Consider the following 56,982-nt stretch of genomic DNA (forward strand, 5'->3'; position numbering starts at 1 on the left):
TGTTCGGGCTGAGAAACCCCAAAGCCGACGCCAATCGGCTTATCTGTCATTTCTTTTAATTCCTGCAGCAGCGACTGCACCCGAGACTGAATTTCGGTGCGCATCCCGGTGACCCCGGTGACGCTGACCAGATAAATAAAGCCGCGAGACTGGGCTGCAATTTGCTGGATGCGATCGCGCGGTGTTGTCGGCGCTACCAGCAACGTAATTTCAATATCGGCGGCGGCAGCAGGCGCTAGCAGTGTTTCAACTTCTTCTAGCGGCAAGTCGGGAACCACCAAGCCCTTAGCACCCGCTGCGGCAATATCTTGAAAAAAGGTGTCAATACCGCGATTCAAAATCGGGTTGTAGTAGGTAAAGAGAATGACGGGAGCCTGAAGCTGAGGGCTGAGCGATCGCAACATCTCTAAAACCTGATCAAGCGTGACACCCTGTTGCAAAGCACGGGTTGCGGCGGCTTGAATAACAGGGCCATCCGCCAGCGGGTCAGAATAGGGAACCCCCAATTCGATAAAATCAGCCCCGCTACGATCGAGAATTTTAAGGGCAGCCGCAGTGGTGGCTAGATCGGGATCCCCCGCTGTGACAAACGGGATAAGGGCACACTGCTGGCGATCGCGGAGACTACAAAACTGTTCAGAGACGGACTTCATCAATTTTCCTACTTGACTAGCACTTCAACAGCTACCGGGGGCTAACGAGCCAAACAGCCCCCCTTGCTAAGCCAATCAGCATTAGCAACAACAGCCATTAAAAAAGTCTAAGTCAAGAGGCAACCGCAATCGCGCGATCGCAAGTATCTTCTTAGCTCAGCCAGGAGGAGTTTCAGCGGTTGAACGAGCCTCGGCTTCAGCAGCCAACTCTGCTTGCAAAGCTGCCAGTTCCTCCGGCGTCAGCGAATCTAGCCGTTTTTGCAGTACTGCATCTTCATAGTCTTGCAACTGTTGATGGTAGGTCATCTTGTGGCCTAAAGCTCTGACCAAGTAAGTCGCCACCCAGCCCAAAAGACCTGCCACCAAGATAACCTGACTCCAAATTCCAGCCGAGACACCATCTAAGCCGAAAAGCTGGAGTCCGCCAAAAAGCACACCCCCAACCACAAAGACGCCCAGACCAATCCCAATTACGTCAATTCTGCGCATAAGCTAATTAGCTAGCTTTCTAAAGAACGCCGCCGGGGGCGAAAGTTGAGAAAAGGACTGAGCAGCAACATACCGGGGAAAAAGAAAAAGACCAAGAAATAAAGCAAGGTGCGCTCAATCGAACCAGCGGTATACCAGCGGGCTTTAAGGTAAAACAGCAAAATACCGGGTATGACTACCAGGTAAGCCCCCCCTAACACCAGATACAAAATTGCAGTAATCATGCCGAGCTTAGTGACTAGCGTTTGTTGTCCAGTCTTTATCTTAAAACCTGTTGGGTTGTTCAGGGAGTGACGGCAGCGCTAGAAAAGTTTTGCCCCCTCCCCTGCCAATGCTCAGCCATCTAGCCCGACTGAGTCGTAGCGCCATTGCTTTTTACGGCAGCAGCCAGAGTACGGCAGCAACGGCTGGCCTTTCAACTGAGGGCTTGATTACTCAGAAGGCTTGCCTAGCCTTGGTTAGACAGTTTTTTTTGCATAGGCTAAGACCCACCAGACATATATAGCCTTGCACTGGTTCACGCGGCTACTTTTTGAGTTTACGCAGAAGATAGTTGCATCTGAGGACACTTGGTGGTGGAATAGACAATACGGTAAAACCATCAGTAGGGCAGTTGCCTAATACTGTTTGGGGGCGTGGCGGAATGGTAGACGCTACGGACTTAGGAAACTGAGCCTTGGAGGAGAAATCCCCCAAGTGGAAGCTCTCAAATTCAGGGAAACCTAAGTTCCTTCGGGAATATGGCAATCCTGAGCCAAGTCTTTGCTGTCAGGCAAAAGCCCAGTCAGCAAGGGAAGGTGCAGAGGCCCGACGGGAGCTACCCTAACGTAAAGTCGAGGGTAAAGGGAGGGTCCAATCCTTAAAGCCGCGATCGCTCATTTGAGCCAACGGCAGCAGTGAAAGCTGTGAAAGGATGAAAATCCGTTGACCGCAAGGTCGTGAGGGTTCAAGTCCCTCCGCCCCCATCCATGTGGCCTGACGACAGATAAGGTGCATTTCTGTATGACCTTAAGTTTGGAGATAAAGCAGCAGGGAATTCATTCGTAGTTGGGTGAGCATATCCGCCTGAAGCTGAACTTTAGCGCGATCGCTGCAGCGGAGTCGTGAGGACTTTCTCACCAAAGAAAAATCTCAACTTTTTCGTAATTCCTGTGGAATTTACTGAGTATCCTTTGTAGGCTGGAGTGTGGTGCTAAGGATGATCAGTAGTCAAAGCAATTCTTAAGCAACGTTGATTGCCTACAGAAGGCACTGCCTGTGCAAGTAGTTGAGGAGGTCATCCAGACAACCTCAACGGTTTAAGAGTTGTCCTACTGAGCTTTTAGGCAAGTATTCAAGCCCACCTCTGCCTCGATGTCCTCTGCTGTCTTTAATGTCGCAATGATAGTGGATAGAGTTCCGGGTGATTATCAGTCTGCGTCTTCCCATCCTCCTGAGCGGATGTTGCTTGAACTGCAAGAAGCTCAGCAAACCATCTACGATTTTTTACTCAAGATTGTTAAGACTTGGCCCGCCTCGCAGGTTCTCGAAGAGTTCAAGCGGCTATTCATTCAGCACAGTGACACCACTAACGCCGAGACGCTGCCCTCTTTATATGCCATTGTTTTCGCCAACAACGAACAAGAATTTTGCAATACGCTCAAGCGTTCCTGCTACATCCTGATTAACAACTGGGAAGTGAAGCGCGAACACCAGGCCATTCAAGATTTGATTGGTTTGTTTGAAGATCCTGTTTTACAACGACATACGTTTTCTCCCACGCTGAAGCGCCTGCGTAACTGGTTGCGGCGCTTTGTTGTTAGCGAAGATTTTCAAACCATTCGGCTGTTTGCTTTTCGGCTGCACGAAGAATCAAGGGAAGAACAGTGGTCTACCCGGTACGCCTCTTATCTCCTGGTTCCTCAGTACGTGGATACGCAAAATCCAATTGAGCAGCGAGAAGCCGCCAGAGTCCTTTCTAGACGGCTCAAAGAAAAGTTCAAGTTTGAGCTGGCTCTTTACACGGCTCATTCTCAGTCAGCCTCTCCCATCAGCAAACGGCTTAAAAACCCGACGGCGCTAGGAGAAGGGGTCTTAAGGCTGATCAAAGCAATTGTGGCTCGACGAGGCCGCTATAGCTATCGCAACTTGGCTCATCTCTTTTTGCAGCAGACGAGGGAACTGCGCTATCGCAGCTTCAAAAAAAGCCTGGTTAACTATTTAATTTTTTCAGTCGATCAACCAGACTTTGTCAAAACGCTCAAGGCTCAGCTTTCACAAAAGCTCGATCAGCTTCACACCGATTACAACGACAATCCGCTTGATTCGTCGCTGATCCTGCGCACCTGCAATCGCACCATTGATTATCTAACAACTGAAGACAAATCAACGCCTTCGATGCTTTTCACAATGCTGCTTTCCCAGGGGAGTTCCCTGACGTTGGCAATTGTTTTACTCAAGCTCATTTTGGTGTCTAAAAGTTCTCATGCCTATTTAGAGGTTCGCATTGCGGAGCTGATTCGCTATTATGAGCAGTTTCCCCGTGATCAGTGCCGCTGGATTATCAATTTTTTAGAGGTGTTTAGTGTCACCTTTGCCATCTATGCCGAGAATATTGAGTACAACCTGATTCAGGTCGATGAAAACGGTAAGATTCAACCGTCTGCTAGTTTTTCCCGTCGGGTCAATTTAGATGCCTGCCGGATCTTTTCTCAAGCCATCCGACAGCCTGAGCTAGCCGAAGGAACGCAGGCGGAGGATGAAGCCGGACCAGAGGTGAATCTGTAGCGATCGCCGGGGATGCTTGGTTTCAGGACGGGTGGTGCCACTGTTGCAAAACCTGTTGATGAATTGTCTGCCAGGGTAATTGATGAGCTTGAGCCGCCTTGGCACAGTCTTCGTATTCTGGCTGAACGTTGAGCAAATGCCCCGACTGGGCATGGCGTGCAACCTTGACGTTGATCGTGCCGTAGGGCGTTTCTAGCGGTTCTAGCGTTCGCGGTAGGCGATCGCGCAATTGCTCACGCCGCCGAATACCCAAAGTAGTCGTTTCCTCAAACAAAATCGCTTCACAAGCGGCAACTTGATCGGGTCGGCAAATGACGGTGAGCAGCAGCCCCGGACGAGATTTCTTCATGCCTGCGCTTTGGCTAAATACATCTAGCGCGGCACTCGCCAGCAATCGCTCAAACAAAAAACCGACGGCTTGGGGGCTGAGGTCGTCTATTTGAGTTTGCAGCTCAACAACGGTTTCGGTTATGGCTCCGGCATAAGCGGCGATCGCCTGTGGCTTTGATTGCGGCTGCCAGTGAGATTTGTGCATGACGCTTTCTGCTTCGGTTTGACCCAGCCAAAGCCGCAGGAAGTTGGGAATCGGCAAATCTCGCCCGCCTGCCCCAAGTCCTACCTTTTGAAGCTGCATCGGCGGCGGTGAGCCAAACTCAGTGGCTAAGGTAGTCGCGATCGCTGCCCCGGTAGGGGTCACCAGCTCTTTTTGCAGGCCGTTGCTGTAGAGGGGTACCTGACTGAGTTCAAAGAGCTTTAGCACAGCCGGAGCAGGAACAGGAAGCTGACCATGAGCTGCGCGGACAAAACCGCCACCTGTGGGTAACGCGGAACAGTAAACGGCGTCGATTCCCAGCCAGTCTAGCCCCAAACAAGTACCTACAATATCTACAATGGCATCGGTTGCGCCAACTTCGTGAAAATGCACTTGGTCAACCTCAATGCCGTGAACAGCAGCCTCAGCAACAGCTAACTGACGAAAAATAGCCAAACTCCACGCGATCGCCCGCTGCGGCAAAGCTGCTTGCTGAATTAAGGCTTCAATTTCAGGCAAATGGCGAACAGGAGCCGAATGGGAGGGGTGCGCCTGAACCCGATCCGCATCGTCCTGATGCAACTCAACCTCGACTTTAGTGCCGACCTGTCCTTGACGGACAACCCGATCAGCCCGCAGCGTAAATTCTGCGGCAATAGGCAAATGAGCTAGCTGTTCGCTGAGATAGCTCAGCGGCACCCCAGCATCGACTAAAGCCCCCAAACACATATCTCCGGCAATTCCAGTAGGGCAATCCAGATAGGCTAACGTTTTCATAAAATCTTTGTTTAAGCTGCGATCGCGCCGCGATGATAGAACCAGACTGGCCGATTGACGTGACGTTTACCTGAAACAGCAATATGGCGACCCTGTACAACGTTCATCCCCAGACACCTCAAACCCGAAAAATTGAGAAAATTCGAGAGGCGCTCCAGCAGGGGGCTATTGTGCTGTATCCCACAGATACGGTTTACGCCATCGGCTGCGATCTTAATGTTAAATCAGCCGTTGAGCGGGTCAGGCAGCTCAAACAAATCAGTAACGATAAGCCCCTCACGTTTCTTTGCTCGTCGCTGTCTAACATTGCCGACTATGCCAGAGTGAGTGACAGTGCCTATCGCATCATCAAACGCTTAATTCCAGGCCCTTACACCTTTTTGTTACCTGCTACAAAGCTTGTTCCCCGTTTGGTCATGAGTCCCAAACGGCGCACCACAGGTATCCGCGTTCCGGATTGCCCCATTTGCTTGGCTCTGATTGAGGCTTTGGGTAATCCCGTTGTTTCAACTTCAGCCCTCTCTATCACTCACGGCAATCAAGTCGTCAGCGATCGCACCGCTAAGGCCGAACTTTTTGATCGATTGGATGGCAGCGTTGACATCATTATTGACGACGAAGCTCCAATGGGCTATCAGGTTTCTAGCATTTTAGACCTCACGACGGAAGAACCCGTCATGACCCGACAGGGGCTAGGGGCGGAGGCAGCTTTCACCTGGGGCGTCACCCTAGCCAACCCTTGAGCCAGCCGTTGTCGCTAGACCGTCCACTCAACTGGCACAGTCGCCAAAAAAACTTGAATTTTTTTGAAGCACTTGCGTAAAACGCAGTAAGTCTTAGCCCTAAAGGAACCTGAGCGCTTGAAACAGGTTAAACAGAAATCCCAATCAACTGTCACAAGATTGCGTGTGACAGTTGATTGGGATAGTGACACATGCCCACCCCGTAGTTAAAGACCGATTGCCTAGAGTGAAGATGTCAGAGACAGGCTAGGACTTACCACCTGCAACAAATCGCTGCCACCGTCTTTGTCAACGTGCTCACTGTGCATCACCAGGTAATTTCTATGAACACTCAAATTACGACTTCTTTCACTGGCACCCACTTTCAGACTGTTCATGTTTGCCAAACCGGAAAATTTGCCCAGTCTGCCCTACCCGGTGGATCTTCAAACAGTCGCAGTTTTCGCGCGGCGACTCCCCCATCCCCGCCAACAACTCAAGCCAGTCAGCCCAATCTCGATCTGAGTCATTACATTCAAACTGAACTTCAGGTAGAGTCTGCCATTCGCCCCAATCAAGCAGCCAAAATCGCTCATAGAATGGCTGTCGAAGTTGAACGTATTTGTGAGAAAAGTCGCCGTATCCAAGCTTCGGGCGAAATAGCGGCTTGGCAACGTTCTCTGGCACAACATCGCATTCGTAAATGTCTGGACTTTTACCGCCTTGGTTCACGGCGAGGCCGGGTTGAACTGCATAGCCGCTTGAGCGCGATCGCCTATCGCTATATTGCTCCTAGCCAAGCCCAGCTAGGGTTCCAGGGGCGCTATACCCTCTTAGAAGACTTCTTACAAAGCTTTTACGTAGAGTCTCTCAAAGCCTTTCGACGTGAAAATGACTGTACCGCCGACTATCAGCCCCGGACGCGGTTAGAGTTAGCCGAATATATGGCCTTTACCGAACAATACGCTAAGCGGCGCATTACGCTACCGGGTTGCAACAACCAGCAGCTCATTATTTTGCGGGCACAAGCCTTTGCCAAGCGTCAACCCAACGAAACCGCCATCGACATAGAACAGGCAATGGAATCGGCCAAAGACGAGGCGGGCGAAGAAGCTCTGCGATCGCCCGCCGTCCAGCAGCTACGGCAGCAAATGGTAGCCGAAGCCGTTGATCCTTCCGAGCAGGTGATTCGCAACCGGGTGATTCAAGAACTGATTGCCTACCTGCACGAACAAAACCAATCAGACTGTGTAGACTATCTCACCCTGCGGCTACAAGATATGGCAGCGGCTGAAATCGACGAGGTATTGGGGCTAACCTCGCGCGAACGCGACTATTTGCAACAGCGCTTTAAGTACCACGTAGAAAAGTTTGCTCAGTTTCACCAATGGGAGTTGGTTCATCAGTGGCTAGGCACGGATTTAGAACGGCATTTAGGGCTTTCTCCAGAGCAGTGGGAAATTTTTAACGCCCAGCTCGATCCGCAGCAGCAGCAACTCCTAGCCCTCAAACAACAGCAAGCCCAAGACCCAGAAAATGAGCAGTTCCGCGACCCAGCGATCGCGCAGCAGCTTCACTGCACCCCCAAACAATTGCGTCGCCGCTGGGGTCAACTGATCAGCGCCGCCTGGAAATTACGCAACCAAGCCTGAACATTGAAGATGATGCCAGTCAGAACCCACGCGGCTAGGAAGCCTCTTCAGCATTCTCCTGGGGAGGTTCAAACTTATAACCCACGCCGCGTACTGTTTGAATCAAAGCTGGCTGTGTCGTATCAATCTCAATTTTCTTGCGGATCTGCCCAATGTGAACATCTACAACCCGCTGATCGCCAACATATTCATAGTCCCAAACCTTTTGAATTAGCTCTGTGCGACGCCAGACCCGACCTGGATGGCTAGCGAGAAAATGCAGCAAGTCAAATTCCAAAGCCGTCAAAGGTACCAGATCTTCGTTGAGCGTCACTTCTCGCCGCACAGGATCAATGGCCAGTTGATTAAACGTCAGGCGTTGTTGTTCAGCCGCTGTGACGGGTCGCTGCCGCTTCAAAATTGCCCCGACTCGAACTTCTAATTCACCCAGGCTAAAGGGCTTAGTCAGGTAGTCATCAGCCCCTTGATTAAAACCGCGAATCTTATCGGCTTCGTCGGTGCGGCTGGTTAACATCAGAATAAAGACCCCGGTTCGCGCCTGCATTTCTTTGCAGAGGTCATAGCCATTCGCATCCGGCAAATTGACATCCAAGATTACCAAGTCTGGATTAAACTGCTCAAATATTGCGAGAGCACCTTTGCCATCCTCAGCAGCTTCCATCTGATAACTCTGCTTTGACAAAAACCGATAGATGAGATTGCGGATTGCTGGATCATCATCAACAACAAGAATCTTGGCAGCAGCCATAACCGTTAAAACCTTGCAGTAAGATAGACAGTGCTTTGTCGGAGGTCAGCTCAATCCGCTATTGACTGGCTAATCCGAAAACTTGCTTTAAACCTATTTCATAGATCTCAGTCCAGTTCAGCGAAAAAAACACAATCTTGTCATAACCTCATAGTCAATTTAACTGAATTCTCAAGATAGATGAAATTTTCTTGAAGGAAAGAAACCAAACCTACCCCAAAAGCCTGCTTTTTGGGGATATCGCCATAATCAATCTACAGCTTTATTACAGCTAAGCTTTCGATTTAGCGACTCCCTCGCTACACTGATGGCTAGGGGTTAATCAAACCAGCTTATGGATATTGATTGCTTTAGACCCTGTTTCTATCCTGTCAATTTATATAATATGCGGGGTCTCTCGGAGGTTCTCAGATGAGCGATCAGAGTTCATACGAGACATTAGGAGTAACTGAAGCTTCCTCATTTGAGGAAATTCAGACAGCACGGGATCGCCTTCTAGAGGCGTGTTCAGACGATCGCAAGGAAATGGAAGCGATTGAGGCTGCTTACGATGCCATTCTAATGGAGCGGCTACGGCTGCGGCAGGAAGGCAAAATTAAGGTACCCGATCGGATCCGATTTGCTGAAAAATCGCCAGAGCCTGCGCTTGATGCTCCGCCTGCAGTGTCTCGACCCAATGCAGCATGGCTTAACCAGCTACTAGACACACCTGAGCGCAAAGATATTTTGCAGCCAGCCGGAATTTTTTGCTTACTCGCACTTGCTGGCTTTTATTCGCCTGCCTTAGCTTTGGCTTTAGGGGTTGCCTGTAGCGTTTATTTCCTCAATCGTAAGGAACACAAGCTTTGGCGCTCAGTTTTACTCACCCTTTTAGGCTTGGTGATTGGTTTAGCGTTGGGGCTAACGGCTGGACAGCTCTTAATTCCCCAAGGGGCGGAATTCGAGTTTGCTAGCCCAGAAGCCGTGGCCGCTCTGGTGACGTTTTTAGTCCTTTGGTTGGCTAGCAGCTTTCTGCGTTAAAAACCTGCCACTGAGGGATTCCAAGGCTTACTGTGAGCAACCAACTTTGGTGGGCAGTGCTTGCTGCAAAATCAGATCAACCGCAGCGCCTAGATCTGGCACGATAAAGCTAGGCTGGTGAGCGGCTAGGCGATCGCGATCGCGAATGCCGCTCAAAACCGCTACCACCGGAATACCGAATTGCTGGGCGGCAATGATGTCTGCTTCGGTGTCTCCAATCATCCAAACGTTAGCCCTAGCAGGGAGATCGGCTAGAGCCTGCTGCATCAACAAAGGCTTATCCTTAACGTCTGTTTGCTTAACGTAATCGTCACTGAGGCAGTACCGCTTGGCGGGTGGAAAAAAGTGCTCTAAACCGTGTTGCTCCAAAGCTGCTTTTAGCTCTCGATCGCGGCGCATGGTCATAACCGCTAGGTCAATCTGGGCAGCTTGAATCCGCTCTAAGGCGGCGATCGCCCCTGTTAGGGGGCGGTCATAGATGAGATAAGGCAAGGTGTGGACGGTATCGCGCCGTAAACGAGCAAAGGCTTTGGCTTGCTCAATGTCTAGCCCGGAACGCTGACCAATTTCTCGTTCGGGGATTTGAGCCCGCTTACAGCGCCAGAATTCTGCTTTGGTTAACGGTCGAATGGCCTGGTGGGGCAAACGGATGGTTTCTAGACAGTATTGATAAACCTGATAGTACCGCTGAGAAACATCCATAATCGGGCCATCAAAGTCTGTAATGATGCGCAGCATAAGGTGGCAGACCATTAACTTTTATTACAGGCTATCGCATCTTATCGGCTTTTTCGTATCTTCATAAACTGCCGCGTTTTTGCTGTTCCCGTTCAATCGCTTCAAATAAAGCTTGAAAATTGCCCTCCCCAAATCCTTCTGCCAATCGCTGCTGGTCATCTACCTGGTAGGGCTGGCGCTCAATCATTTCGAAAAAGAAGGTCGGTTCAGCAAAGATTGGCTCTGTGAAGGTTTGCAGCAACAAAGCTTGAGGATGATCAGACGGCCAATCGACCAAAATTTGCTGCTGGGCGATCGCCTGCCAGTCTACCAAGGCTGGCAACCTCCCTAGTCGTTGGGGAAGCTGGTGATAGTAGGTAGGAGGCACCGAAATAAAGCGGATTTGTTTTTGTCTAAACGTCCTAACTGCTTGCACAATATCGGCAGTCCGAAGGGCAGCATGCTGAATACCAATGCCCTGGTTGTAGTCTAAAAATTCTTGGATTTGCGAATTAACAGACGTTGGTTCATTAATGGGCATTTGGGCAGAGCCGTGGGGATGCACCATAACCTGGCTGCACAAACCTGAATGAGCGGTGCGAATTTCAAACGTCTGTTTGCGGCTAAACCCTAAAACCGACTCGTACCAGTCGATGGCTTGAGCTAGTTGCCCCGCCGCTACGTTTAGCACCACATGATCTACGGCTAAAAAGTCTGCCGAGGTTTGATCAGCTCGGTTGGCTAAAAACTGCCACTGAGCCTGGGAACTAAGCAGGGGCACGGGTAAGTACTCAGGCGGCGATTCTATCAGGGTGTGGTGTAAGTGACCCCACCCCTGAACCTGGCACCACCGTAGACCTGGTCGTTGGGGGTCTGCGGTAATAGGCTGCAATAGCTGTGCGCCAGCGGCGATCGCCTGGGCGACCACAGTTTCTAGCTGCCGCACTGCAAATGCCACCCCCGCAACCCCGGCAGGGTGCTGCTGTAGATATTGGGCAACGGGGCTAGCTAAGGTTCGCGGGGAAGAAATCACAACCCTGACTCCCCCATTTTGCAAAACTTCGGTTTGGGCAGTGGCCTCTACTTGAGAAGCCACAACTTGAAACCTCAGCCGCTGTGAAAACCACTGTTTCCAAGCGATCGCATTTTCAACATAGAAGTGTAGATAGCAAATATCCATAGCTAATGGAAAAATTAAGTTTTGACGCTAGGGTAAGGTTAGACCCCAACTACGCCCTTGAGTCTGCAAAGCCAACCTCGCTTTACGACTGCTGGCTCCGTCTAATACTGCTAGCTCACATCTAGTCCTGCCTGCAGTAAACGGTACCCTAGCGGATCTGGTATCTGCTGAAGGGCTGAGATTGAGGCTCTCTGAACTGGCAAAGTCGAGCATTCCTCCGTAAAATACCTTCACAAGAGAGAATACTCAGTTTTTGAGCGTCTGATCAGGCTTATCAGTGCATTAGGAGGGACAAATTCTATGACATGGCATCGGTCATTCATTCGCCTACTTGTGGCTGCGATCGCAGTGCTAATCGTTAGCTGTAGCCCAGCCCAGCAGGCTCCCCCTCCTACCTACAGTCCAACCCAAATCGAGCAAATTCAGGCTTATGTGCCGCGTGTTATTGCCCTACGAGAACGCATTCCAGAACTCAAAGCCTACATTCAAGCTCAAGATTGGACAAATGTGCAGTCATTTATTCATGGCCCTCTGGGGGAATTACGGGCACGAATGAATCGTTTAGCTCGTCAGTTGTTACCCCAAGCGCAAACCAAGGCTAACGATCTGGCTCAAGATTTATACAACCATCTTGTAGCCATTGACGAAGCGGCTGTCGCTCGCAACGCCTCGGTTGCTAAGCGGCAGTATCAAGCTGCTTTAGAAGATTTTGATGCTTTTCTAGACCTGGTGCCCCAGCCTTAGCCATTGTGAACAATCGAGTCGTTGTTATCGGCTGTGGCGTTGTCGGAGCCGCGATCGCGTATGAGTTGAGCCAAGTACCCCACTGGGAGGTATGGGTCTGCGATCGCCAGTTTCCGGCTCAAGGCTCTACGGGAGCCGCGCTGGGGGTTTTGATGGGGGTGATTAGCCATAAGGTTAAAGGTCGCACCTGGCAGCTACGCGAAGCTAGCTTGCAGCGTTACGAAACGCTGATTCCAGCGCTAGAAAGGGCGATTGGTCACCCCCTGCCGTTTAATCGCGCAGGAATTCTCAGCCTCTGCTTTGACGCCGCAGACATTGCTAAATGGCAGCAGCTACAGCAAACGCGACAGGCTCAAGGCTGGCCTCTAGAAATTTGGTCACCCCAACAGCTCAAAGCTCAATGTCCTCACCTCAAGGTTGAGGCTGTGCAAGCAGCCATTTACTCGCCGCGCGATCGCCAGATCGATCCCACAGCGCTAACGCTGGCTCTGGTCAAAGCCGCCCAGCAAAACGGGGTTCACTTTCAGTTTGGCTGTGAGGTACAGGCAATTGAACCGACCGCCCCCGGTCACGCAGCACAGGTACACACTAGCAACGGCGCGATCGCCGCAGACTGGGTCGTCATTGCGGCGGGTTTGGGGTCTGGCTCGCTAGCGAAGCAAGCTGTTTCTTTGATACCCGTTTTAGGGCAGGCGGTGCGGCTACAGCTAGAGGCTCCTTTAGGCGATCCCGGCTTTCAACCCGTCATCAACGGTCGCGATATCCATCTAGTCCCGTTAAGCGCAAATCAATACTGGATTGGAGCCACCGTCGAATTTCCGCCCAACAGCCCAACTCCGGTTACTCAGCCCCAAGCAGAAGCGTTAGAGAGCTTGATTCAAGGCGCGATCGCTTACTGTCCGGCGATCGCCCAGGGCACTTGTTTACAAACCTGGTCAGGACTGCGCCCCCGACCGCAAGGGCGTCCGGCTCCGGTCATTGAGAAGCTGACAGGCTATGACAACGTGATTGTAGCCACCGGACACTACCGTAATGGCGTTTTGCTAGCACCCGCAACGGCGCAGCAAGTTAAGCACCTGATGGGGGCTTAGCACTACCACCGCAATCGCCCTGGAAGTTGCCGCTACAGAAGGGATAACATGCCATAGACTAGAGGAACAAACTCATCTAGGGAGTTAAGGTGGCACTAGAATCCTCCTGGCAGGAGATGCTGACATCGGTTGAAATTGCGGCGCACAAACTGACCCGTAGCCTCAAGCGGGAAAAAGCGTTTTCTTCACGGGTCAACCAGACTTCAGCACAAACGCTGTGGCTGGCAGGGCTAACGGGATTCGTACTAGCCACTTCAAACTGGCGGCTACTGGCGGCTATGTCTGTTGGCATCGGCTCTATTCGTTTAATTAACTGGCTGGCTGATGAAGCCCACTGGCAACTGTTTGAGCAAAGCTGTGAAAAGCTCTGGTTGCAGCTCAAGCAGCCCACTGTTATGACCGCTGCTAGTGGCTTGGCAATGAGTATAGCCGCCTACGGCGTTTTATCTCTTTGGTCAGCAGTTGATAATCCCTGGTTGGCCTTGGGCTTGCTCACACCAACCGGGCTGAGTCTAGCCACGCTGGCCTTATTGCTCTGGCAGTTCAAAGCGTCTGCAGTTCACACCAGCCCAGAGAGCGATCCCCACCAGCTTCTGGCGCAACTGACTCATAGCGATCCCCTACGGCGTCTAGTGGCTATTCAGCGCTTAATTTATTGGCTTGACCCAACCAGCAGCCAGCAAACGCCCTATGATCTGGAGCGCTCTACTGCGATGCGATCGCAAATCATTGACTGTTTTCGAGTGCTTTTGGTGCAAGAAAGCGATCCCATTGTTCGCAATACCTTACGAGCAGGGCTTCAGGCAACCTCAGCCACCTTACCCCAGCTGAGTCAAGGGGCACCGCCGCTGCAGCTAGAATCTGTGGCTCGGGTATCGGCGCTGCGATCGCCCCTGCGCCGTTCTCAAACTGAGTATGTAGAGTCCGTTTAGGTTAGCCCGCCGCAATAGCGAGAAAAATATAATAAACCGACTGAGATAGCAGCTCAAGACGTATGCTAGAAAATCCTGTGTGCTATTAGTTCTAATCGTTATGGATCGCTTTCGAGTCGAAGTTATTACCCAAACACCCTATCCGCAGCAGGCGATCTACGCGGCTATGCACCAAGACTATGCCGAGGCGTTTGTGGCTGATGAGCGCGATCGCTGGCCGGATGAAGCCAAGGCTGGCGATTTAGTGATCAAAAATCTGCTCAAAGGCGGTCGCGGCCATTACGGCCCCTTAGAACACCCTCAAATCGTCCTTAACTGCGGCTGGTTTCCCCACTCCACCATGCAGCAAATCCGCACCCATCGCGTGGGCGTGAGCTTCGATGTGCAGTCATTTCGTTACACTGGGATCAGACTGCTAGATGTGGTCAAAGGCCAGCGAGAGGTGGATGAAGTTTTTTATTTGCGTCCTGTAGGGTTCTATAGCGATCGCCAGGGTAAGCGCTACGAATATACTGCCGAGCAGCGACAGCAAGATCTCGATTGGTGCTTAGCGGCTTGTCAGCACTACCAGCAGCGAATTGAGCAGGGGCTTTCAGAAGAACATGCGCGGGGATTGATCCCGTTCGATGTCCGGCAGCACTGGGTGATGTCGGCTAACGTGCGATCGCTGATGCATCTGCTCGACTTGCGTTGGAAAGCCGATGCCCAACTTGAAGCCCAAAAACTATGTGAGTTTATCTGGCCCCACTTTCAAGCCTGGGTGCCAGCGATCGCCCAATGGTACGAAGACAACCGCTTAAAAAAAGCCCGTCTAGCGCCGTAGCGCTGAAGTTCAATATTCATCCGTATGCGGCGCGCTAGGAGCCGCCGTATCGTTCAGCGACCAATGATATTCAATCGCAATCCCCGAACTGCGGCAGCTTTCTTCAAGCTGTTTTTGTTGAGACAGGGCTTTACGCAGGGTAAAAATTAGCTCCTGTATTTGTTGCTGCTGGGGCGATCGCTGCTGAAGCGAAAACAAAGTTTGTCGCTCTAATAGCTGTAGCAAGAGTTCATAGTGAATGTGAGAAGGCAACGGAATTGGCCGATCCATAGGCTCTATAACAGACTTATTTCAACGGGGGCAGAAAGATTATCTTAAGCAAACAGGGCGGCGATCGCCTCACCTAAATCAGGTTGCCTCATCAAAGATTCCCCAATGAGCACCGCCTGCGCCCCCGCCTGCTGTACAAACTGAATATCCGCCGAGTCAAATAGACCTGACTCACTGACAACGAGCACATCACGAGACTGCAATATGGCTTGCCGCTGGCTGATCAACGTTTGGGTGGTCGCTAAATCAGTCGTAAAGTCTTCCAAATTACGATTGTTAATGCCAATTAACTGTACCTCTTCAATCGCCAGCACTCGATCTAGTTCTTCTAGGGTATGGACTTCCACCAAGGCACTCATGCCCAATGCTTTAGCAATCCGTACAAAGTAGCGCAAATCTTCATCAGAAAGAACAGCCGCAATGAGCAAAATCGCATCCGCCCCACTTACGCGAGCCAAATAAATCTGGTACGGATAAATCAGAAAATCCTTACACAACAGCGGCACCGCTACCGCCGCTCGAATGGCTGCAAGATAGGCAAAATCGCCCTGAAAAAAGGTTTTATCCGTCAACACAGACAAACAAGCTGCCCCAGCCGAGGCATACGCCTGAGCAATTTCAACAGGTTGAAAGTCTGGGCGAATGACCCCTTTGCTCGGAGAAGCTTTTTTCACTTCAGCAATCAGGGCTGGCTGAGTCTTACTTTGGCGCAAAGCTGCTATAAAGTTGCGTGGTGGCGCAGTTGCCAGCACCCGCCGCTGCAGATCAGCCAAAGAAAGCTGTTCGCGCATTTGGCTAACTTCTGTTTCTTTGTGCCAGATGATTTTTTCTAAAATGTTGCGCGGTTCAGCTTCAGGGACACGCACCTGGTAGCTCAAATTTTGTACTTTAACGGATGGATTAGGTGGGCGTCTGCGGATCTTCATGGCACCTGTTTAACGAGCAAAAAACTAGTGGGCAACTTCTGCCCGCTTGAAGGCTTCATCTAAAACCTCTGATAGCGTTGGGTGAGTGTGTACCATAAAGGACAAATCTGCAACAGAGGTTTTTTGAGCGATCGCATTAGCGGCTTCTTGGATCAAATCAGAGGCGTGCAGCCCAATAATATGCGCCCCCAAAATTTCCCCTGTATCTTTGCGATAAATTACCTTGGCTAACCCTTCGACTTCGCCTTCAGCCAGTGCTTTAGAGTTGCCCTTAAAGTAAGTGCGTACCGCACCGACCTGAAAACCCTGCTGTTCTGCCAGTTCTTTGGCGGCAGGCTCTGTTAGCCCCACAAAGCTGACCTCCGGATGGGTAAACGCCGCCGCTGGAATGCTGAGATAGTTGACTTCACGCGGGCGATCGCAAATATTTTCTACCGCTACAACCCCTTGGGCTGAAGCCGCATGAGCCAGCATCATCTTGCCCATCGCATCACCAATAGCCCAGAGGTGGGGAACGGGTTCTCCGTTCCTCAACACAGCCAAATACGCATCCGTAGGAATAAAGCCACGCCGATCTAGCTCAACGCCAACACTCTCAAGACCCAAGTTTTGAGTCGCCGGAATGCGCCCCGTAGCTACCAAGCAAGCGTCTACCTCTAAAACTTCGCTGACTTCCTTAGTTTTCGGATCAGCCAGTTCAATCACAACGGGCGAACCCGGTTTAACCGTTTTGGCGATCGCCCCAACCTTGGTTTCAATATCACGAGGATTGATTAAAACTCGCTGCGCAATTTTGGCAATGTCGGGATCAAACGTTGGCATCAGGCGATCGAGCGCTTCGATTAGCGTCACCTCTGAACCCAAAGCCGTATAAATATCAGAAAATTCTAGGCCAATATACCCACTGCCAATAATTGCAATCCATTGGGGAAGCCAGTCTAGCTTCAGAGCCTCATCACTGGTAAAAACAGTTTTACCGTCTAGCTCAATTCCAGGCGGCACAAAAGGCACCGATCCCGTCGATAGCAGAACATCTTTTGCCGTCAACATCTGGCTACCGGAGGCGGTTTCAACCACTACCTTTTGCTCGCCTGCTAGCTTGCCCCAGCCTTTGATCACGTCAATTCCTAAGCGAGTCAGGCTATTACTCATATCGCCTTGAATCTTACTCACCAGGTCTTTAGCATGATCTGCGATCGCCTGCCGCTCAAACGAAACATCTCCTACCTGAATGCCCAAAGACTTGAGGTGGTGAGTGTTGCGCAGTTCTCTCACTCGGCCAGAAGCTGCCAGAAGCGCCTTTGAAGGAATACAGCCACGATTAACACAGGTGCCGCCAATATCACCTGCTTCAACAATGGCAGTCTTAAGGCCGCACTTAACGGCATGAAGGGCAGCACCATGTCCACCAACGCCAGCCCCAATAATCACTAAGTCGTAATCGAACGCCTGACTCACGTCCCTCTCCTGCATCCAATGGGTCTAAAACGAAACGCTTGCTAACATCTTAAGAACGTTAGCAATACCATAGACATCGTTACACAAAATTACGCCCTTCATGCTCACACATAAAGATCCACGGCTCAGGCGGTACAAGGTTCAATGCGATTCGGCGGTCAGTTTTGGGCACCTTCTAAAGAATTCAGACCCAGTCTGAGGCAATTTCTGCTTTTGTGCGGTTGCTACTTGCCCCAAACGGTAAGTTGAATATCAATTGAGGCATCCTGAATAGGTGTCTTGAAATTATCGAGAGATTTCCCATTGGATTCTGGAGCGGATTGTATGCAAGACCCTCTTCAAGACCATCGTCAGCACGCCGCAAAAGAGTTTAGGCAGGCACTAGCGGCATTAGAAGCTTTTCTCAACACAACCGTTGAAGAGCAACAAACGCTCACTCAGCCATCAAATTCCGCCCAGGCCAAAACGCCTAACCATCCCATAGACTTGGCTGCTTTAGAAGAAGCGGCGGCTGATATTGAGCGCTATATGAAAAGTCGCAATGGGGAACCCCCTGAGCAGAGCTGATTTTTTCTGAGTCATCTCACAGGGAGATTGCCCTGTTCCCAAACACCCCCATCATTGAGGAGCAGGCTGCCCCAAACGCAACAGGCTACCCGCTTTGTCGCTGTCGCTGTGCTTCAAATAAAATAACAGCGGCTGCGATCGCAACGTTGAGAGACTCTACCCCGGGTTGAATGGGAATTTTAATCACATCAGTAGCAAGGTTAGCCATCTGAGGGGACAGTCCACCCCCTTCGTTACCCAGCAGTAAAACCGTAGGCAAGCGCAAATCGCAGTTCCAATAATTTTGCTGAGCGTCAGCCGCCGTCGCCAAGACCTGTATACCTGATTGTTGCCACTGGCTCATTTGCTGAGACAAGTCAGAGCTAATTTGCATCGGCAGCTTGAACCATTGCCCCGCTGTCGATCGCAAAACCTTAGGATGAGCCAAATCTACACTGTCTTCACTCAGCCACAAACCATCAACGTTGGCAGCCGCCGCCGTGCGAATGATCGATCCCAAATTGCCAGGATCTTGAATAGTTTCTAAAACTAGACCCAAATCGGGGTTCGCTGGACAGGGCTTAACGGCTCCCTGTCTGGCTGTAGCAATGACGCCATCCGGATTAACAGTCGTGGCGATCGACTTCAAAACATCTGGGGTTACCGCTTCAGCACGCTGTGCTTGAGCGACAGCCTGCTGCCAAAGCTGAGGGTACCGGGCCTGCCATTGCGGTGTATAGCAAACGACTTCGATGGGATAGTTTACAGAGCAAGCAACTTCTAAAAGGTGAGTCCCTTCAAGCAAAAATCTTTGCTGCGATCGCCGCTCTTTAGCCTGACTCAGCTTACGAATTTGCTTAATCAGTGGATTTTGCAGGCTAGTCAACATGAACCTAAAAGTTAAAAACAGAGGTATAAACCTGAAAAATGGCAAAAATTGGCTTATTCGCTAAAAACGTATAGATATTAAATATTTTGTTGAAAAATGTAAGCAATCATAAGACAATCTGACCGGATCATGCTTATTTCTGTGCTCACAAACAGCCATAACAACCGCTCAAACTTGGCATACAAACAACGGCCACTGGGCTAAATCGCGCATTGACTCAGCCAATAGTGCCAGCCTAAAGCGGGCGGTTAAATTGCAAGAAAAGCTTGTGTTATGCGGAACCCGGGACTTGAACCCGGAAGTTCTTAAGAACACTAGAACCTGAATCTAGCGCGTCTACCAATTCCGCCAGTTCCGCACTGGGCGCAGCTATCACTGCGGTTCACCATCATCCAGCAAATTAGGGACATTCGTCAACCCATTTAAGCCTGAAAATAATCTATTTTTTTGTTGCCAATCCTTGACCACTCCTCGATCTGACAAAATGCGGATATATCCTCTGGATGAGTTTCGGGTAGAATCTAACCGAAATTACTGCGCTACACATTTGGAGGATACTCCCATTACTTCCCCCATGATTACCCCTAACTCATCTGCCCCCGATGGCGCAAATAGCGTCCTCGAAATCTGGGGCAGGCATTCGCTGAGTGGACAAGTCCAGATTAGCGGTGCCAAAAACTCAGCTTTGGTGGTGATGGCAGGTGCTTTGCTCTGCTCCCAAGACTGCCGTATTCGCAACATTCCCTCTTTGGTAGATGTGGCTCGTATGGGTGAAGTCCTTCTGGCGCTAGGCGTCAAAGTGGAGCACAGTAACGATACCCTGACCATCGACTCAACCCATCTCAGCCATTCTCGCGCTCCTTACGAGCTTGTCAGCCAACTGAGAGCCAGCTTTTTCGTCATTGGCCCACTACTGGCGCGCTTGGGCGTTGCCCGCGTACCGCTACCAGGCGGATGTGCAATTGGCGCTCGCCCTGTTGATCTACATGTCCGCGGTCTGCGAGCCATGGGCGCTGAGGTTCATATTGACCACGGAACTGTTCATGCCTGCGTACGTGGCAGTCGCGGACGCTTACAAGGCGCTCGCATTTATCTGGATTATCCCAGCGTAGGCGCGACTGAAACACTCATGATGGCAGCGACCCTAGCTGATGGTGAAACCATTATCGAAAATGCTGCTCAAGAACCCGAAGTGGTTGATCTGGCTAACTTCTGTCGCGCCATGGGGGCACGCATTCGAGGGGCAGGCACCAATACCATTACGATTTCTGGTGTGCCCAGCTTGCACTCCACCGACTACAGCATTATTCCTGACCGGATTGAAGCGGGAACTTTCCTAATTGCAGCCGCGATTACTGGCTCTGAAATTACGCTTTCCCCCGTCATTCCAGATCATCTAACCGCTGTGATTGCAAAATTACGTGAAGCTGGCGCTGAGATTATCCCAGAAGTCCACAATCGCCTGCGGATTAAAGCGGGGCCGCAAATTTTGGCTACCGATACCCAAACCCGTCCCTTCCCTGGCTTTCCTACCGACATGCAAGCCCAGTTTATGGCCTTGATGACGTTGAGCAACGGCAATAGCATGATCACGGAGACGGTGTTTGAAAACCGTTTGCGCCATGTGGGAGAACTGGTTCGAATGGGGGCAGACATTCGGATGAAAGGAAACTGCGCTATTGTTCGCGGGGTTCCTTGTCTAGCAGGGGCACCCGTAACGGCGACTGATTTGCGGGCTTCTGCGGCGCTAGTCATTGCTGGCTTAGCAGCAGAAGGCAAAACCCAAATTCAAGGACTTCAGCACCTAGATCGCGGCTACGACAACTTGGAGCACAAGTTGCAGCAGTTAGGAGCTAAACTGCAACGCATCCAGGCAGAAACTACAGACGAGGTCGCTCAACCTGCTGAAGCCACAGTTACGACAGCCGCAGGAGAATAAGATTTGGCTATCTCCTCCCTACGCTGACCAACAGCCTCGCTATACTGACAGAAAGGGCGCTGGTTGTCAGAACCAAGCCATAAAACTTACCACCCGTTACGCGGCATGGATATTTCTAAAACGTTGCTAGTGGGTCTGAAAGCAGATCACTTTCGCCATCCTCTAGATTTGAAAGCGACTCAGGCACTCAAGCAGCTACCTGGGTTAGATATTCTGGTGCGTAACCTGGTAAGTCCCATAGCCGAGCAATTTTTCTATTTAGAAAATATTGCTTCTAGTGTTTTGGTCAGCGATCGCCAATTGCCTCACTTGCACAAGCTTTTACAAGAAGCTTGCCGAATTTTAGATCTCGAATCTCCCCAGCTCTATATTCGCCAACATCCGGTGCCCAATGCCTATACGTTTGCCATGAGGGGTAAGCAGCCCTTCATTGTCATTCATACAGCTTTAATTGAGCTACTGACACCCTCAGAGATTCAAGCCGTCATTGCTCATGAGCTAGGGCACTTAAAGTGCGATCACAGCGTTTACCTCACCCTTGCCAATTTAATTGCGTTGGCAGCGAGTCAACTGCCCATGGGAGCTGTGCTGGTACAAAACTTCCAGTCGCAAATTTTAGAATGGGTGCGTTGCGCCGAGTTTACCTGCGATCGGGCAGCTTTATTAGTGACTCAAGATGCTAAAGTGGTGGCTTCACTTTTAATGAAGCTTTCTGGTGGATCTCCTTCCTTAGCTCCGCAGCTCAATCTAGAAGCTTTCTTAGAACAGGCTCGCTCCTATGATGCCATTAGCAATTCTCAAATTGGCGAAATGCTGAAGCAGGTTCGCACAAGTGAGATGACCCATCCGGTTCCTGTGCTCCGGGCTAGAGAAATTGATCAGTGGGCCAGCAGTCGTGATTATCAACAACTTTTACATCGCGGCTCAATTCAGTATAATAGTGAAGCTAATCCCAAGGGCGGATGGCGAAATTGGTAGACGCACCACACTCAAAATGTGGCGACTTCGGTCATGAGAGTTCGAGTCTCTCTCCGCCCATGCTTACGCTAAAACAAAGCCTAAAGACAAAGTTGAGGACAACGGTTGATGGCACAGCAGCTCAAACGGTGGGAAAGTCCTCGCCACCGAGGACGCAACGATAAAGGTAGAGGCGGTTCAGCCCGCTTGCGCCAGCAGCTTAAGCAAAGGCAGCTATGGCGCAAGCGACTTAAAAAGTCGACTTCATCCGATGAAATACCGAAAAAGAGAGAAGCTAGCTTCTCTCTTTTTTTATGCATTTTTTCGGTTATCGCCAAGAGAGTTTTCCAACACAATAAGGACACCAGGGTGATCGTTTGTGAATTGATAGAGTTTTACTCAAGCAGCCTTAACTCCTACAGGGAATTTAAGCAACTGGTTCTCAGATTGGGCATCCTGTAACTAGAAAATGAAATCCTTATAGTTGGTAAATTGCTTTGAAAGAGGATGTTGTCAAACAACTATCTGTAGTTTCAGTGGTACCTACACAGCATAGGCTGACGGGAAGCCCCTATTTAATTACACTTTGCACTTATCAAAAAGAATCTCTGTTTGGCAGCTTAGCCAATGGCATGATTGAACTCAATGAGATTGGCAAAATTGCTGCCGACGAATGGATACGGGCATCTACCCGACACCGCGAAATTCAGCTAGACCAGTGGACAGTTAGACCCAGCTGTATCCAGGGTATCGTAATTGTCAATTCAGACGTGGCCTTGAGGGAAACCAACCGCTACCGCTACAGCGCTCTTTCTAAGCCTCGTTCACTCTCTTCGTTTGTAGCTGGGTTTAAAGCCGCAGCGGCTAAACGGATTAACCTTTTGCGCAATCAACCCGGTGTCCCCGTATGGGAGCGCAGCTATCAAGATCAAAGGGTACCTGACCTCGTTGCTTTGAAGCGTTTGCGCCGAACAATGGAACCCACTTCTTTTTCACCAAACTGGCCAGCGTGAACCCGCTTGCGGCTTCATAACAGCAACGACGCAACGTGATGACTCGACGCTTCCTTGCTGATGTGATCTCACCCTTCTCGAACGAGTGAGTGGCTGAGAGACAATCTAAATATTTGAAATACTGAACTTTTGTATCCTAAAAGCCATTGTATCGGGCAATAAAAAGCTTTAAGTTGATTACGCCACAGCTAGCTACTCATGCCTGCTCAATCTTATGGCCGCACAAGTTCATACCATTGGTCATCCGCTGATTCAGCATAAGCTCACCCTAATGCGACGAGCTGAAACCAGCACAGCTAAGTTTCGCGCCTTGCTCAGAGAAATCAGCATGCTGCTGGCTTATGAAGTCACCCGTGATCTGCCTCTAAAAACTGAGATTATTCAAACGCCTCTGACTCATATGGAGGCTCCTATCCTGGCACCTGAAAAAAAAATGGTGATCATTTCCATCATGCGGGCGGGGCAAGGAATCTTAGACGGTATTTTGGAACTCATTCCGTCGGCACGGGTTGGTCATATTGGCTTGTACCGCGATCCGCGATCGCATGTAGTTGTCGAGTATTACTTTAAAGTGCCACACGACATTACCGAACGAGATGTGCTGTTAGTCGATCCGATGATTGCTACGGGCAACACGGCTGTAGCGGCTGTTAACCGACTTAAGCAAATTCAGCCACGCTCAATTCGGTTTGTTTGTTTGTTGGCAGCCTCTGAAGGAATCGAGCAGCTACATGCAGAACATCCGGATGTACCGCTCTATACAGCAGCCATTGATGACAAGCTAGACGAGCATGGCTATATTCTGCCGGGGATGGGAGATGCAGGCGATCGCTTGTTTGGGACTCGTTGAGCGATCGGCCAAACTGGGCAGTCCACCCACAGCTTGAACCTGCAGCCTGCAAAATTAGCGCTCCTTAGACAGCCTTTTAGAACAAAAGTAGGGTAACCTTTACGCCAACCTCGCCAAAAAGTTCGGATTAGACCACCTGAAGCGATCGCGGGAACTGTTTTATAGTGAAGCTATCAAGAAACTTTTCTAAAAACTGAGCAAATTCATGGCTTTATTTGGACTTGGCAAAAAGACGGCAATGCCTGCAGCTGAGGAAGCCTTACCAGGGCGTGAGCAGGCCATGTCGGTACCGGAAAAGCACTTTGTCAACGGCAATCGCCTGACCCCACCTTTTCCAGATGGCCTGAAAACTGCCTTGTTTGGCATGGGTTGCTTTTGGGGAGCTGAGCGCAAATTTTGGCAATTAGAAGGCGTTTACTCAACAGCAGTCGGCTATGCCGCTGGTCACACACCCAATCCAACTTACCGAGAAGTTTGTAGCGGCATGACAGGCCACAATGAAGTGGTCAAGGTGGTTTACGACCCTAACCAGGTTAGCTACGAACAGTTGTTAAAAGTTTTCTGGGAAAACCACAATCCCACCCAAGGAATGCGACAGGGCAACGATGTAGGTACTCAGTACCGCTCAGGCATTTATGTTTATTCTGAAGAGCAGCGTCAGTTAGCGGAAGCTTCTCGCACTGCCTATCAACAAGCGCTGCAGCAATCGGGCTTTGGCGAAATCACCACTGAGATTTTGGCTGCTCCTGAGTTTTACTATGCCGAAGACTACCATCAGCAGTATTTGGCCAAAAATCCAGGCGGCTATTGTGGCTTAGGGGGCACTAACGTGTCGTGTCCAATTGGGCTTGAAGTCGGCGCTGAATAGATCTGTAAACGTCTATAAGCCTTAATTAAAAACGCTGGTTGCTAGTCTCTGCTGGCAACCAGCGCTTTGCTTTTAAAAAGTAGCTATAGCTAAAAGACAGAAGACGGAGGGTAGAATGGCAGGCTTGCTGGCAATAGCTTTTAGCGATTTAAGTGTCTCAGCCCAGGCGACGACAGCGAGATAAAACTGCTCCCCTTTCCTGAAACCTGTGGTTGCGGCTTGAAGCTAATACCAGAGAAACGGTGGCTAATGAGATAGCAGGTCAAAATGAGAATTTGACTAAGAATTGCTGTTGACTTGTATAGTTTAGCGATCGCCAGTGAATATTTTCGCTTTCCTCGGCAATGGCAAAGTCAAAAGGTACGCTGAGGAGGTCATCTATTATCTAGGGCGCATCTTCATAGACAAGCCGTTATTTATCACTGTCGCTACGGCGCAGGAGAAGTTTTATGAAACCCGCTGCTTCGGAAAATCAGTCTTTAGCCACCCGCATCTTTGGCGAATCTGCCTTCGTCACCATTGGGTTTATTCTGCTGATTGTGCTGCTAGGTTAAAGATGAACGTAGGCTAAACGCTCGAAGGGCGAAAGCCTTTACAAAAGTCACACCTTTTCTGAGCATAGAAAAGGTTTAGAAATTACGTTAGGAGCTGGTATCTGTGGAACGCACATTTTTGATGGTTAAGCCCGATGGAGTTCAGCGGGGGCTAGTGGGTGAGATTATCCGTCGCTATGAAGCGAAAGGATTTACCCTGGTAGGGCTAAAACTGATGCAGGTTTCGCGGGAGCTAGCTGAAAAGCACTACGATGTTCACCGCGAAAAGCCTTTCTTCGGTGGTCTGGTAGATTTCATTACCTCTGGCCCGGTTGTGGCTATGGTTTGGGAAGGTGAAGGGGTTGTCGCTTCAGCTCGGAAGCTGATTGGGGCGACTAATCCGCTATCGGCAGAACCGGGTACCATTCGAGGCGACTATGGGGTGACCATTGGTCGCAATATCATTCACGGTTCTGACGCGGTTGAAACCGCTCGTTCAGAAATTGCTTTGTGGTTTGGTGATAACGAGCTAGCAGCCTGGGAACCCAGCATGAAAGGTTGGCTCTACGAATAAGGGCTGCCTTTTTCTAGTCATGGGGGTCTAAAGCTAGACCCATGAGCTAAATCGTGCGGGCAGGGCGAACTTGGGTTCGCCCCTACAGCCGTTACAGTTGCTTTCTGGTTTTATCACTACGGACTTACATAGAGGCGTCGTCTTTAGCCAGCGGAGCCACCATTTCGACTTCAGCCTTTTCTGATTGCCCTAAATCTGCGCTTTTTGAGCTATGGGTGGTTTGGCCGTTTTGCGCAGCGCTATGCGTTGATTCCAAAACAGGTTCGCGATCGCTGGCAGTTAGCTGTTGTTGCGCTTCAGACTCAAGCGTAGGCCGCTTTTTGGAAAAGCCCCAGGCAAAGAGGGCGGCAATCAGACTCACCATCAGCCATTCGGGGGGAACCCAATTTTCATTCACCACTCGAATCAGCAGGCGAATACCCACCAGCGCCACTGTGGCAAAGCCAGCATCTTCTAAGTGAACATAAACTTCTAGCCAGCCGATAAACAACTCAGCCATAAATCGCAGGGTAATTACCCCAATTGCCCCGCCTAGCAGCACCAGCCAAATTTCTTGTGAAAGGGCGATCGCCGTAGTGACGCTGTCTAAAGAAAACGCTAAATCAGTGAGGGCGATCAGGGGCACTGCTTGCCACACTGTTTGAAAGCGAGGCCCGTGGTGGTGGGCGTCGTCGTCTTCGTCGGAGGTGAAGTACTGGTAGACCAGCCACAGCAGGTAAACAGCGCCTAAAACCTCAAACTGCCAAAATTGCAAGACCCATCCTGCCGTTAGAATAAGGCAGACGCGCAAAAGAAAAGCAACCACCAGCCCTACATTGAGCGCCCGACGTTCCATGTCTTTAGAAGCCAGACCCTGAGCGATCGCTGCTAAGGCAATAGCATTGTCAGCAGACAACACCGCTTCTAACGCAATCAGTACGGGGAGCAAGAGCAGTGTATCGACGCCGACGTTAGGAGAAAATTCTAGGAGACGATCTAGGGGCATTCAAAACGGATGGGTTAGGTGGACTAAATAAGGCTAGAAGCAGGCGCAGCTAAAGCGTTTGAAAGCGCAGGGTCACTTGATCTTAGCGCTCGATCCTTCATATAGATAACCTGAATGGGTTATTTGCTATACAGTTTAGTGACTTCTGAGTGACCTGGTGATTCATTCTTTGATTCAGCAATTCCGCGATCGCTATCCTATGGGTAGCCTAACAGCAGATCTGCTTATGCTGCATGATGGGCAATACATCGTTAGAGCGATCGTGCAGCTAGAGCAAGGTACGGTAGCCACTGGCATGGCCGCAAGTTCGGACTTGGCTCAAGCAGAAGATTTAGCCAAAAGCCGAGCCTTGCAGTCTTTAGGTTTAGCGGCAAAGGCTGAGGTGAATGTCGCCTCCCCTTTAGCCGCCGCCGATGAGCCGCCAGCCTCTTTACCTGTAACGAAAAAACTTGCCGCCACCTTGGGTAAAGCCACGGTTCAAAGCGGCTTATCTCAAACGGAGTTGCCCACGGTGACCTCGTTACCCCTGCCAGACGAGTTGCCCCACCCCCAGGTGGATCCCATACCAATGTCGGTCGCCACTTTTCAGCCTGACTTGCCTGCTAGCTCACCGCTGCCTTCTTCTACCCCTCACTCAGCGCCCCCTGAGGCCAGTTTGTCATCCGTGGCAACAGGGCCAGTGGATCTTTCTGATATTTTGGCGCAAACCGATGTTGAACTGCGGCGATTGGGCTGGTCAGTCCAGCAGGGGCGAGAATTTTTGGAGCAAACCTACAACAAGCGATCGCGCCATGACTTGAGCGACGAGGAACTGCTAGAGTTTTTGCTTTACTTAGAAGGCCAGCCTTCCCCTACAGAACCTGAGGGGTAAGGGCTAGAGTGGATAAAGGTCAGGCTGAGGACGAGAAGGGCGATCGCTGTGGCTACTAACAAGCGATCGTCACTGGCGCAACCGCAATCTAGTCAGTTTCATGGCAAAATTTAGGACTGTAAAGAATCTGTAATGAAAGTTGCAGGCTCTAGGGTGCTGATGCTTGAAAAAAGGTGAAGAGACTACAGTATGGGAACTCCCCTGTTAAAACTGGTAGCCACGTTAGCGCGTTGGCAAGCTAGGTCTTTTGTCGCTAAGCTGCCACGTTCCACCACGATTCAGGCTAACTTTCTCAAATCGCTTTTGCAGGTGCAGCAGGCAACCGTGCTAGGGCAGGAACTAAAGCTAGCCCACATCACAACGCTAGACCAATTTCGCCAAACCGTCCCCATCTGGCCCTATAGCGCCTATCATCCTTACTTTGAACGAGCCGCCGCAGGTGAGCAAAACGTGGTTGCCCCAGAACCGCTGCTTCACATCAATTTGAGTAGTGGCTCAACCGGAAACCAAAAGCTCATTCCCATTACGCGGCGATCGCAGCAAAACCGAGCCTATGCCAATCAGGTTGCAATGGGGTTCGCTTTTACCCAAGCTCAGCAGCGGGGATTGAACCTGGGCAAAATGCTCCTAACCCATTCTGCTCAATCTCTAGGCCAGACCAGTGGCGGCATTCCTTACGGCCATGTCAGCAGCAACCAACTGCGATCGACCCCCGGCTGGCTCTATCAGCAGCTCTTTGCTCAGCCTCGAACGGCTCAGCTCATCAGCGATACGTTAGCTCGTCACTATGTTTGCTTACTTTTTGCCTTGAGCGATGCCAACCTGGCGGTAATAGGCGCTACTTTTCCACTGGTGGCGCTTCAGCTTTGTACCTATTTAGAAACCTATGGGGCATCGCTGATTGAGGATTTAGCCAGCGGTGAAATTGCTGACTGGATTAAGCTCGAACCCGAATTTCGCGCTAGCTTGGCTCAGCAGTTGAGACCCCAGCGCGATCGCGCTCGCCAATTAGCTCAGCTTTTAAAAACAGCAGGACGTTTGCTGCCACAGCAGGTTTGGCCGCATCTAGCCTTTATGGTGACAGCGCGGGGTGGCCCTTCTAGCTTTTACTTTGAACGCTTTGATGAATACTTTGGGGATTTGCCGATTTTTGGCGGGACTTTTGCCGCTTCAGAAGCGGTGTTTGGTTCTCACTGGAATTTCAACACGGATGGCACCTTACTGGCGATCGCTAGCAACTTTTTTGAATTTGTAGCACCCGATCAGTGGACGGCTACCTATCCGCAGACGTTGTTGCCCCACGAAGTAAAAATTGGAGAGTTTTACCGCATTTTGGTGACCAATTATTCTGGCTTCTATCGCTATGACATTGGGGATGTGGTAGAAGTCACGGGGATGCGGGCTGGCGTGCCGTTGATTGCCTTTCGTTATCGCCAGGGCGGTACCCTATCAGCCATTTCTGAAAAAACAACGGAATATCATGCGGTGCAAGTGCTGACGGTGCTTAAACAACATCACGCGCTAGCAATTGAAGATTTTTGTATTACGCTGTCGGAAAACTGGGTAGATCCCTATTACGTGCTGAATCTAGAGCTAACCCCGAACGCGCCTGTGCCGCCCTTGCCAGCCGTACTAGCCGACTTCGATCGCCAACTGCAAGCGGCTAACCAGTCTTATGCACTCAAACGACAAAAAAATGACATTTTGCCCCCCCGGCTAAACCTGCTTGACAGCGGCAGTTTTGCCACCCTCCGCCAGCATCGCCTCAAGCCGGGAACCCCTGATACGGCTCAGGTGAAACTACCCCATATCAGCAGCGATCGCACGCTACTAGCCGAGGTTAAAATTCAGCAGCAAGTCAGCTTCTCGTCTCAATCACCCATCGGTCGAAGCAGCCTCTAAAGGCAGTTTTTCGTTAAACTATGACCTGCGCGGAACCTGCTGATATCAATTCTCAATTTTGGATTTTCGCTTTTGAATTGAACAGTCTTTGCTCTGCATACGTTTCGGTATTCTCATCTGTACCTTTCTTTTGAAGAATCGGTATAAACCCAGCGTAGTGATAGCAACACCTTCTGCCAGCCCTAACCTGAAAAGCCAACAGAAGCCCGTTGGTTATTTGAATGACGCCCCCTCAGCGATCGCCAGAATTTTTTCAGCCGCCGTTGCCGAAACAGGCATCACCGACAGCCGATTTCCCCGCTTCACGACCAGCAGTTCTTCTGGGCTAAAGGTAGCCTTGAGCGTATTTAGGGCAATGTAGTGGGCAAAAGTTTTGAGATAACCGACCTTCACCGTCTGCCAGCGAGGATTTTCCGGCGTTGATTGCTCATCATAGTAGGGGCTATGGCGATCAAACTGGCTGGGATCATCTAGGTTAGCCTGCACAATTTCCATCAGCCCTGCAATGCCCGGTGGCTGAGTGTTGGAGTGATAAAAAAAGGCGCGATCGCCGACTTGCATCTGCCGCAAAAAGTTACGAGCCTGGTAATTGCGTACGCCATCCCAAATCTCAATTTGTTCGCGCTCTAAATCCGCGATGCTGTAGACATCCGGTTCAGACTTCATCAACCAGTAGTTCATCGGTGCTTAGCGTCTTCAAAAGGTGGGCTTGAGCCTCGGTAGACGGCTGTAAGGTTGCCTGTCGTCCTTGGGCGGTATAAGTCAAATCAATGGTTAGCGGCTGCTCCGGCCCATAATTTAGCTTGTCTGACCACTCGATCGCCACAATTCCGGGGGCGACTTCGGTAGCATCCCAGTAAGTTTCTAGATAAAGGGCATCTATACTAGCTGCCTCTAGCCGATAAAGGTCGATATGGTAAAGCGGCAATCGCCCGCTTGCGTACTCATTGATTAAAGTAAAAGTTGGGCTGTCTATCGTTTCTGAAATGCCCAATCCTTGCCCAATTCCTTGAACTAGCGTCGTTTTGCCGCTGCCTAAATTACCTCGCAACAGCAGAACGGTGCCAGCAGGTAGCGATCGCCCCAACCAGTACCCTAGCTTGGCAGTCGCCACCGCAGTCGCTAACCTTAACTCCACCCCTTGCCATGCCATCGCCTGTTTTAACTCAAATTTTCTACCCAAATTTATTTATAGCTAAAGGTAGCTAAAGGCTAAAGGTAGCTGAAGGCTAAAAGCTAAAGGCAGCGGGCAGAATCAAAGGCTTTGCTGTCAGCGGCTTGCAGCGATTGAAGTGTCTCAACGCTTCTGGCTACTGCCATAGCCCTCTTTTATCATTCCAAGAATTTTGAACATATTTGCGTCGTTTCAACCCACGAAGCAATCAGGCTTTAATCCCGGCTTGATAGAAGAGGACTATCAGTAAAGACCAGTTAAAAGCAGTCTCTTTGCAAGTCCTATCAACCCGTTTGCTCGCTTGATCGACGCTTCACAGCCACTCTTGAAAACCCCTCCCCCATTTTCCCCTTTCGACATACCCTAATGACATGATTATTACGGTTGCCAGCTTCAAAGGCGGCGTTGGTAAAACAACGACGGCAATTCATCTGGCTGCTTTCTTTCAGGGGCAGGCAGAAACCTTGCTCATTGACGCCGATCCCAATCGATCGGCCTTAAACTGGGCCAGCCGTGGCGAGTTACCCTTTAAAGTCGTAGATGAGTGGCAGGCTGGTCAGGATGATCATGCTTACGGCCATGTGATTATTGACACCCCGGCTCGCCCCGTTGCCAATGACTTAGCGGCTCTGGCGACAAGCTGCGATCTGCTGATTTTGCCAACAACGCCTGATATTTTGGCTTTAGATGCGCTGGTTCTGACGGTTGCGTATCTTAACAAAATTCAAATGCGGGGTTATCGGATTTTGCTGACGGCCATTCCGCCCAAGCCTAGCAAAGCCGGAGCAGAAGTAAGAGCAATGCTGCGAGAGGTGAATTTGCCTGTTTTAGCCGCAGGCATTCGCCGCACCGCCGCGTTTCAAAAAGCTGCCTTGGCTGGGGTGCCTATTTATGCCATTAAAGATCCCAGAGCTGAGCTAGGCTGGCAAGATTACGAAGCGGCAGGCCAAGAAATTTTGCGAGACTTCAGCCAAACTCCCTCTCTCGACAATGGCACCTTACCCGATTTCTAGGTAAGGTCTGTGAAAGTTTTACATAGGTGACAATATAGCAGGGGCTAGATACCGATTAGCCCAACTGACCGATGTAGGATTGGTAACAGCAAAGATTTCAGCCGACTCATGGTAGACACTGCTTCTCGCTTTGCTCCCAAAGCGCTTGACCTGACGGACTTCTCTCCGCCGCTGGATCGCGATCGCATTTTGGCCGCTATTGATGTGGGTACGAACTCTATTCATATGGTGGTGGTCAAAATTCAGCCGACGATTCCGGCTTTTACGATTATTGACAAAGAAAAAGATACGGTTCGCCTGGGTGACTTTTGTGAAAAAACTGGCAGCTTGACCGAAGCAGCCATGAAGCGAGGCATTGCTGCTTTGAAGCGGTGCAAAGCGATCGCCCAGAGCCTGCAAGCTGAAGACATTGTAGCGGTAGCCACCAGCGCCGTCCGCGAAGCCAACAACGGCTGGGAATTTATTGAGCGAGTTGAGCGAGAAGTCGGGCTGTCGATCAATTTGATTGCGGGTACCGAAGAAGCTCGCCGGATTTATCTGGGCGTTTTGTCGGGCATGGAGCTACAGGGCCAGCCCCATGCCATTATTGATATTGGCGGTGGCTCAACGGAATTGATTTTGGGCAACGGGCAACCTCACCGCTTTTTAAGCAGTTCCAAGGTTGGTGCAGTGCGCTTATCGGCGCAGTTCGTCCATAGCGATCCCATTAGCGATCAGGACTATACCTACCTCTGTGCTTATGTACGGGGCATGTTAGAGCGACCCGTCGATGAGCTAAAAACCCATCTCAAAGCCGAAGAAACCCTCAGCGCCATTGGCACCTCTGGCACTATTGAGTGCTTAGCGGCGATCGCAGCGGACGAAAAACTTGGGTTTGTCCCCGAACCTCTCAACGGCTATCAAATGTCGCTGGCAGAACTCAGGCAAATTGTCGATCGCCTGCGCCGCATGGCTTACGAAGAACGCCTATCGCTACCAGAAATTTCTGATCGGCGAGCAGAGATCATTGTAGCGGGGGCAATTATTCTGCAAGAAACCCTAACGCTGCTGGGGGTTGAGGCTATCACCATCTGCGAACGGGCACTGCGAGAAGGCGTAGTGGTCGATTGGATGTTGACCCACAGTTTGATTGAAGATCGGCTGCAATATCAAGGTTCGGTTCGGCAGCGCAGCGTCATCAAAATTGCCCACAAATATCGGGTGGATATGCCCCATAGCGAACGCGTTGCTCAGTTTGCGTTGGCACTCTTTGATCAGCTCAAAGGCAAGCTACACGCTTGGGATTTTGCCGAGCGCCAGTTACTTTGGGCTGCCGCCGTCTTACACAATAGCGGCCATTTCATTAGCCACTCTTCCCACCATAAACACTCCTATTACCTGATTCGCAATGGCGAACTGCTGGGCTATACCGAAGCAGAAATCGAAATTATTGCCAACTTAGCCCGCTACCATCGCAAGAGCTTTCCGAAGAAAAAGCATGACAACTACCGCAACTTGCCGACTAAACATGCTCGCCAAGTCGTGGAAGAACTCAGCCCCATCTTGCGTTTGGCTGTGGCGCTCGATCGCCGTCGTATCGGCGCGATCGCTGAAATGAACTGTCACTACGACGAAGAGGCCAAACAGCTCCAGCTTCAGCTCACACCCGCTAATCCTAACGACAACTGTGAAATTGAGTTATGGAATTTGGATTACAAAAAAGACAGCTTTGAAACCGAATTTGGCGTCGAGGTTGTGGCTAATCTCGCGTCTGGTTTGTAAGGCGGCTAGCGCTGGTTCTAAGCAAGGATAGTTCACGTTTTATGAGGGGCGCTTCACGAACGGCGCCGACTGTTTAGGATAGAAACAGTTGCAAAAGATACCGTGGCATGAGTAACGCGATCGCCCCAAACGACAAACCCCAAGGGGCTAATCGGCTGGTGAGGGTTTTCCAATCACCAATTGGTAAAAAGCTGATAACGGGGGTCACAGGGTTAGGGCTAGCCGTTTTTGTGCTGGTACACATGTTGGGCAATCTGCTTTTGCTAGCCAGCCCAGACGCTTACAACGCGTATGCCTACCATTTAGAGCAATGGGGGCCATTCCTCTATAGCATTGAGCTAATTTTGCTAGCGTTTGTCATCTTTCATGCCCTGCTAGGCATCCAAATTTACTGGGGCAAGCTCAAAGCCCGTCCTACAGGCTATCAAACCTATGTCTCCGCTGGATCGCCCAGCCTGCAGTCTCTCAGCTCACGGACGATGATTTTGACGGGGCTGGGGTTGGGCGTTTTTTTGGTCTTTCATCTGATGGCTTTTAAGTTTGGGCCTTACTACAGCACGGTGTTAGCGAATGGCGTGGTCGGTCGCGATCTGGCTCGTCTGGTGATCGAAAAGTTTCAAACCCCGCAATATACCTTTGGCTACAGCGCTGTCATGATCGGGCTGGGGTTGCATCTGCGCCACGGTCTTTGGAGTGCGCTGCAATCTCTAGGGGCGATGAGTGCAGCAGCAAAGCCCTTTGTCTATGGCTTGGGCACGGGGCTGGCGATCGCGATCGCGATCGGCTTTATCGGTTTGCCCTGGGCCATTTTTAGCGGTTGGGTGGGTTAGCTTTGCCCCATAGAAGCAGGGTTTATTGGCTTGGCTCAGGGCGATCGCGTCCAGTCTTTTAATTCCGCAGTCTTGTATTTGTTTCTTCTAAAAATTCATGCTTGATCCGCGCGTTCCCGATGGCCCCCTCAAAGACAAATGGGACAGCTTTAAAGCGCATTGCCATCTGGTTAACCCCAACAACAAACGCAAACACACCCTTTTAGTCGTGGGAACTGGGCTAGCTGGCGCTTCAGCCGCTGCCACCCTGGCAGAACTGGGCTACCAGGTCAAAAGCTTTTGTATCCAAGACTCTCCTCGTCGCGCCCACAGCATCGCTGCTCAGGGCGGTATCAACGCCACCAAAAACTACCCAAACGATGGCGACTCGGTTTGGCGGTTGTTCTACGACACGATTAAAGGCGGCGACTATCGCTCACGCGAGGCCAACGTTTACCGTCTTGCCCAAATCAGCAACCAAATCATCGATCAGTGCGTTGCCCAAGGAGTGCCTTTTGCGCGGGAATATGGCGGCCTACTGGCCAATCGCTCCTTTGGCGGGGCACAGGTATCCCGTACGTTTTATGCCCGTGGGCAAACCGGGCAGCAGCTTTTGTTGGGAGCCTACAGCGCTTTGATGCGGATGGTGGCGGCAGGGCGGGTTGAGATTTTGGCTCGCCGAGAAATGTTGGATCTGGTGGTGGTCAACGGTCAGGCGCGCGGTATCGTAGTGCGCAATCTGCTGACCGGGGAGTTTGAGCGTTATGCCGGGGATGCGGTGCTGCTGTGTACGGGCGGCTACGGCAATGTGTTTTATCTCTCCACCAATGCCAAAAATTCAAACGTCACGGCAGCTTGGCGGTGTTATAAGCGGGGAGCCTTGTTTGCCAACCCTTGCTATACCCAAATTCACCCCACCTGTATTCCTGTTTCAGGCAGCTACCAGTCAAAACTGACGCTGATGAGCGAGGGGCTGCGCAACGATGGTCGCGTATGGGTACCCAAAGACCCAAACGATGCCAGATCGCCCAATCAAATTCCTGAGGGCGATCGCGACTATTATCTAGAGCGCAAATACCCCAGTTTTGGCAACCTGGTGCCGCGCGATGTCGCTTCGCGTAATGCCAAGCAAGTTACCGATGCAGGTCGTGGAGTAGGCGAGACGGGACTGTCCGTCTATCTAGACTTTCGCGATGCGATCGCCCGATTAGGCAAAGGCGCGATCGCTGAGCGCTACGGCAACCTGTTTGAAATGTACCAGCGGATTACGGGCGAAGATCCCTACGAAGTACCCATGCGGATCTATCCGGCAGTCCACTACACCATGGGCGGACTTTGGGTAGACTATCACCTTATGAGTACGGTGCCAGGGCTGTTTGTCTTAGGAGAAGCCAACTTTTCCGATCATGGAGCCAATCGACTAGGGGCCAGTGCGCTTATGCAGGGCTTGGCCGATGGCTATTTTGTTATTCCCTACACTCTGAGCGACTATCTGGCTCAGGCTGAACTGCCCCCCGTTGAGGTAAGCGATCCGGCCTTTGCCGCCGCCGCTGCCACAGCCCGCAGCCAAACGTTGAAGCTCCTCAGCATAGGGGGAGACAAAACCGTCATGGCGTTTCATCGAGAACTGGGTAAGCTGGTTTGGGATCATGTCGGCATGTCACGCGATCGCAGCGGGTTAGAACAAGCGATCGCCGCCATTGCTGCCCTGCGAAACGAGTTTTGGCAAAATCTGCGCGTTCCGGGGGAAGCCAATACGCTAAATAAAAACCTGGAGTTTGCCGGACGGGTTGCCGACTTTATAGAACTTGGCGAACTCATGGCTCGTGATGCTTTGCAGCGAGAAGAGTCCTGCGGCGGACACTTCCGCACAGAGTATCAAACCTCAGAAGGCGAAGCTTTGAGAAACGATACTCAATTCTCTTTTGTGGCAGCTTGGCAGTACCAAGGCGACGAGCAGCCCCCCATCCAACACAAAGAGCCACTCGCTTTTGAAAATGTGCATCTGACGCAGCGCAGCTATAAGTGAATTCTCAAGTTCGTTATCTAACGCCTGATTCGCCTACATTCGCTTTTCCGCTTTTGCTTTGCCAAAATAATAAAGGCCCCTTCATCCATGCAGGTTAGCATCCTTGAACTCTTTTGTTTCTCTACCCAAGGCCCCTTCCTACTGGGTAGTTAACGTCCGTATCCCCCGTCTTTTTTTAGAGCCGCTGCCGGATTGGGCTAATCTCTCTTCACCCCGTTGTCCGCCTGCCGCCGAAAACTTAGTAGCCGCTGATATTGAAATTAGGGGTGAACACATTACCCGTTTACAGCCAGCAGGCCAGCCGTTACCCCCTGAGGCTATCACCGTCAACGGGCAGCAAGGGCTAGTATGGCCCTGCTTTGTTGACGTGCATACTCATCTGGATAAAGGCCATACCTGGGAGCGCAGACCTAATCCAGACGGCACCTTTGACACCGCCCTTACCGTTGTCAATCTAGATCGAGAAAAGTACTGGGATGCCGAAGACGTCTATCGCCGCATGACGTTTGGCCTGAAGTGCAGCTATGCCCACGGCACTCAAGCTATCAGAACTCATTTAGACTCCTTTGAAGAGCAAGCACTCATCAGTACCGAAGTTTTTAAGGCGCTGCGAGATGACTGGCACGGGCGGCTGGCGCTAGAGGCCGTTTGTTTAGCTTCTTTAGACTATTACCAAACCCCGGCTGGTGAAAAGCTAGCAGACTTGATGGCTGAGGTGGGCGGGTTGATGGGGGGCGTGCTGCGCATGAACCCAGACATTGATCATCAAATCGATCGCCTGTTTAGCTTAGCCAAAGAGCGAGGCTTAAAGCTTGATCTACATACTGACGAAAGCTTAGATCCACAAGAAATGACGCTACGGCGGGTGGCCATGGCTAAGCAACGGCATGGCTTTGAGCTTGCGGTCACCTGTGCCCATTGCTGTAGCCTTTCGGTGCAGGCTGCCGACGTGGCTGCCGAAACAATGCGCTGGGTTAAAGAAACAGGGATTTCGATTGTGAGCTTACCGCTGTGCAATCTCTATCTGCAAGATCGGCAGCCGCAGCAAACGCCGCGCTACCGAGGGGTTACCCTCCTGCATGAGTTAAAGCAGCAGGGCATCCCGGTGATGCTAGCTAGCGACAATTGCCGCGATCCGTTTTTTGCCTATGGAGATCACGACATGCTGGAGGTGTTTACCCAATCTGCTCGCATTGGTCATCTCGATCGCCCTTTTGCTGATTGGCCCTTAGCAGTCACCCGGCTACCAGGAGAACTGATGAATTTGCCTCACAGTGGCCGCATAGCCCCTGGGCTAATGGCAGATTTAATCTTGTTTAAAGCTCGTAGCTTTAACGAATTGCTGGCTAGACCCCAAAGCGATCGCTTAGTGATTCGCCAAGGACAGGCCATTGACACCCCCTTGCCAGACTATGCCGAACTAGATGACTTGCTCACCGAGCTTCAGTAAAATTTGAGCGACGCGATCGCTTACCACTATGCCAGAACTGCACACGCTGGGAATACCGCCAACAGCCTGGCGGGTAAACGCTGAAGTGGCTGACCTGACCCGGCCAGCTTTACCCCTGCAAGAGATTAGCCTCCCCACCCAAACCAAACGGCTGAAGCTAGATTTGCACAAAACCGCCTGTGTGGTGGTAGACATGCAAAACGACTTTTGCCATGCCGACGGCTGGCTAGCCCACATTGGCGTGGATATTACCCCAGCTCGGCAACCGATTGCACCGCTGCAAACTTTGCTGCCCCAGCTTCGCCAAATCCAGGTGCCCATTCTGTGGCTCAACTGGGGCAATCGACCGGATTTGCTCAACATCAGTGCTGGGCTGCGCCATGTGTATAACCCTACTGGCACAGGTGTTGGCTTAGGTGACCCTCTGCCCCAAAACCAAGCCCCTGTTCTCACCAAGGGGAGTTGGGCCGCAGCCGTAGTAGACGAACTTACCCCCGCCCCCACCGATATTCAGGTGGATAAGTACCGCATGAGCGGATTTTGGGATACCCCCCTTGATAGCATTCTCAAAAATTTAGGCCGTACAACGCTTTTGTTTGCTGGGGTGAATGCTGACCAGTGCGTGCTTTGCACTTTACAAGACGCTAATTTTCTCGGCTACGACTGTATTTTGCTGCAAGACTGTACCGCGACAACTTCTCCCAGCTTTTGTTTGCAGGCGACGGTTTACAACGTCAACCAAATTTTTGGCTTCGTGACCGAGTCTAGCCATCTTTTAGCCGCGATCGCGGCTTAAGCTGCTCGTATGCCTTTTTCAGCGCAATTGATCCGACCAACGTTTTATCCGATTACTTCTTCTTACCTAGCCACTCATGACCACAGCCACCAACTGGGACACCTTCAGCACCGCTTTAGGCGACATTGAAGTCATCCGCGATCGCAATCAGTTAGAAAAGCTTTCCAAAGACTATTACCACTTCAGCCCAGTCTTACAAAAGCAGCTAGCCGACAAAGTGGCCGACATTGTTGTCCGCCCCCAGTCAGAAGCAGAAGTCTTGCAGGTGGCTCAAGTCTGTGTAGAAAGGCAACTGCCCGTTACCCTGCGCGGAGCCGGAACGGGCAACTACGGACAGTGTATTCCGCTGGCAGGTGGTGTAGTGCTGGATTTGAGCCGTCTTAACCAGGTGAAGTGGGTTAAGCCCGGTATGGCTTGTGTAGAAGCCGGGGCTAAACTCGCTGCCATCGACAAAGTAACGCGGGCGTCTGGCTGGGAGCTGCGCATGTATCCTTCTACCTATCGCACTGCTACCATTGGCGGCTTTATTGGCGGCGGCAGCGGCGGTATTGGCTCAATCACCTACGGGCAACTGCGCGATCGCGGCAACCTCAACGCCGTGCGGGTGGTGACTTTAGAAGACCAGCCACGGGTGCTGACGCTGCGGGGCGATGACGTGCAAAAGGTTCTACACGCCTATGGCACCAACGGCATTATCACCGAGCTAGAAATTCCGTTAGGGCCTGCTTATGCTTGGGCAGAAGTGATTGTCGTCTTTGACGACTTTATGCATGCCGCCAGATTTGGGCAAGCCTTGGGAGAAGCAGACGGACTGGTGAAAAAGCTCATCAGCATTCAGGCATGGCCTATTCCCAGCTATTTTCAGTCGCTCAAGCCCTATTTGCCGACGGGTAAACATGCCGCTTTGCTGATGGTGGCAGAGCCATCTCTAGAATTGTTTGAAGCCCTAGTGAAGGCTTGGGGTGCCGAAATTACCTATCGCAAGCTTGCGGCTGAAGCGGGCAAAGGTACCGCGATCGCCGAATTTACCTGGAACCACACTACCTTACACGCCCGCAGCGTTGATCCTGGCTTTACCTACCTACAAACGCTATTTCCCTACGATCCTGAGCTAACGCTGGTAGAACACATGCTCAACCAGTTTGGCGACGAAGCGCTCATGCATTTAGAATTTTTCCGGGTTGAGGGTAAGGTAATTGCGGCAGCGCTCCAACTGGTGCGCTACACCAGCGAAGCCCGACTTAATGAAATTATTCGCTACCACGAGGCCAAAGGCGCTTTTATTGCCAATCCTCACACGTATATTTTGGAAGACGGGGGTCGCAAAACCGTGGATCTCGATCAGGTCAATTTCAAAGCCGAGGTCGATCCCTACGGATTGCTCAACCCCGGTAAAATGCGGGGCTGGCTAGAGCGGTTCAATTAACCCCTGGTACGGGTTAACCCCAAGCTAAGGGGCACAGCCCACGAGCTATCTCTACCCCGCGATAGAGGGGCTATCCGAACCGAAAAGAGCGGTTTTCTAGCTGAGAGCCGATTTACATTTTGTTACGATCGAAGCTGTAATGAAGGGAGAGCGTACTTCTAACTTTGCCTTGCAGCGGTTTAAAACTGCTTAGAATTGTTTAGAACTGCGATCGCCCTGTAGATTTCTGAGAGGTGCCCATGAATGGCAGTATACGTGCGGGCAATTTGTTCGGTATTCCCTTTTACATCAACACATCCTGGTTTTTCGTTTTAGCGCTGGTTACCTGGAGCTACGGCAGCGGTCTAGCTTACGAGTTTGACTCCCTTACGGGGTTAGCCCCCTGGGTTTTGGGTTTGGGGGCAGCTCTGCTGCTGTTTGCTTCTGTATTAGCCCACGAATTAGGTCACAGTTTTGCCGCTATTCGCCAGGGCATTAAAGTACGCTCAATTACGCTATTTCTTTTCGGCGGCTTAGCAGCTTTAGAAAAAGAGTCAGATTCACCCGGAAATGCCTTTTGGGTAGCGATCGCTGGCCCCGTTGTTAGCCTGGTTCTGTTTGCACTTTTGACCGTAATTAACACGGTGCTGCCCATTAGCGGCCCGATTGCCGCCATTTTGAGCTTACTGGCCTATCTCAACCTGGTGCTGGCGCTGTTTAATCTTATTCCTGGGTTGCCGTTAGATGGCGGTAATGTACTCAAGGCACTGGTTTGGAAGATTACGGGCAATCCCTACAAAGGCGTGGGCTTTGCTAGCCGCGTCGGCCAGTTTTTTGGTTGGGTCGCTATTGCTATCGGTGTGCTAGCAGTTTTAGGCGTCAGCCAGTTTGGCAGCGTTTGGACGATTTTGATCGGCTTCTTTTTGCTGCAAAATGCCAACCGCTCCGCTCAATTTGCTGATGTGCAGGAACAGCTTGATGGCCTTACCGCAGCAGATGCAGTGACGGCAGATAGCCCCATTGTGTCGCAGTCAGCCACGCTACGTCAGTTTGCCGACGCAGCGGTTTTAACCACCGATAAGCGCTGGCGCAAGTTTTTAGTAGTCAACGAAGCCGATCAGCTAGTCGGTACCCTTTCGGTTTCTGTGCTGCAAGACGTTGCTAGAGAAGATTGGGAAACGGTGACAGTAGGCGATCGCTTGCAATCAGTTGAACGTGACGCGGAAGTTAGCGCCGATCAGCCTTTGTTAGAGGTTCTCAAGGTATTTGAAGAAAAACGAGTATCGGAACTGGTCGTTTTGAGCGCAGATCGCAGCTTGTTGGGACTTTTAGAAAAAGCCGCCATCGTCCGGCTTTTGCAAAAACGCTCTGAAGTTACCCCGGCCTAACGCTACAGGCATGGCTACAAAGCGCAAAGGCGCGGCCTCTGCCGCGCCTTTGCGCTTAAACAAAATATTTTCAGGACAGTGATACAGGTATATAGCTAAAGGCTGAGGGCAGAAGAAAATGTTTCTATCAGAAGCTTTCAGCCACTATTGAGTGTTTTAGCTTTAAGGCATTACAGCTATCACTGCTGACTAGATATCGCTAAGGCAATGTCAGGCCAGCACCCGGGTGACCCTAACGTCATACTCCGTCGCCTTAGGGTGGGCAGCCTCGGCGCGGCTCAACGCATTATACTGAGCTTGGTTTCTGGAGTTCGCACTGATCCGATAGCGCTCTTCTAAAAAGCGGCAGCTCGTATCAGCCAAACTCTGGCATTCACAAATGTCAACAAATACTTCATAGGTGTGCATTGGAATCACCTCTTTGTCCTATTAGTGTTGAGTCTTTGGACAAAAATAGTATCCTGCATAACCTTGACTAGCGGCTGATGACGTTAACAAAATTTCCGGTAAACATTTCTTTTGTCAAGGTATAAAAATACGTTTTGCGACAATTCATCTTTTTTATACGTTTTGAATCTTTTGCCTAGCGAAAATCGGGTTGTTTGCTAAGCCATTTTTGGCCGAGAACGCGCTGATAAACGCCCCCCGTTAAGACATGTGCCAAACTTTTTGAACAGTTTATTTGTCAAGCGCCCAAACGCATGAAGCAGATTGCATCTCGGCTTTCGGTACCGCCCTTGGGGCTGGTGCTATGCTCAATTGGCTCAACCCAGATTGGCTCAGCTTTGGCCAAGTCACTTTTTCAGCAAATTGGCCCCACGGGAATGGTGCTGTTGCGGGTAGGTTTTGCTGCCGTGATTTTGTTTTTGCTGTGGCGACCTCGCTGGCAGGCGCTGGTGCGCACCCATCTCTGGCTGCTAGTGGCGTTTGGCCTTTCGCTGGCTCTGATGAATTGGTCATTCTATGAAGCGATCAATCGGGTGCCCATTGGCATCGGGGTTGCGCTAGAGTTTTTGGGGCCGTTGGGGGTGGCGATCGCCAATTCTAGACGCTGGATTGATGGGCTTTGGGTGATGCTAGCGGGGGCGGGGATTCTCTTGCTAGCACCGATTCAGGGCTTTGAAGTTGATCTGCTGGGTATGGCTTTAGCCCTTTTAGCAGGGGTCTTTTGGGCTGCTTATATTCTCTTGTCGGCTCGGACGGGGCGAGCCATTCCGGGAATTGACGGCTTGACGTGGGCGATGGCGATCGCTACCTTGGTTTTGCTGCCGCTAGGGGTGGCAACAGAAGGCGCAGCTCTCCTACAACCGCCAGCGCTTTTGTTGGGTTTGGGGGTGGCGCTGCTGTCGTCAGTGGTGCCCTATTCGTTTGAACTGATTGCCCTGCGATCGCTGCCGATTAAAACATTTGGCGTACTGCTGAGCTTAGAACCCGTTGCGGCGGCGATCGCTGGTTGGTGGGTTTTGGGTGAAACCCTATCCCTGCGAGCCTGGATTGCGATTGGCCTGGTCAGTTTGGCTGCAGCCGGAGCGGCGCGATTTCGATCGTAACTATTTCTGTAACGGTCTGAGCGCATCTGCAGAGAAATAGCTAGTCTAGAAAAAGCCTCCCCGTCGATCGCCCCGTCGATTTTGCGGCACTGCCTGCCCTTGGCAAATAGGAAGCTGGTTGCTAGGCAATGTCGCTGGCAAAAGCCAGTCTTTTATCTCATTTTGCAACGAGTGATAGCAACTGACCTAGACAAATGGCACCTGCAAAAGCGCTACAACAACTGATTTTGATTGGTATTGGCATTATCGTCTTTGGCTTGGGCTATGTAGCGGGCAGACAGGCGATCGCCTGTCCGCCTACGACGGATCTCGCAGGTAATGCGACGCCGCCCGCCGTGCAACCTGACATGACGCCTACATCTACTAGCCCACCTGATGCGTTAATCAACCAGGTTTTAGAAACTACCGCTGCGGCTAGCAACGTTCCCCTAGCCGAACTATCCGTTGTTCGCTACAGCCGCGAAACCTGGCCCGATGGTTGTTTAGGGCTAGCCGAACCCGACGAGCTATGTACACAAGCCTTAGTAGAAGGCTGGCTGATTCAAGTTTCTCCTGATCGCGAAACCGACAAAACCTGGACGTATCGTACTGATCTCAGCGGCGATCGCATTCGTCTAGCGGATTAAAACAATTGATTTGCATTGTCGGGATACGCTTGAGCAGTTTGCCAACATGTTCCGGAAAGCGAAGCCGCCAGCTCGTATTGGGCAATAGGACGATTGCCTGAGCCGGACAGCAGCATCGCTAAAGGCAGCAGGCTGATGGCAGCAGGAAAGTTTTGCTGTCAACGCTTTTCAGCAATTGCAGGGGTTTAATACCGATTCTTCAAAAGAAAGGTACAGATGAGAATGACGAAACATATGCAGAGCAAAGACTGTTCAATTCAAAATCGAAAATCCCAAATCGAGAATTGATACAACGCTTGTGGCTACCGCCATATCGAACGGTCTAGCTTTTAGAAAACATAAAGCTTTTGTGTTTAAAGAAAATTGTCTAAGCTAAAGGGAACGATGAAAATATTCTTATAAATTCGCAGCTTTACGCAGTCCGGCTTTCGCAGCCCGTACACTGAATTGGGATAACATAATCGCCTGCTATAAAATAAACTTATAATCCCTCGTGCCACGGCTTTCTCCTTTAGTAGAACTTAGGTCTGCCATTGTTCGTGATCCCTTGGTTGTTTCACCGGATACCACGGTAAGAAACGCGATCGCCCAAATGAGCGGCGTCCATTCGCATCAGCCTGTTTCTCCTCGCCCCCTTCAGCATTCAGAGGTTGATCAAGATCTCCAACCACAGCAGAACGCAGCAGCGCCATCGAGCTGCGTTTTAGTCGTAGAAAACAGACAGGTCATTGGGATTCTGACTGAGCCAGATGTGGTGCGTTTGGTAGCGCAACAGCAACCCCTCGACGGTTTAGCCATCCGCCAGGTAATGACCCAGCCAGTCGTGACGCTGCGCGAATCGGCCTTTACCGATTTGTTTGCGGCAATTGACCTGCTGCAGCAGCACAAGATTCGACATTTACCCCTGCTAGACGAGCAAAACCAGCTAGCAGGATTAGTCACCGATGAAAGCCTGCGCCAAATCGCATCTGCTCAAGCCTTAGCGCGATCGCAACAGCAAGAAGCCGTCATTGCCGAGATTAGTTTGCGCGTTCGGCAGTACCTGGGGCTAGAAGAGATTGCAACCGCCATTGTTCAAGAAGTGCAGACCTTTCTAGCCGCCGATCGGGTCATTATTTACCGATTTGCCCCCGATATGAGTGGCACCATTGTGGCAGAAGCGGTGAGTCCTCCCTGGACACCCTGTTTGCAGGTGCAAATTGCTGATACCTGCTTTCAGGCAAACCAAGGCGGCAGCTATCGAGATGGCAAAGTGTTTGCCGTTTCTGATGTTTACAAGGCTGACCTTACGACCTGTCATCTGCAACTACTAGAGCGCTTTCAGGTACGAGCCAATCTGGTCGTCCCTATTTTGTTGACCAACAATCAGGCTCAACCGCTTTGGGGACTGCTCATCGCCCATCAGTGTTCTGCCCCTAGAGACTGGCAAGCTAGTAACGTTCGCTTGTTGCAACAACTAGCCGTGCAGCTAGCGATCGCTTTGCAGCAAGCAGAACTCTATCAATCTCTGCAAACCTTCAACGCTTCTCTTGAACAAAGAGTCAATGAGCGCACCAGAGAACTCGAAGCCCTAGCTAGTCGAGAGCGTCTAGTTACCCAGATTGCGACGCAAATCAGTTCGTCGTTGAACCTGCAGGTGATTTTAGATACGGCTGTGCAGGAAATTTGCTCGTTCCTTCAGTGCGATCGCGTCATCATCTATGAGTTGCGGCCTGACTTTAGCGGCACCGTCGTAGCTGAATCTATTTTGGGTACCAGTCGTTCTGTTCTCAACAGCGAAGTCCATGACCCCTGTGTATCGGCAGAGTGGATAGAACCTTATCGCCAGGGTCGCATTCGCGTCGTCAACGACATCTACAACGAAGCCATCACCATCTGCCACCAGGAAATGCTGCTGAGCTTCGACATTCGGGCTAAGCTGATGGTGCCGATTTTGGTTGAAGATCAGCTTTGGGGGCTACTGCTTGCTAGCCACCGCAGTACTCCCCGGCAGTGGCAAAGCGACGAAATTGGCTTGGTCAGACAGCTATCCATTCAGGTATCGATTGCCATTCAGCAGGCGATCGCTTACGAAAAAGCCCAGATTGAGTTAGTAGAACGGCAGCGCACCGAAGCCCGACTGCGAGAAAGCGAACAGCGCTATGCTTCGCTGGCGGCGGCGGCACCAGTGGGTATTTTTCGAGCTGATATCACGGGCTACTGTACCTATATCAACGATCGTTACTGCCAGATTACCGGACTGACGCCAGAAGCAACGGCCAGAGGCGGGTGGCAGCAGGGATTGCACGCCAGCGATCGCGATCGGGTTGTTGCCGAATGGGAGCAGGCTGTCCGCAGTCACCGTCCCTTTCAGCTTGAATATCGCTTTCAGCGTCCCGATGGCACCGTTGTTTGGGTGTATGGTCAATTCGTAGCCGAACGAAATGCCACTGGACAGGTGATGGGCTATGTCGGCACGATTACCGATATTAGCGATCGCAAGCAAGCCGAAGCCGCTTTAGAAGAAAGTGAACAACGCTTTCGCCAACTGTTTGAATCGACGCCAAAAATTGCCGTTCAAGGCTACAATCGCCACCGCCAAGTCATTTACTGGAACGAAGCTAGCGAGGCGCTTTATGGCTATCCCAAGCGTGAGGCCATTGGTCGGCAGCTAGAAGATCTGATTATTCCGCCAGAAATGCGGCAGGCAGTGATCGATGCTGTCAACAACTGGCTAGAAACAGGTCAGCCCATCCCAGCCAGTGAACTCAATCTTCTTCGCCAAGACGGCTCCCAAGTAGCAGTCTTCTCCAGCCACATCATGCTGACCAATACCGCTGGCGAACCCGAAATGTACTGTGTAGACATCGATTTAAGCGATCGCAAGCAAGCAGAGCGCCAGCTCCAAAATTTGATTGCTGGCACAGCCGCTACAACCGGACAAGACTTTTTCCCTGCTTTAGTTAGCCACATTGCCGAAGCCTTGAATGTTTCTTATGCCGTTGTTGCAAGCCAAACAGATGGCGTACTTCATACCCTGGCATTTTGGGCCAATGGCGCTTTGCAACCGGGTTTCTCCTATTTGCCCCACACGACCCCTTGTGAGCGCACCTTAGAAGAAGGCATTTTTTACTGTCAGCAAGCCGTTCAGCAGCGCTTCCCGACCGAACATTTAGACTTAGCAGCCCTAGGTGTCGAAAGTTATCTGGGTATTGCCTTGCGCGATACCGAAGGTGAAGCGATTGGCACACTGTGCATTCTCAATCAAGCACCCATTCAAGACCCGCAAAGAGCCGAGCAAATTTTGCAGGTGTTTGCAGCTCGGGCTGCCGCCGAACTCGAACGCCAGCGAGCCAGTACGCTGCTAGAGCAACTCAATCAAGCCCTAGAAGCCAAGGTCGAAGAACGTACCAAAGCGCTGACTATGACCCAATCGGCGGTAGATTTAGCCGCCGAGGGCGTTTTTTGGATTCGACCAGATAGCAGTTTTTACTATGTCAACGAAGCCGCTTGCTCAATGCTGGGCTATACCAAATCAGAATTACTTAATTTGTCGGTCATTGACATTGATCCCAGCATGTCTCCAGAGCGCTGGATTGAACACTGGCAAGCCATTCAGCAGCAGCGCACCTTTATTTTAGAAACCCAGCATCAGACTAAAGATGGGCGGATCTATCCGGTTGAAGTTGGGGTCAACTACCTTTTACTCAACGGCGAAGAATTTAACTTTGCTTTCGTTAGAGATATTAGCGATCGCAAGCAGGCTGAAGATCATCTCCGTCAGCTATCGACGCGGCTCAATTTGGCAGTGGAGTCTGCAGGGATTGGCATTTGGGATTGGGATATCAGCCAAAACAGCCTGGTGTGGGATAAACGGATGTATGAACTCTATGGCATTGAGCCAGAGGCGTTCACCAGTGTCTATGACGCTTGGTTTAACAGCTTACACCCCGATGAGCGGGCAAAGGCCGAACAAATCTCGCAGCAAGCGCTACGGGGAGAAGCCGATTACGACACCGAATTTCGGGTGATTCACCCTGATGGCACGATTCGATTTATTAAAGCCAATGCCCTAGTGCAACGGAACCCAGAAGGGGAACCGCAGCGGATGATTGGCATTAACTATGACATCACCAACCTCAAAGCGGCTGAAGTCTCAATGAGACAACAACTGGCCACCATCGAAGCGGCGGTGGATGGCATTGCCATTCTCCAAGGAGACACCTACCTCTACATGAACCAGGCTCACCTAGATCTCTTCGGCTATGAAAAGGCAGAAGATCTCGTCGGTCAATCCTGGAAGCTTTTGTATTCTGCCGAAGAAGCCAGACGGTTTGAACGAGAAGTGTTTCCCCAACTAGAGCGCGATCGCGCTTGGCAAGGTGAGGCGATCGCGCTCCGCAAAGATGGTTCTCCTTTTGCCGAAGGCTTATCTTTAACGCTGACCGAAGACGGACTGCTCATTTGTGTTTGCCGCAACATTAACGATCGCAAGGCAGCCGAAAAGGTCTTGACCATGACGCAATCAGCCATTGATTTAGCGGCTGAAGGTGTTTTTTGGGTACGGCCAGATGGCAGCTTTTATTATGTCAATGAAGCGGCTTGTTCAATGTTGGGCTATAGCCGAGAAGAACTGCTGTCGTTAAGCGTTTTCGATATTGATCCTGACTTTTTCCCTGGTGGTTGGTCAGAACACTGGCAAGAATTCAGGCAGCACCGCACTTTTACGATGGAATCTCGCCACCAGTCTAGAGATGGGCGCATTTATCCGGTTGAAATTAGCGTTAACTACCTCAATCTCTACGGCGAAGAGTACAAATTTGCCTTTGTCAGAGATATTAGCGATCGCAAGCAAGCCGAACAAGACCTAATTCAAGCCAAAGAAGCCGCCGAAGCCGCCGCTCGCGCCAAAAGCGAATTTCTTGCCCGCATGAGCCACGAAATTCGCACACCAATGAATGGTGTCATTGGCATGTTAAGCCTGTTGCAAGATACCGACCTCAACCAAGATCAACGCTTCCAGGCCAGTATTGCCCAATCCAGTGCCGAATCTTTGCTCACGCTGCTCAAAGACATTCTGGATTTCTCCAAAATTGACGCTGGCAAGCTAGAACTAGAAATTCTAGACTTCGACCTGCACCAGCACTTAGGCGACTTAGCCAAAGCAATGGCCTTAAAGGCACAAGAAAAAGATTTAGAACTGGTGCTAGATCTACGCGGTATCCAGCAGCCCTTAGTCAAAGGCGATCCGGGACGGCTGCGACAAATATTCACCAACCTGGTAGACAACGCCATCAAGTTTACCGAGCAGGGCGAAATTGTCATTCGGTGCCGTCTAGCAGCCGAAGGCGATACGCTCAGGTTCGTTGGCTCAGTGAGCGATACAGGCATTGGTATTCCGCCCGACAAAATTGCCAGTTTGTTTGCTCCCTTCACCCAAGTTGATGCCAGCACCACCCGCAAATATGGAGGTACGGGGTTAGGACTGGCCATTACTCAAAAGCTCTGCGAATTAATGGGAGGCAGCATTGCCGTCTATAGTGAACCCGGCAACGGTAGCCGTTTTGAATTCACCGCCATCCTCCAGCCTAGCGAACAGCCGCAACCTGCTTCTCCGCTAGCCCACCTGCCTACCCTAACGCTGCTAGTGGTCGATCACAACGCCATTAACCGCGAAGTTCTGTGCCGTCAGTTACAAAATTGGGGAGCCAACGTTTTAGAAGCAGCCAACGGCCCTGATGCGCTAGCCCTATGTGCAGCCCAACTCAGCCAGAGCAGCGATGCTAGCAAACCTCCTTTTGATATCGCCCTGCTAGATATGCAAATACCCGATATGGATGGAGCCGAGCTAGGCAAGCGGTTACAGGCCGATCCTCGCTTTCAGACTATCCCTCTGGTTATGATGACCTCCATCAGTCATCGCAATAGCGCTCAGCGCTTTAACGACCTCGGCTTTAGCGCTTACCTCACCAAACCCATTACCCCGTCTGATCTGCTAGACGCCCTATCCCTGGTAAGACCCGACGGGGCAACGCCCCTCTATACAACCGCTGCCCAGACATCGCTAGCGGCTCTGTCAAAGCAGCGAACTCAGCAAGCAGTCAAAACCACATATCACTGGCCACCCCAAACGCGGATGTTATTAGCAGAAGACAACCGGGTTAACCAGATGGTGGTTAAGCGTTTGCTCAAAAGACTGGGATTGGAAGTAGACCTGGTCTTTAATGGCTTTGAAGCACTTAGTGCGTTAGAGCAAGCGCCCGCCGATAATCTTTACACGCTGGTTTTAATGGACTGCCAGATGCCTGAAATGGATGGCTATGAGGCTAGCCGCCAGATTCGAGCAGGCATAGCTGGGCAGCACAATCAAAGTGTCACTATCATCGCCATGACAGCCAACGCCATGAAAGGCGACAAAGAAAAGTGCCTAGAAGCAGGCATGAATGATTATCTGGCTAAACCCATTACCCCTCAAGCCCTGGCTGAGATGTTAGAAAAGTGGCTAATAGAGGGAGGCAATGAGGCAGCGGGGTCGCTGCCAGATCCGTAGACAACGCTTGGGCGCTCTAAACAGGAGCGCTTCAAAGTTGCAGCCGCATTTGAGGATATTTTCGCCATTATCCTCAAATGAACTTTCTGACTTCAGGTTTAGTACGCTACCCTTTATCGTATTGATAGTCCTGAATCCCAAAGGACAAAGCGTCCGTCATGCAAGACACCCAGATTTTCCCTGAAGAAACGACTCGCCGACCGCTCGATCTGATTATTGAAGAAACTGAAGACGATGCTCCGTTTGAGATTCCTCCTGAAAAGCGGCGCGTCAAGACGGACAAACAAGATTTACCCGTTGAAACCCTGGTTAGCTGGGTCAATCGTGGCAAGCTCAACTTGCAGCCTGACTTTCAGCGTAATTTTGTTTGGCCGACCAGTCGAGCCAGCCGCTTGATTGAGTCACTACTGCTGGAAATTCCGATTCCGGTGATCTATGTGGCTGAAGAGCGCAACCGCACCTATTCGGTCGTGGATGGTCAGCAGCGACTAACCAGCATTTGCGCTTTCGTCAATGGTCAGTTTCCGGGGGGCAATGATTTTAAGCTATCAGGGTTACAGGTCTTAACCGAACTCAATCGTAAGACCTTCAACGATTTAGACATGGATCTGCAGGAAAGTATTTTGAACTTTATCCTGCGGCTAATTGTGATCGAAGAAGACTCTGACCCAGATGTGAAGTTTGAGGTCTTTGAACGCCTCAACTTGGGAGCTGAAAAGCTGAATGACCAAGAGGTTCGCAACTGCGTTTATCGCGGTAATTACAATGAATTGCTACGAGAACTGGTTGCCAATGAGTACATGCTCAAAATCATGAACTCAGACCAGCCCCATACTCGTATGGCCGATCGGCAGTTGATTTTGCGTTTCTTCGCCATGTGGCGCAACACTCATCTGAAATACAAAGGTCCGATGAAGCGCTTTCTTAATGCTGAGATGGAGCAGCACCGCAACCTCAGCCCGCGCAATTTGGCAGAAATGAAATGGGTATTTGAAAAGTCGATTGAAATGGCTTATGCCGTTTTTGGTGAGAATGCGTTTCGACGCTACAAGCCAGGTAGCGCCAAAGATGCCAATGGCACTTGGGAAGGTAGCCGATTTAATGTGGCGCTCTGGGATACGCTGCTTTATACCTTTAGCTATTACAGCAAAGAGCAAATTTTGCCGATTTGCGATCGCGTGCGAGAAGAATTTCTTGACCTGATGACTAGCGATGCTAAATTTTCGGAATACATTAGCAGCAGTACCGATAAGCCAGAGCGGATTCAATATCGAGCCGATACCTGGCGGCAGCGCTTACAAGGGTTGATTGGCTTAGATCCGATTGATACTCCGGCGGCTTTTTCCAAAGCCCGCAAGCAAGAGCTGCTTGATCGCAATGCCACCTGCCATGTCTGCTGGAAGCCGATTCAACATGCTGACGATGCCGTTTTAGCCCACATTCCCCGCTATTGGCGAGAACCTTGTAACATTCCTGACAATGCCCGTCTCGATCATCGCTACTGCCATCACAGCCTTCACCGATAACCAGGTTAAGCCAACCGCATGACTACAGACTATCAGCCTAAGCAGTTTTGGGAACAACGCTTGAGCGATCGCTTTTCGTTGCAAAGTGTGGGGCACATTGGCTTTAGTGAAGCCTACAACCAGCGGCTGTATCAAAGAAAAAAGCGCTGTATTGAAGCTTGTCTAGCTGAGGTAGACCTTGCTGGCAAAGCGGTATTAGATATTGGCTGCGGTACAGGCTTTTTTGTGAAGTGGTATTTGGAACAGGGCGCTAAGGTTTGCGGGTTAGATATCACTGAGGTCAGCGTAGACAGACTGCGGCAAACCTATGCAGGTGAATTTTATACGCAAGATATTACCGAGCCAGCGTATAGCCTCCAGGGTAGCGCTTTTGATCTGGTTAATATGTGGGATGTGATCTATCACATTGTGGAACCGCAGCGCTTTGAGCAAGCTTGCAAAAATATTGCGAACAGTCTAAAACCAGGTGGGCTTTTGCTGTTTACCGATTGGTTGGGGGCTGAGGGCGATCGCTTAGTGGCTCCTCATGTGCAAGCCCGCTGCTTAAGCACGTATCAAAACTTTTTGCCCCAGCTTGGGTTTGAGCTAGTTCAAGTTTATCCCCTCTATGGTTGGCTAAATCAAGTTCATTTCAAACGCTTCGACAATTATCTAGGTGGGTTGTATCTCTGGCTTGACAACCGCTTAGAGAAAATCTCAACTGAGAATTTGTCGCTGGGTCTGTGGCGCTATCAACCCCCTGCTTAAAGCCTATAGCCCTAAAAAAGAAAGTTAGCCTTGAAGTCCCCTTTTCCCAAGGGGATTTAGGAAGGTTTAGGGGATGGTCTATCTGGGATAAAACCTTTGAAGCGGCTCTGAGCGCAGCGCCTCAGTCCCAACCCGAAGGAACTCAGCTTACTTGAGGGCGATCGCCTGCTTTGGCAAAAATACGAGTGTCTTGCTGAAAAGCCTTAAACTCCAGGGCATTGCCGCTCGGATCAAGAAAAAACATCGTCGCCTGCTCTCCGACCTCTCCTTGAAAGCGGATATACGGCTCAATCACAAACTCAACCGAGTGCTGCTTGAGTCGCTCGGCCAGCGCTTGCCAGTCTGCCATGGTTAAAATCACGCCCCAGTGGCGCACAGGTACCGCGTGGTTGTCTACCGCGTTAGTGGCGACGCCCTCAGCTGGGGCAGGGCTAAGGTGAGCCGTAAGCTGATGGCCGAAGAAGTTAAAATCTATCCAAGTCTCTGTTTGCCGACCGATTGGGCAACCCAAAATCGTTTCGTAAAAATGTTGGGTGGCCTCTAAACTGTGAACCGGAAAAGCCAGATGGAAAGGGCGCAATGTCATAGCGGGTGAGATGCCTCAGCGAGTGAAAACAGGTAATGCTAGAAGGGTTGGGGGAACTGATCGGTTGGATACTGTTCGCTTTTGTTTGGGAAGTGATCATTTGCACGCTGCTGATAGGCGGCTTGACCGCTTTGTGGCAGATAACCGGACAGGCGATCGTCTTTGTCTTTTCGGCTGGAAGCGTTAAGCACCCAATTGACCGCCAGGATTTACCGCCTTCAGCCCCAGCCATTTGTCCCCTATTGCCGATTTACCGCGATCGCTCAGGCAAACTTTGGGTGTTGGCAGAGTTCAACTTTTTGCTGGGTTTGATCGTGTGGTCGGTGGGGTTGATCAGTCTCTTTGTCTTTTGAAGCTGACGACGAACTAGCGTATTGGGTGTGACTGGGTAGTTTTTTAGCCGTTCAATCAGCTTGACAAAATCTTAGAGCCAGCAGGCCAGGGGAAACAGCAAATATTCAACAAAAAACAGCTTCCAGATGAACTGGTAAAAGTCGGGGTAAGACATGCCCGTGCTGCGCCCCGGCCACACGACCCGCCAACTGAGAAACCAAAAGAGGGCGATCGCGGCGAGATGAGTCAGGCTTAAAAACCAACCGTTGACCTGATTCAGCAGCGGCCCTGCCAAAATTAAGCCGCCATAGCACAGCGTCAGTACCCAACGAGCCAGATCAAACACCGCTTTTTGCCCAAGCTGCACCGTAAACGTGGTGATGTTATAGCGGCGATCGCCTTCAATGTCAGGAATATCTTTGAAAATGGCAATGGCAAAGCTAAACACCAAAATAAACAGCGTCAAAGCCCATACCCGCGCTGGCACTGCCAAGCCGAGGTTAAAGCGATCGCCGTAGTGGAGATACAGCCCCAAATTGACCACCGCGCCCCGCACCGCCAAAATACAAAACGAAGCCCAAAAAGGAAAACGCTTGAGCCGAATTGGCGGCAACGAGTAGGCGGTGCCAATCAGCAGGCTGATGCCGACCGTCGCCAGCAAAAACGGCCCTTGGCTCAAGGCAACGGCGATCGCCAGTGCCCCACAAAAAGCCACAATTCTAAAGCCCTGCCGTCGTGAAAATTCTCCAGAAGCGAGCGGCAAATGGGGCTTGTTGATGCGATCGATGGCAATATCTTCAATCTGGTTCAGCCCCACAATGTAAACATTGCCCCCTAGACAAGCCAGCCAAGCCCATAGCGGGGGCGGCAACAGCCCTACCCCGCTCAACTCAGGTGTACTCGCCCAGGCAATAGCAAACAAACCCCAAACGCTGAGGCTGGTACCAATGACGGTATGGGGTCGCGAGAATTTCCACAGGGCATAGAGCCAAGCTTTGGGGGATTTAAAAAAATGCAACTGCGTCATCTGGGGCGGGATAGGATCAGGCTGCGATCGCATAGGCGGCTAACTAGACAGAGCATACGCCATCAGATTACCGTGTTCAGGACTCAGATGATGCTTCGTTAGCGGCTTCAAACTGGGCGCGGCTTTTCATTTCATCAATTTCTAGCAGGCTCACCACAATAGCCGCGATCGGAATAGACAAAAAGACCCCCAACAAGCCTGCTACCCTCGCGCCTACAATCAGGGCAAAAAACATCACCACCGGATTGATATTGAGCGAATCACTCATCACATGGGGGAGCAAGACATTTTCTTCTACCTGTTGCAGCAAAACACACACAATAATTATTTTGACCGCCAGCCAAACACTTTGAGACAGCAGCAGCAGCGCTACTAAACCAATTCCTAGCGTCGCCCCAATTCCCGGAATTAGATCAAACAATCCAGCAATCACCGCTAAAACCAGGGCAAATGGCACCTTCATCAGCCAGAACGCAATCAGCGTCGAAATCCCAAAAAAGATAGACAGCAGTAGCCGCCCCCAAAAGAACCCCAGCAGACTTTGCCGCACCACCTGGGTAAAGGTTTGCCGCTGGTGCGATGGCAAAGCCTTAACCACCCAGTTCCAAATGCGAGCGCCATCTAGCAGCATAAAAAAGGCCACCACCACAATCAAAATAGCGTTGATAAAGTTGGCCAAAACTCCTTGTAACAAAGCTAACCCGGTACCAAAAAGGGCGATCGCCTGTTCTCTAAACTGCTCTCCTAAGGCTTCGAGATCGACCCCCAAATCGCGAGCCTGTAGGATAGCTTCTATCCGCTGCATCAGCGGCGTTAGCGAACTGAGAAACTCAGCCGTTGTTTCTAGCAGCTTTTGCCCTTGCGAAAGAACTGCCAGCCCCATGGTGCCAATGATCCCCAAAATAATCACCAAAGCCACCAGAAACACAACCGTCACTGCCAACCCATGAGGCAGAAACCGCTTGAGCCATTGCACAGGATGATTGAGCAAAAAGGCCAGAATGGTTGACGAGGTAAACACTACGACTACTATTTCGAAGTAGTGCAGCAGCTCAATCAGCGCCCAGCCACAGCCAAACAGCAATAAAAAACGAAACAGCGCCAGATTGTCAAAGCGCTGCCACCAACTTTTGAAAGGATCATTCTGGTTCATGCCGCTAATTATCTGGGGCTTCACCAGCAATGACAAGACTGTCTTGGACTAAGACATAAGGCTGAATAATTAGCGTTTTTAACTGTTTACGAGCGTCAGCATTCCAATCAGTAAGCTGCTCTGGCGTGGGTTTGGCAATCAACTGTTCACCAATCCAGCGTTGGACAGCGGCGACATCATCCGTCGCGATCGCTACCCCCACCTCAACCAAATCCATTTGCGGGGTAACTACTACAATGGCATCTCGTTTAGCATGGGGAATCAAATCGCTCCAGAGGGCAGGGGCAACCATTTCAGCTAGTTCGAGTTTTAAATCCTGGGTCATGGGTTCAGCAAATTATCCAAGCAGCTAACGGCCTAAGTTATGAAGTTGATGAATAGCCTCGGTACATTGCTGAGTCACCGCCTGCAGGTGTTCGCGATCGGTTGTGAGCGGTGGCGCAATCACTGAGCCAATGCGAATGGTCAGCGGCACCGGACGCGGCAATCGACGACCTTTAGCCAAAATGCGGTGGGTGCCCCAGAGGCTCACAGGCAGTAAAGGCACCTGTGCCTTGGCAGCAATCAGAGCAGCCCCTAGCTTGGGCGCAGAAATCCGGCCATCGGGCGTCCGGGTTCCTTGCAAAAATACGCCAACCGCCCAACCCTGCTCAAGCTGCTGCAAAGCGGCTCGAATGGCACTGCGATCGGCAGATCCTCGCTTCACCGGGTAAGCCCCGTATAGCCGAATCGCCTGACTCAAAACAGGTACCTTAAACAACTCCTCTTTTGCCATATAAGAAACGGGGCGTCGCACACAGTTCGACAAAATGGGAGGGTCAAAGTCGCTAGCATGATTGGCAACAACAATCAGCGGCCCCTCAGCAGGAACCTGATCGGCCCCGTAGATGCGACCGCGAAAGTAAGCGTGCAGTACCGGGCTGACAACCAACCATTTAAACAAGTGATAGAGCGCAAGGCTAGCAATCGGTTCGCGAGTTCTGCCCATGTTTTAATGCGGAGTGAAAAAGGCGATATTGGGTTTGGGCATGGCTTGCAGTAGCGTCACCGCGCGGTGGCGCTACTGGCCCCTACAAAATTTGTGCTGCACTGCTGATATTTTCTAACTGCAAGCCTTTACAGGTGCGTTTAATCAAACCCGTCAAAACATTTCCTGGCCCTACTTCAACGACCTGCTCAACTCCGGCTTCAGGCAAGTACAGCGAAATTTCGCGCCAGCGTACCGAACCCGTCATTTGCTGAGAGAGCCGCTGCTTTAGGGTTGCAGCATCGGTACTAGGAGTCGGTTCTACGTTAGATAAAACGGGCATTCGGGCGTCTTTGAACTCAACAGCCGCTAACACCTCCTGAAATTCTCTGGCCGCAGGTGCCATTAACGGCGAGTGAAAAGCACCACTGACATTGAGCTTGACGGCTCGCTTCGTTTTTACAGTTTGCATAATCGTTTCTACTGCAACAGTGGTTCCCGAAATCACCACTTGCCCTGGGTTGTTGTCATTGGCTAACACAACCCCTGCAGTTGCAGCAATTTGATCGTCTAGCTCAGATCGATCAAACCCCATTAGAGCCGCCATCGCCCCTTCTGAAGCTTGCGACATCAGCTCACCGCGTCGCTTCACCAGATGAACGCCCGCCGTAAAATCAAAAACACCT

General features: G+C 51.0%; 53 protein-coding genes and 2 tRNA genes (2 of these 55 only partly in view). 33 read left to right on the forward strand and 22 right to left on the reverse strand.

The genetic code is table 11. From position 1 onward, the window contains the following. The 3 genes from trpA to ndhL all read right to left on the reverse strand — a co-directional run. On the reverse strand, positions 1 to 653 hold the 5' portion of the coding sequence (gene trpA, locus ACTS3T_RS06185; protein WP_377962718.1) for a tryptophan synthase subunit alpha. The gene continues 154 nt to the left of window position 1, outside the view; the window shows 653 of its 807 coding nt (coding positions 1–653); it begins with the start codon at positions 651 to 653; its stop codon lies off the left edge, out of view. A gap of 156 nt (positions 654 to 809) precedes the next feature. After that, entirely contained in the window at positions 810 to 1,142 is a 333-nt protein-coding gene (locus ACTS3T_RS06190) for a DUF3007 family protein (protein WP_377962721.1), read from the reverse strand. Positions 1,143 to 1,153: 11 nt separating this feature from the next. Then, positions 1,154 to 1,366, reverse strand: a complete 213-nt coding sequence (gene ndhL / locus ACTS3T_RS06195) for an NAD(P)H-quinone oxidoreductase subunit L (RefSeq protein ID WP_377962724.1) — start codon at positions 1,364 to 1,366, stop codon at positions 1,154 to 1,156. Positions 1,367 to 2,522: 1,156 nt separating this feature from the next. Between ndhL and ACTS3T_RS06200 the strand changes: the two genes are divergently transcribed. Beyond that, positions 2,523 to 3,908, forward strand: coding sequence for a hypothetical protein (locus ACTS3T_RS06200; RefSeq protein WP_377962727.1), 1,386 nt, complete (start codon positions 2,523 to 2,525; stop codon positions 3,906 to 3,908). Positions 3,909 to 3,930: 22 nt separating this feature from the next. Here ACTS3T_RS06200 and larC read toward each other — a convergent pair whose 3' ends face one another. Continuing rightward, positions 3,931 to 5,217, reverse strand: a complete 1,287-nt coding sequence (larC, locus tag ACTS3T_RS06205) for a nickel pincer cofactor biosynthesis protein LarC (RefSeq protein WP_377962730.1) — start codon at positions 5,215 to 5,217, stop codon at positions 3,931 to 3,933. Positions 5,218 to 5,300: 83 nt separating this feature from the next. On the opposite strand from larC, the gene ACTS3T_RS06210 reads away from it, so the two are divergent. Both ACTS3T_RS06210 and ACTS3T_RS06215 read left to right on the forward strand, forming a co-directional pair. Further along, positions 5,301 to 5,960, forward strand: coding sequence for an L-threonylcarbamoyladenylate synthase (locus tag ACTS3T_RS06210; RefSeq protein ID WP_377962733.1), 660 nt, complete (start codon positions 5,301 to 5,303; stop codon positions 5,958 to 5,960). A gap of 323 nt (positions 5,961 to 6,283) precedes the next feature. Next, the gene (locus ACTS3T_RS06215; protein ID WP_377962736.1) at positions 6,284 to 7,591 is read left to right on the forward strand and encodes a hypothetical protein; all 1,308 of its coding nucleotides are present in this window, start codon (positions 6,284 to 6,286) and stop codon (positions 7,589 to 7,591) included. Between the two features lie 34 nt (positions 7,592 to 7,625). On the opposite strand, the gene ACTS3T_RS06220 is transcribed toward ACTS3T_RS06215, so the two are convergent. Then, positions 7,626 to 8,339 (reverse strand): response regulator, encoded by a 714-nt coding sequence (locus tag ACTS3T_RS06220; RefSeq protein WP_377962739.1) that lies wholly within the window; start codon positions 8,337 to 8,339, stop codon positions 7,626 to 7,628. A gap of 411 nt (positions 8,340 to 8,750) precedes the next feature. Between ACTS3T_RS06220 and ACTS3T_RS06225 the strand changes: the two genes are divergently transcribed. After that, the gene (locus ACTS3T_RS06225; RefSeq protein WP_377962742.1) at positions 8,751 to 9,359 is read left to right on the forward strand and encodes a CPP1-like family protein; all 609 of its coding nucleotides are present in this window, start codon (positions 8,751 to 8,753) and stop codon (positions 9,357 to 9,359) included. A 27-nt stretch (positions 9,360 to 9,386) separates the two neighbouring features. Here the strand turns inward: ACTS3T_RS06225 and ACTS3T_RS06230 are convergent, their stop codons facing one another. Beyond that, positions 9,387 to 10,097 (reverse strand): HAD family hydrolase, encoded by a 711-nt coding sequence (locus ACTS3T_RS06230; RefSeq protein ID WP_377962745.1) that lies wholly within the window; start codon positions 10,095 to 10,097, stop codon positions 9,387 to 9,389. A 61-nt stretch (positions 10,098 to 10,158) separates the two neighbouring features. Further along, the gene (gene hppD / locus ACTS3T_RS06235) at positions 10,159 to 11,256 is read right to left on the reverse strand and encodes a 4-hydroxyphenylpyruvate dioxygenase (protein ID WP_377962748.1); all 1,098 of its coding nucleotides are present in this window, start codon (positions 11,254 to 11,256) and stop codon (positions 10,159 to 10,161) included. 300 nt (positions 11,257 to 11,556) lie between these two features. Between hppD and psbQ the strand changes: the two genes are divergently transcribed. The 4 genes from psbQ to thyX all read left to right on the forward strand — a co-directional run bounded on the left by psbQ (position 11,557) and on the right by thyX (position 14,846). Beyond that, positions 11,557 to 12,000, forward strand: coding sequence for a photosystem II protein PsbQ (psbQ, locus tag ACTS3T_RS06240; RefSeq protein WP_377962750.1), 444 nt, complete (start codon positions 11,557 to 11,559; stop codon positions 11,998 to 12,000). Positions 12,001 to 12,005: 5 nt separating this feature from the next. After that, on the forward strand, positions 12,006 to 13,091 hold the full coding sequence (locus ACTS3T_RS06245) for an NAD(P)/FAD-dependent oxidoreductase (RefSeq protein WP_377962752.1): 1,086 nt from the start codon (positions 12,006 to 12,008) through the stop codon (positions 13,089 to 13,091). Positions 13,092 to 13,180: 89 nt separating this feature from the next. Then, entirely contained in the window at positions 13,181 to 14,023 is an 843-nt protein-coding gene (locus ACTS3T_RS06250; protein WP_377962754.1) for a hypothetical protein, read from the forward strand. 100 nt (positions 14,024 to 14,123) lie between these two features. Further along, on the forward strand, positions 14,124 to 14,846 hold the full coding sequence (thyX, locus tag ACTS3T_RS06255) for an FAD-dependent thymidylate synthase (protein WP_377962756.1): 723 nt from the start codon (positions 14,124 to 14,126) through the stop codon (positions 14,844 to 14,846). A 9-nt stretch (positions 14,847 to 14,855) separates the two neighbouring features. On the opposite strand, the gene ACTS3T_RS06260 is transcribed toward thyX, so the two are convergent. The 3 genes from ACTS3T_RS06260 to lpdA are packed head-to-tail and all read right to left on the reverse strand — an operon-like array spanning position 14,856 to position 17,500. Beyond that, entirely contained in the window at positions 14,856 to 15,116 is a 261-nt protein-coding gene (locus ACTS3T_RS06260) for a DUF5340 family protein (protein ID WP_377962757.1), read from the reverse strand. A gap of 44 nt (positions 15,117 to 15,160) precedes the next feature. After that, positions 15,161 to 16,042 carry an indole-3-glycerol phosphate synthase TrpC gene (trpC, locus tag ACTS3T_RS06265; protein ID WP_377962758.1) on the reverse strand — a complete coding sequence of 294 codons (882 nt, stop codon included), beginning with the start codon at positions 16,040 to 16,042 and terminating at the stop codon, positions 15,161 to 15,163. 24 nt (positions 16,043 to 16,066) lie between these two features. Then, positions 16,067 to 17,500 carry a dihydrolipoyl dehydrogenase gene (gene lpdA, locus ACTS3T_RS06270; RefSeq protein WP_377962760.1) on the reverse strand — a complete coding sequence of 478 codons (1,434 nt, stop codon included), beginning with the start codon at positions 17,498 to 17,500 and terminating at the stop codon, positions 16,067 to 16,069. Between the two features lie 324 nt (positions 17,501 to 17,824). On the opposite strand from lpdA, the gene ACTS3T_RS06275 reads away from it, so the two are divergent. Beyond that, entirely contained in the window at positions 17,825 to 18,067 is a 243-nt protein-coding gene (locus ACTS3T_RS06275) for a hypothetical protein (protein ID WP_377962762.1), read from the forward strand. Between the two features lie 85 nt (positions 18,068 to 18,152). On the opposite strand, the gene ACTS3T_RS06280 is transcribed toward ACTS3T_RS06275, so the two are convergent. After that, positions 18,153 to 18,935 carry a TrmH family RNA methyltransferase gene (locus ACTS3T_RS06280; RefSeq protein WP_377962764.1) on the reverse strand — a complete coding sequence of 261 codons (783 nt, stop codon included), beginning with the start codon at positions 18,933 to 18,935 and terminating at the stop codon, positions 18,153 to 18,155. Positions 18,936 to 19,209: 274 nt separating this feature from the next. Then, positions 19,210 to 19,293: transfer RNA gene (locus ACTS3T_RS06285), tRNA-Leu, on the reverse strand. A gap of 216 nt (positions 19,294 to 19,509) precedes the next feature. Here ACTS3T_RS06285 and murA point away from each other — a divergent pair. The 8 genes from murA (at position 19,510) to ndk (ending at position 25,669) form a co-directional block, all read left to right on the forward strand. Continuing rightward, positions 19,510 to 20,874 carry a UDP-N-acetylglucosamine 1-carboxyvinyltransferase gene (gene murA / locus ACTS3T_RS06290; RefSeq protein WP_377962869.1) on the forward strand — a complete coding sequence of 455 codons (1,365 nt, stop codon included), beginning with the start codon at positions 19,510 to 19,512 and terminating at the stop codon, positions 20,872 to 20,874. Between the two features lie 105 nt (positions 20,875 to 20,979). Continuing rightward, positions 20,980 to 21,852, forward strand: a complete 873-nt coding sequence (locus ACTS3T_RS06295; RefSeq protein ID WP_377962766.1) for a M48 family metallopeptidase — start codon at positions 20,980 to 20,982, stop codon at positions 21,850 to 21,852. Beyond that, positions 21,831 to 21,912: transfer RNA gene (locus ACTS3T_RS06300), tRNA-Leu, on the forward strand. Before ACTS3T_RS06295 ends, ACTS3T_RS06300 begins: the two co-directional genes overlap by 22 nt. Before the next feature lie 48 nt (positions 21,913 to 21,960). Next, the gene (locus ACTS3T_RS06305) at positions 21,961 to 22,293 is read left to right on the forward strand and encodes a hypothetical protein (protein WP_377962768.1); all 333 of its coding nucleotides are present in this window, start codon (positions 21,961 to 21,963) and stop codon (positions 22,291 to 22,293) included. A gap of 74 nt (positions 22,294 to 22,367) precedes the next feature. Continuing rightward, a complete protein-coding gene (locus ACTS3T_RS06310; protein ID WP_462934856.1) occupies positions 22,368 to 22,844 on the forward strand; it encodes a transposase in 477 nt (158 codons plus the stop codon). A 214-nt stretch (positions 22,845 to 23,058) separates the two neighbouring features. Next, complete coding sequence (gene upp, locus ACTS3T_RS06315; RefSeq protein ID WP_377962772.1) at positions 23,059 to 23,694, forward strand: uracil phosphoribosyltransferase; 636 nt, start codon at positions 23,059 to 23,061, stop codon at positions 23,692 to 23,694. Between the two features lie 205 nt (positions 23,695 to 23,899). Then, entirely contained in the window at positions 23,900 to 24,562 is a 663-nt protein-coding gene (gene msrA / locus ACTS3T_RS06320) for a peptide-methionine (S)-S-oxide reductase MsrA (protein ID WP_377962774.1), read from the forward strand. A 657-nt stretch (positions 24,563 to 25,219) separates the two neighbouring features. Beyond that, on the forward strand, positions 25,220 to 25,669 hold the full coding sequence (ndk, locus tag ACTS3T_RS06325) for a nucleoside-diphosphate kinase (RefSeq protein ID WP_377962775.1): 450 nt from the start codon (positions 25,220 to 25,222) through the stop codon (positions 25,667 to 25,669). A gap of 124 nt (positions 25,670 to 25,793) precedes the next feature. Here ndk and ACTS3T_RS06330 read toward each other — a convergent pair whose 3' ends face one another. Beyond that, positions 25,794 to 26,654: a TerC family protein gene (locus ACTS3T_RS06330; RefSeq protein WP_377962777.1), complete on the reverse strand. Its 861-nt coding sequence runs from the start codon at positions 26,652 to 26,654 to the stop codon at positions 25,794 to 25,796. A 157-nt stretch (positions 26,655 to 26,811) separates the two neighbouring features. Between ACTS3T_RS06330 and ACTS3T_RS06335 the strand changes: the two genes are divergently transcribed. Then, positions 26,812 to 27,525 carry a hypothetical protein gene (locus ACTS3T_RS06335; protein WP_377962779.1) on the forward strand — a complete coding sequence of 238 codons (714 nt, stop codon included), beginning with the start codon at positions 26,812 to 26,814 and terminating at the stop codon, positions 27,523 to 27,525. Between the two features lie 189 nt (positions 27,526 to 27,714). After that, the gene (locus ACTS3T_RS06340; RefSeq protein WP_377962781.1) at positions 27,715 to 29,427 is read left to right on the forward strand and encodes a GH3 auxin-responsive promoter family protein; all 1,713 of its coding nucleotides are present in this window, start codon (positions 27,715 to 27,717) and stop codon (positions 29,425 to 29,427) included. A 213-nt stretch (positions 29,428 to 29,640) separates the two neighbouring features. Here ACTS3T_RS06340 and ACTS3T_RS06345 read toward each other — a convergent pair whose 3' ends face one another. Next, positions 29,641 to 30,108 carry an EVE domain-containing protein gene (locus ACTS3T_RS06345; protein WP_377962783.1) on the reverse strand — a complete coding sequence of 156 codons (468 nt, stop codon included), beginning with the start codon at positions 30,106 to 30,108 and terminating at the stop codon, positions 29,641 to 29,643. Beyond that, a complete protein-coding gene (gene tsaE / locus ACTS3T_RS06350; RefSeq protein ID WP_377962785.1) occupies positions 30,083 to 30,580 on the reverse strand; it encodes a tRNA (adenosine(37)-N6)-threonylcarbamoyltransferase complex ATPase subunit type 1 TsaE in 498 nt (165 codons plus the stop codon). The genes ACTS3T_RS06345 and tsaE overlap by 26 nt, the downstream gene beginning before the upstream one ends. A gap of 392 nt (positions 30,581 to 30,972) precedes the next feature. Between tsaE and ACTS3T_RS06355 the strand changes: the two genes are divergently transcribed. The 8 genes from ACTS3T_RS06355 (at position 30,973) to ACTS3T_RS06390 (ending at position 41,252) form a co-directional block, all read left to right on the forward strand. Continuing rightward, positions 30,973 to 31,614 (forward strand): nucleotide-binding protein, encoded by a 642-nt coding sequence (locus ACTS3T_RS06355; protein WP_377962787.1) that lies wholly within the window; start codon positions 30,973 to 30,975, stop codon positions 31,612 to 31,614. 108 nt (positions 31,615 to 31,722) lie between these two features. Further along, the gene (locus ACTS3T_RS06360; RefSeq protein WP_377962789.1) at positions 31,723 to 33,375 is read left to right on the forward strand and encodes a Ppx/GppA phosphatase family protein; all 1,653 of its coding nucleotides are present in this window, start codon (positions 31,723 to 31,725) and stop codon (positions 33,373 to 33,375) included. A 107-nt stretch (positions 33,376 to 33,482) separates the two neighbouring features. Next, positions 33,483 to 34,205 (forward strand): succinate dehydrogenase cytochrome b subunit, encoded by a 723-nt coding sequence (locus ACTS3T_RS06365; protein WP_377962791.1) that lies wholly within the window; start codon positions 33,483 to 33,485, stop codon positions 34,203 to 34,205. 97 nt (positions 34,206 to 34,302) lie between these two features. Beyond that, on the forward strand, positions 34,303 to 36,213 hold the full coding sequence (locus ACTS3T_RS06370; RefSeq protein WP_377962793.1) for a fumarate reductase/succinate dehydrogenase flavoprotein subunit: 1,911 nt from the start codon (positions 34,303 to 34,305) through the stop codon (positions 36,211 to 36,213). Between the two features lie 103 nt (positions 36,214 to 36,316). After that, the gene (locus ACTS3T_RS06375; protein ID WP_462934857.1) at positions 36,317 to 37,663 is read left to right on the forward strand and encodes a cytosine deaminase; all 1,347 of its coding nucleotides are present in this window, start codon (positions 36,317 to 36,319) and stop codon (positions 37,661 to 37,663) included. A gap of 28 nt (positions 37,664 to 37,691) precedes the next feature. Then, the gene (locus ACTS3T_RS06380) at positions 37,692 to 38,459 is read left to right on the forward strand and encodes a cysteine hydrolase family protein (protein WP_377962797.1); all 768 of its coding nucleotides are present in this window, start codon (positions 37,692 to 37,694) and stop codon (positions 38,457 to 38,459) included. A 76-nt stretch (positions 38,460 to 38,535) separates the two neighbouring features. Then, positions 38,536 to 39,885: an FAD-binding oxidoreductase gene (locus tag ACTS3T_RS06385; RefSeq protein WP_377962799.1), complete on the forward strand. Its 1,350-nt coding sequence runs from the start codon at positions 38,536 to 38,538 to the stop codon at positions 39,883 to 39,885. Positions 39,886 to 40,124: 239 nt separating this feature from the next. Beyond that, positions 40,125 to 41,252, forward strand: coding sequence for a site-2 protease family protein (locus tag ACTS3T_RS06390; RefSeq protein WP_377962801.1), 1,128 nt, complete (start codon positions 40,125 to 40,127; stop codon positions 41,250 to 41,252). A 210-nt stretch (positions 41,253 to 41,462) separates the two neighbouring features. Here ACTS3T_RS06390 and ACTS3T_RS06395 read toward each other — a convergent pair whose 3' ends face one another. Further along, positions 41,463 to 41,660 carry a hypothetical protein gene (locus ACTS3T_RS06395; RefSeq protein WP_377962803.1) on the reverse strand — a complete coding sequence of 66 codons (198 nt, stop codon included), beginning with the start codon at positions 41,658 to 41,660 and terminating at the stop codon, positions 41,463 to 41,465. 293 nt (positions 41,661 to 41,953) lie between these two features. On the opposite strand from ACTS3T_RS06395, the gene ACTS3T_RS06400 reads away from it, so the two are divergent. From ACTS3T_RS06400 to ACTS3T_RS06420, 5 genes are all read left to right on the forward strand, one after another. Next, positions 41,954 to 42,802: an EamA family transporter gene (locus ACTS3T_RS06400; RefSeq protein WP_377962805.1), complete on the forward strand. Its 849-nt coding sequence runs from the start codon at positions 41,954 to 41,956 to the stop codon at positions 42,800 to 42,802. 194 nt (positions 42,803 to 42,996) lie between these two features. Beyond that, a complete protein-coding gene (locus ACTS3T_RS06405; RefSeq protein WP_377962807.1) occupies positions 42,997 to 43,428 on the forward strand; it encodes a hypothetical protein in 432 nt (143 codons plus the stop codon). 493 nt (positions 43,429 to 43,921) lie between these two features. After that, positions 43,922 to 49,957 carry a PAS domain S-box protein gene (locus ACTS3T_RS06410; protein ID WP_377962809.1) on the forward strand — a complete coding sequence of 2,012 codons (6,036 nt, stop codon included), beginning with the start codon at positions 43,922 to 43,924 and terminating at the stop codon, positions 49,955 to 49,957. Positions 49,958 to 50,115: 158 nt separating this feature from the next. Next, the gene (locus tag ACTS3T_RS06415) at positions 50,116 to 51,483 is read left to right on the forward strand and encodes a DUF262 domain-containing protein (RefSeq protein WP_377962811.1); all 1,368 of its coding nucleotides are present in this window, start codon (positions 50,116 to 50,118) and stop codon (positions 51,481 to 51,483) included. Positions 51,484 to 51,501: 18 nt separating this feature from the next. Continuing rightward, positions 51,502 to 52,230 carry a class I SAM-dependent methyltransferase gene (locus tag ACTS3T_RS06420; RefSeq protein ID WP_377962813.1) on the forward strand — a complete coding sequence of 243 codons (729 nt, stop codon included), beginning with the start codon at positions 51,502 to 51,504 and terminating at the stop codon, positions 52,228 to 52,230. Between the two features lie 142 nt (positions 52,231 to 52,372). Here the strand turns inward: ACTS3T_RS06420 and ACTS3T_RS06425 are convergent, their stop codons facing one another. Continuing rightward, positions 52,373 to 52,816, reverse strand: a complete 444-nt coding sequence (locus tag ACTS3T_RS06425; RefSeq protein ID WP_377962815.1) for a VOC family protein — start codon at positions 52,814 to 52,816, stop codon at positions 52,373 to 52,375. 35 nt (positions 52,817 to 52,851) lie between these two features. Between ACTS3T_RS06425 and ACTS3T_RS06430 the strand changes: the two genes are divergently transcribed. Further along, complete coding sequence (locus tag ACTS3T_RS06430; RefSeq protein WP_377962817.1) at positions 52,852 to 53,169, forward strand: hypothetical protein; 318 nt, start codon at positions 52,852 to 52,854, stop codon at positions 53,167 to 53,169. A gap of 71 nt (positions 53,170 to 53,240) precedes the next feature. On the opposite strand, the gene ACTS3T_RS06435 is transcribed toward ACTS3T_RS06430, so the two are convergent. From ACTS3T_RS06435 to fabD, 5 genes are all read right to left on the reverse strand, one after another. Further along, positions 53,241 to 54,176 carry a homogentisate phytyltransferase gene (locus tag ACTS3T_RS06435; RefSeq protein ID WP_377962871.1) on the reverse strand — a complete coding sequence of 312 codons (936 nt, stop codon included), beginning with the start codon at positions 54,174 to 54,176 and terminating at the stop codon, positions 53,241 to 53,243. Positions 54,177 to 54,252: 76 nt separating this feature from the next. Beyond that, the gene (locus ACTS3T_RS06440; protein ID WP_377962818.1) at positions 54,253 to 55,329 is read right to left on the reverse strand and encodes an AI-2E family transporter; all 1,077 of its coding nucleotides are present in this window, start codon (positions 55,327 to 55,329) and stop codon (positions 54,253 to 54,255) included. A gap of 4 nt (positions 55,330 to 55,333) precedes the next feature. Beyond that, entirely contained in the window at positions 55,334 to 55,654 is a 321-nt protein-coding gene (locus tag ACTS3T_RS06445; protein ID WP_377962820.1) for a DUF2288 domain-containing protein, read from the reverse strand. A gap of 24 nt (positions 55,655 to 55,678) precedes the next feature. Beyond that, positions 55,679 to 56,317 (reverse strand): lysophospholipid acyltransferase family protein, encoded by a 639-nt coding sequence (locus tag ACTS3T_RS06450; RefSeq protein WP_377962822.1) that lies wholly within the window; start codon positions 56,315 to 56,317, stop codon positions 55,679 to 55,681. Between the two features lie 82 nt (positions 56,318 to 56,399). Further along, positions 56,400 to 56,982: the 3' portion of an ACP S-malonyltransferase gene (gene fabD / locus ACTS3T_RS06455; RefSeq protein WP_377962824.1), read on the reverse strand. The gene runs 296 nt beyond the window's last position; only the last 583 of its 879 coding nucleotides appear in the window; its start codon lies off the right edge, out of view; the stop codon is at positions 56,400 to 56,402.

Origin of the sequence: Almyronema sp. (genome assembly GCF_052168255.1) — a bacterium.
GTDB classification, from domain to species: domain Bacteria; phylum Cyanobacteriota; class Cyanobacteriia; order Phormidesmidales; family Phormidesmidaceae; genus Sphaerothrix; species Sphaerothrix epifaneia.

Bases quoted from the DNA above. Each gene is read 5' to 3' on its own strand.
- ACTS3T_RS06190 (WP_377962721.1), bottom strand. From the start codon at position 1,142: ATGCGCAGAATTGACGTAATTGGGATTGGTCTGGGCGTCTTTGTGGTT.
- ndhL (WP_377962724.1), bottom strand. From the start codon at position 1,366: ATGATTACTGCAATTTTGTATCTGGTGTTAGGGGGGGCTTACCTGGTA.
- ACTS3T_RS06200 (WP_377962727.1), top strand. From the start codon at position 2,523: ATGATAGTGGATAGAGTTCCGGGTGATTATCAGTCTGCGTCTTCCCAT.
- larC (WP_377962730.1), bottom strand. From the start codon at position 5,217: ATGAAAACGTTAGCCTATCTGGATTGCCCTACTGGAATTGCCGGAGAT.
- ACTS3T_RS06210 (WP_377962733.1), top strand. From the start codon at position 5,301: ATGGCGACCCTGTACAACGTTCATCCCCAGACACCTCAAACCCGAAAA.
- ACTS3T_RS06215 (WP_377962736.1), top strand. From the start codon at position 6,284: ATGAACACTCAAATTACGACTTCTTTCACTGGCACCCACTTTCAGACT.
- ACTS3T_RS06220 (WP_377962739.1), bottom strand. From the start codon at position 8,339: ATGGCTGCTGCCAAGATTCTTGTTGTTGATGATGATCCAGCAATCCGC.
- ACTS3T_RS06225 (WP_377962742.1), top strand. From the start codon at position 8,751: ATGAGCGATCAGAGTTCATACGAGACATTAGGAGTAACTGAAGCTTCC.
- ACTS3T_RS06230 (WP_377962745.1), bottom strand. From the start codon at position 10,097: ATGCTGCGCATCATTACAGACTTTGATGGCCCGATTATGGATGTTTCT.
- hppD (WP_377962748.1), bottom strand. From the start codon at position 11,256: ATGGATATTTGCTATCTACACTTCTATGTTGAAAATGCGATCGCTTGG.
- psbQ (WP_377962750.1), top strand. From the start codon at position 11,557: ATGACATGGCATCGGTCATTCATTCGCCTACTTGTGGCTGCGATCGCA.
- thyX (WP_377962756.1), top strand. From the start codon at position 14,124: ATGGATCGCTTTCGAGTCGAAGTTATTACCCAAACACCCTATCCGCAG.
- ACTS3T_RS06260 (WP_377962757.1), bottom strand. From the start codon at position 15,116: ATGGATCGGCCAATTCCGTTGCCTTCTCACATTCACTATGAACTCTTG.
- trpC (WP_377962758.1), bottom strand. From the start codon at position 16,042: ATGAAGATCCGCAGACGCCCACCTAATCCATCCGTTAAAGTACAAAAT.
- ACTS3T_RS06275 (WP_377962762.1), top strand. From the start codon at position 17,825: ATGCAAGACCCTCTTCAAGACCATCGTCAGCACGCCGCAAAAGAGTTT.
- ACTS3T_RS06280 (WP_377962764.1), bottom strand. From the start codon at position 18,935: ATGTTGACTAGCCTGCAAAATCCACTGATTAAGCAAATTCGTAAGCTG.
- murA (WP_377962869.1), top strand. From the start codon at position 19,510: ATGATTACCCCTAACTCATCTGCCCCCGATGGCGCAAATAGCGTCCTC.
- ACTS3T_RS06295 (WP_377962766.1), top strand. From the start codon at position 20,980: ATGGATATTTCTAAAACGTTGCTAGTGGGTCTGAAAGCAGATCACTTT.
- ACTS3T_RS06305 (WP_377962768.1), top strand. From the start codon at position 21,961: ATGGCACAGCAGCTCAAACGGTGGGAAAGTCCTCGCCACCGAGGACGC.
- upp (WP_377962772.1), top strand. From the start codon at position 23,059: ATGGCCGCACAAGTTCATACCATTGGTCATCCGCTGATTCAGCATAAG.
- msrA (WP_377962774.1), top strand. From the start codon at position 23,900: ATGGCTTTATTTGGACTTGGCAAAAAGACGGCAATGCCTGCAGCTGAG.
- ACTS3T_RS06330 (WP_377962777.1), bottom strand. From the start codon at position 26,654: ATGCCCCTAGATCGTCTCCTAGAATTTTCTCCTAACGTCGGCGTCGAT.
- ACTS3T_RS06340 (WP_377962781.1), top strand. From the start codon at position 27,715: ATGGGAACTCCCCTGTTAAAACTGGTAGCCACGTTAGCGCGTTGGCAA.
- ACTS3T_RS06345 (WP_377962783.1), bottom strand. From the start codon at position 30,108: ATGAACTACTGGTTGATGAAGTCTGAACCGGATGTCTACAGCATCGCG.
- tsaE (WP_377962785.1), bottom strand. From the start codon at position 30,580: ATGGCATGGCAAGGGGTGGAGTTAAGGTTAGCGACTGCGGTGGCGACT.
- ACTS3T_RS06355 (WP_377962787.1), top strand. From the start codon at position 30,973: ATGATTATTACGGTTGCCAGCTTCAAAGGCGGCGTTGGTAAAACAACG.
- ACTS3T_RS06360 (WP_377962789.1), top strand. From the start codon at position 31,723: ATGGTAGACACTGCTTCTCGCTTTGCTCCCAAAGCGCTTGACCTGACG.
- ACTS3T_RS06365 (WP_377962791.1), top strand. From the start codon at position 33,483: ATGAGTAACGCGATCGCCCCAAACGACAAACCCCAAGGGGCTAATCGG.
- ACTS3T_RS06370 (WP_377962793.1), top strand. From the start codon at position 34,303: ATGCTTGATCCGCGCGTTCCCGATGGCCCCCTCAAAGACAAATGGGAC.
- ACTS3T_RS06380 (WP_377962797.1), top strand. From the start codon at position 37,692: ATGCCAGAACTGCACACGCTGGGAATACCGCCAACAGCCTGGCGGGTA.
- ACTS3T_RS06385 (WP_377962799.1), top strand. From the start codon at position 38,536: ATGACCACAGCCACCAACTGGGACACCTTCAGCACCGCTTTAGGCGAC.
- ACTS3T_RS06390 (WP_377962801.1), top strand. From the start codon at position 40,125: ATGAATGGCAGTATACGTGCGGGCAATTTGTTCGGTATTCCCTTTTAC.
- ACTS3T_RS06395 (WP_377962803.1), bottom strand. From the start codon at position 41,660: ATGCACACCTATGAAGTATTTGTTGACATTTGTGAATGCCAGAGTTTG.
- ACTS3T_RS06400 (WP_377962805.1), top strand. From the start codon at position 41,954: ATGAAGCAGATTGCATCTCGGCTTTCGGTACCGCCCTTGGGGCTGGTG.
- ACTS3T_RS06405 (WP_377962807.1), top strand. From the start codon at position 42,997: ATGGCACCTGCAAAAGCGCTACAACAACTGATTTTGATTGGTATTGGC.
- ACTS3T_RS06415 (WP_377962811.1), top strand. From the start codon at position 50,116: ATGCAAGACACCCAGATTTTCCCTGAAGAAACGACTCGCCGACCGCTC.
- ACTS3T_RS06420 (WP_377962813.1), top strand. From the start codon at position 51,502: ATGACTACAGACTATCAGCCTAAGCAGTTTTGGGAACAACGCTTGAGC.
- ACTS3T_RS06425 (WP_377962815.1), bottom strand. From the start codon at position 52,816: ATGACATTGCGCCCTTTCCATCTGGCTTTTCCGGTTCACAGTTTAGAG.
- ACTS3T_RS06430 (WP_377962817.1), top strand. From the start codon at position 52,852: ATGCTAGAAGGGTTGGGGGAACTGATCGGTTGGATACTGTTCGCTTTT.
- ACTS3T_RS06435 (WP_377962871.1), bottom strand. From the start codon at position 54,176: ATGACGCAGTTGCATTTTTTTAAATCCCCCAAAGCTTGGCTCTATGCC.
- ACTS3T_RS06440 (WP_377962818.1), bottom strand. From the start codon at position 55,329: ATGAACCAGAATGATCCTTTCAAAAGTTGGTGGCAGCGCTTTGACAAT.
- ACTS3T_RS06445 (WP_377962820.1), bottom strand. From the start codon at position 55,654: ATGACCCAGGATTTAAAACTCGAACTAGCTGAAATGGTTGCCCCTGCC.
- ACTS3T_RS06450 (WP_377962822.1), bottom strand. From the start codon at position 56,317: ATGGGCAGAACTCGCGAACCGATTGCTAGCCTTGCGCTCTATCACTTG.